41 protein-coding genes and 8 tRNA genes are annotated in these 46,170 nt (G+C 61.7%); 15 read left to right on the top strand and 34 right to left on the bottom strand.

Going from position 1 to position 46,170, the window contains the following annotated elements; translation table 11 throughout:
- The 10 genes from BBG20_RS14430 to BBG20_RS14385 form a co-directional block, all read left to right on the top strand.
- A partial coding sequence (locus tag BBG20_RS14430) for a DNA cytosine methyltransferase (RefSeq protein WP_065904571.1) occupies positions 1–1,950 on the top strand: 1,950 nt, incomplete at its 5' end.
- Between the two features lie 44 nt (positions 1,951–1,994).
- The gene (locus tag BBG20_RS14425; RefSeq protein ID WP_065904569.1) at positions 1,995–2,573 is read left to right on the top strand and encodes a hypothetical protein; all 579 of its coding nucleotides are present in this window, start codon (positions 1,995–1,997) and stop codon (positions 2,571–2,573) included.
- A 10-nt stretch (positions 2,574–2,583) separates the two neighbouring features.
- Positions 2,584–3,276, top strand: coding sequence for a hypothetical protein (locus BBG20_RS14420; RefSeq protein WP_065904567.1), 693 nt, complete (start codon positions 2,584–2,586; stop codon positions 3,274–3,276).
- Positions 3,277–3,321: 45 nt separating this feature from the next.
- Entirely contained in the window at positions 3,322–4,272 is a 951-nt protein-coding gene (locus tag BBG20_RS14415) for a hypothetical protein (protein WP_065904565.1), read from the top strand.
- The gene (locus tag BBG20_RS14410; RefSeq protein ID WP_065904563.1) at positions 4,269–4,499 is read left to right on the top strand and encodes a hypothetical protein; all 231 of its coding nucleotides are present in this window, start codon (positions 4,269–4,271) and stop codon (positions 4,497–4,499) included. Before BBG20_RS14415 ends, BBG20_RS14410 begins: the two co-directional genes overlap by 4 nt.
- Before the next feature lie 49 nt (positions 4,500–4,548).
- Entirely contained in the window at positions 4,549–5,184 is a 636-nt protein-coding gene (locus BBG20_RS14405) for a hypothetical protein (protein ID WP_141697288.1), read from the top strand.
- A complete protein-coding gene (locus BBG20_RS14400; RefSeq protein WP_065904559.1) occupies positions 5,181–5,513 on the top strand; it encodes a hypothetical protein in 333 nt (110 codons plus the stop codon). Before BBG20_RS14405 ends, BBG20_RS14400 begins: the two co-directional genes overlap by 4 nt.
- Positions 5,514–5,562: 49 nt before the next feature.
- On the top strand, positions 5,563–5,901 hold the full coding sequence (locus tag BBG20_RS14395; RefSeq protein WP_065904557.1) for a hypothetical protein: 339 nt from the start codon (positions 5,563–5,565) through the stop codon (positions 5,899–5,901).
- Between the two features lie 38 nt (positions 5,902–5,939).
- A complete protein-coding gene (locus BBG20_RS14390; protein ID WP_049712342.1) occupies positions 5,940–6,173 on the top strand; it encodes a hypothetical protein in 234 nt (77 codons plus the stop codon).
- Positions 6,173–7,309 carry a tyrosine-type recombinase/integrase gene (locus tag BBG20_RS14385; protein ID WP_065904554.1) on the top strand — a complete coding sequence of 379 codons (1,137 nt, stop codon included), beginning with the start codon at positions 6,173–6,175 and terminating at the stop codon, positions 7,307–7,309. Before BBG20_RS14390 ends, BBG20_RS14385 begins: the two co-directional genes overlap by 1 nt.
- 109 nt (positions 7,310–7,418) lie before the next feature.
- Here the strand turns inward: BBG20_RS14385 and BBG20_RS14380 are convergent.
- Positions 7,419–7,495, bottom strand: a tRNA-Val gene (locus BBG20_RS14380).
- A gap of 184 nt (positions 7,496–7,679) precedes the next feature.
- Here BBG20_RS14380 and BBG20_RS14375 point away from each other — a divergent pair.
- Positions 7,680–8,963, top strand: a complete 1,284-nt coding sequence (locus BBG20_RS14375) for an NAD(P)/FAD-dependent oxidoreductase (RefSeq protein WP_065904552.1) — start codon at positions 7,680–7,682, stop codon at positions 8,961–8,963.
- A gap of 194 nt (positions 8,964–9,157) precedes the next feature.
- Here the strand turns inward: BBG20_RS14375 and BBG20_RS14370 are convergent.
- The 19 genes from BBG20_RS14370 to leuC form a co-directional block, all read right to left on the bottom strand.
- Positions 9,158–9,234, bottom strand: a tRNA-Asp gene (locus BBG20_RS14370).
- A gap of 106 nt (positions 9,235–9,340) precedes the next feature.
- A tRNA-Asp gene (locus BBG20_RS14365) sits at positions 9,341–9,417 on the bottom strand.
- Positions 9,418–9,471: 54 nt separating this feature from the next.
- Positions 9,472–9,547 (bottom strand) — tRNA-Val (locus BBG20_RS14360).
- Positions 9,548–9,646: 99 nt separating this feature from the next.
- Positions 9,647–10,411, bottom strand: a complete 765-nt coding sequence (locus BBG20_RS14355; RefSeq protein ID WP_065904573.1) for an SDR family oxidoreductase — start codon at positions 10,409–10,411, stop codon at positions 9,647–9,649.
- Positions 10,412–10,422: 11 nt separating this feature from the next.
- Positions 10,423–11,634 carry an O-succinylhomoserine sulfhydrylase gene (locus BBG20_RS14350; protein ID WP_065904550.1) on the bottom strand — a complete coding sequence of 404 codons (1,212 nt, stop codon included), beginning with the start codon at positions 11,632–11,634 and terminating at the stop codon, positions 10,423–10,425.
- Between the two features lie 65 nt (positions 11,635–11,699).
- Complete coding sequence (gene purF, locus BBG20_RS14345) at positions 11,700–13,205, bottom strand: amidophosphoribosyltransferase (RefSeq protein ID WP_065904549.1); 1,506 nt, start codon at positions 13,203–13,205, stop codon at positions 11,700–11,702.
- Between the two features lie 41 nt (positions 13,206–13,246).
- Complete coding sequence (locus BBG20_RS14340; protein ID WP_003192538.1) at positions 13,247–13,804, bottom strand: CvpA family protein; 558 nt, start codon at positions 13,802–13,804, stop codon at positions 13,247–13,249.
- Positions 13,805–14,060: 256 nt separating this feature from the next.
- On the bottom strand, positions 14,061–14,723 hold the full coding sequence (locus BBG20_RS14335; protein WP_065904548.1) for an SPOR domain-containing protein: 663 nt from the start codon (positions 14,721–14,723) through the stop codon (positions 14,061–14,063).
- Positions 14,707–16,014 carry a bifunctional tetrahydrofolate synthase/dihydrofolate synthase gene (gene folC, locus BBG20_RS14330; protein WP_065904547.1) on the bottom strand — a complete coding sequence of 436 codons (1,308 nt, stop codon included), beginning with the start codon at positions 16,012–16,014 and terminating at the stop codon, positions 14,707–14,709. The genes BBG20_RS14335 and folC overlap by 17 nt, the downstream gene beginning before the upstream one ends.
- Positions 16,011–16,931 carry an acetyl-CoA carboxylase, carboxyltransferase subunit beta gene (gene accD / locus BBG20_RS14325; protein WP_025856447.1) on the bottom strand — a complete coding sequence of 307 codons (921 nt, stop codon included), beginning with the start codon at positions 16,929–16,931 and terminating at the stop codon, positions 16,011–16,013. Before accD ends, folC begins: the two co-directional genes overlap by 4 nt.
- Before the next feature lie 244 nt (positions 16,932–17,175).
- On the bottom strand, positions 17,176–17,808 hold the full coding sequence (locus tag BBG20_RS14320; RefSeq protein ID WP_065904545.1) for a phosphoribosylanthranilate isomerase: 633 nt from the start codon (positions 17,806–17,808) through the stop codon (positions 17,176–17,178).
- A gap of 64 nt (positions 17,809–17,872) precedes the next feature.
- On the bottom strand, positions 17,873–18,697 hold the full coding sequence (gene truA / locus BBG20_RS14315; RefSeq protein ID WP_065904543.1) for a tRNA pseudouridine(38-40) synthase TruA: 825 nt from the start codon (positions 18,695–18,697) through the stop codon (positions 17,873–17,875).
- A 214-nt stretch (positions 18,698–18,911) separates the two neighbouring features.
- The gene (locus BBG20_RS14310; protein WP_065904541.1) at positions 18,912–21,467 is read right to left on the bottom strand and encodes a FimV/HubP family polar landmark protein; all 2,556 of its coding nucleotides are present in this window, start codon (positions 21,465–21,467) and stop codon (positions 18,912–18,914) included.
- 161 nt (positions 21,468–21,628) lie between these two features.
- Positions 21,629–22,639: an aspartate-semialdehyde dehydrogenase gene (locus tag BBG20_RS14305; RefSeq protein WP_065904539.1), complete on the bottom strand. Its 1,011-nt coding sequence runs from the start codon at positions 22,637–22,639 to the stop codon at positions 21,629–21,631.
- 250 nt (positions 22,640–22,889) lie between these two features.
- The gene (gene asd / locus BBG20_RS14300) at positions 22,890–24,002 is read right to left on the bottom strand and encodes an aspartate-semialdehyde dehydrogenase (protein ID WP_005789767.1); all 1,113 of its coding nucleotides are present in this window, start codon (positions 24,000–24,002) and stop codon (positions 22,890–22,892) included.
- Positions 24,003–24,066: 64 nt separating this feature from the next.
- A complete protein-coding gene (gene leuB / locus BBG20_RS14295) occupies positions 24,067–25,149 on the bottom strand; it encodes a 3-isopropylmalate dehydrogenase (RefSeq protein WP_065904535.1) in 1,083 nt (360 codons plus the stop codon).
- Positions 25,150–25,202: 53 nt separating this feature from the next.
- Positions 25,203–25,967, bottom strand: coding sequence for a class I SAM-dependent methyltransferase (locus BBG20_RS14290; RefSeq protein WP_065904533.1), 765 nt, complete (start codon positions 25,965–25,967; stop codon positions 25,203–25,205).
- A gap of 146 nt (positions 25,968–26,113) precedes the next feature.
- A complete protein-coding gene (gene leuD / locus BBG20_RS14285) occupies positions 26,114–26,758 on the bottom strand; it encodes a 3-isopropylmalate dehydratase small subunit (protein WP_065904531.1) in 645 nt (214 codons plus the stop codon).
- 10 nt (positions 26,759–26,768) lie between these two features.
- On the bottom strand, positions 26,769–28,187 hold the full coding sequence (leuC, locus tag BBG20_RS14280; RefSeq protein WP_065904529.1) for a 3-isopropylmalate dehydratase large subunit: 1,419 nt from the start codon (positions 28,185–28,187) through the stop codon (positions 26,769–26,771).
- A gap of 147 nt (positions 28,188–28,334) precedes the next feature.
- Between leuC and BBG20_RS14275 the strand changes: the two genes are divergently transcribed.
- Both BBG20_RS14275 and BBG20_RS14270 read left to right on the top strand, forming a co-directional pair.
- Entirely contained in the window at positions 28,335–29,225 is an 891-nt protein-coding gene (locus BBG20_RS14275) for a LysR family transcriptional regulator (RefSeq protein WP_065904527.1), read from the top strand.
- Positions 29,226–29,290: 65 nt separating this feature from the next.
- Positions 29,291–32,569, top strand: coding sequence for an EAL domain-containing protein (locus BBG20_RS14270; RefSeq protein ID WP_065904525.1), 3,279 nt, complete (start codon positions 29,291–29,293; stop codon positions 32,567–32,569).
- A 3-nt stretch (positions 32,570–32,572) separates the two neighbouring features.
- On the opposite strand, the gene BBG20_RS14265 is transcribed toward BBG20_RS14270, so the two are convergent.
- The 12 genes from BBG20_RS14265 to gltX all read right to left on the bottom strand — a co-directional run bounded on the left by BBG20_RS14265 (position 32,573) and on the right by gltX (position 42,129).
- Positions 32,573–33,724 carry a hypothetical protein gene (locus tag BBG20_RS14265; RefSeq protein ID WP_141697287.1) on the bottom strand — a complete coding sequence of 384 codons (1,152 nt, stop codon included), beginning with the start codon at positions 33,722–33,724 and terminating at the stop codon, positions 32,573–32,575.
- Positions 33,725–33,915: 191 nt separating this feature from the next.
- Positions 33,916–34,503, bottom strand: a complete 588-nt coding sequence (locus BBG20_RS33385) for a hypothetical protein (RefSeq protein ID WP_315420768.1) — start codon at positions 34,501–34,503, stop codon at positions 33,916–33,918.
- Between the two features lie 502 nt (positions 34,504–35,005).
- Positions 35,006–36,445, bottom strand: coding sequence for a hypothetical protein (locus BBG20_RS32935; protein ID WP_158267381.1), 1,440 nt, complete (start codon positions 36,443–36,445; stop codon positions 35,006–35,008).
- Between the two features lie 481 nt (positions 36,446–36,926).
- The gene (locus BBG20_RS14245; protein WP_065904516.1) at positions 36,927–37,886 is read right to left on the bottom strand and encodes a tRNA dihydrouridine synthase; all 960 of its coding nucleotides are present in this window, start codon (positions 37,884–37,886) and stop codon (positions 36,927–36,929) included.
- A 55-nt stretch (positions 37,887–37,941) separates the two neighbouring features.
- Positions 37,942–38,376: an acyl-CoA thioesterase gene (locus BBG20_RS14240; protein ID WP_065904515.1), complete on the bottom strand. Its 435-nt coding sequence runs from the start codon at positions 38,374–38,376 to the stop codon at positions 37,942–37,944.
- A gap of 41 nt (positions 38,377–38,417) precedes the next feature.
- On the bottom strand, positions 38,418–39,251 hold the full coding sequence (locus BBG20_RS14235) for an alpha/beta hydrolase (RefSeq protein WP_065904513.1): 834 nt from the start codon (positions 39,249–39,251) through the stop codon (positions 38,418–38,420).
- Between the two features lie 16 nt (positions 39,252–39,267).
- On the bottom strand, positions 39,268–39,807 hold the full coding sequence (locus BBG20_RS14230) for a TetR/AcrR family transcriptional regulator (protein ID WP_065904511.1): 540 nt from the start codon (positions 39,805–39,807) through the stop codon (positions 39,268–39,270).
- A 182-nt stretch (positions 39,808–39,989) separates the two neighbouring features.
- Positions 39,990–40,065: transfer RNA gene (locus BBG20_RS14225), tRNA-Glu, on the bottom strand.
- A 79-nt stretch (positions 40,066–40,144) separates the two neighbouring features.
- Positions 40,145–40,220: transfer RNA gene (locus BBG20_RS14220), tRNA-Ala, on the bottom strand.
- Between the two features lie 50 nt (positions 40,221–40,270).
- Positions 40,271–40,346, bottom strand: a tRNA-Glu gene (locus tag BBG20_RS14215).
- 78 nt (positions 40,347–40,424) lie between these two features.
- Positions 40,425–40,500, bottom strand: a tRNA-Ala gene (locus BBG20_RS14210).
- A 147-nt stretch (positions 40,501–40,647) separates the two neighbouring features.
- Entirely contained in the window at positions 40,648–42,129 is a 1,482-nt protein-coding gene (gene gltX / locus BBG20_RS14205) for a glutamate--tRNA ligase (protein WP_065904510.1), read from the bottom strand.
- A 183-nt stretch (positions 42,130–42,312) separates the two neighbouring features.
- Between gltX and BBG20_RS14200 the strand changes: the two genes are divergently transcribed.
- The gene (locus BBG20_RS14200) at positions 42,313–43,359 is read left to right on the top strand and encodes an HlyD family secretion protein (protein ID WP_065904509.1); all 1,047 of its coding nucleotides are present in this window, start codon (positions 42,313–42,315) and stop codon (positions 43,357–43,359) included.
- A complete protein-coding gene (locus BBG20_RS14195) occupies positions 43,349–44,899 on the top strand; it encodes an MDR family MFS transporter (protein WP_065904508.1) in 1,551 nt (516 codons plus the stop codon). The genes BBG20_RS14200 and BBG20_RS14195 overlap by 11 nt, the downstream gene beginning before the upstream one ends.
- Positions 44,900–44,963: 64 nt before the next feature.
- Here the strand turns inward: BBG20_RS14195 and BBG20_RS14190 are convergent, their stop codons facing one another.
- Entirely contained in the window at positions 44,964–45,800 is an 837-nt protein-coding gene (locus BBG20_RS14190) for an IS3 family transposase (protein ID WP_065899479.1), read from the bottom strand.
- Entirely contained in the window at positions 45,797–46,099 is a 303-nt protein-coding gene (locus BBG20_RS33180; RefSeq protein WP_065899480.1) for an IS3 family transposase, read from the bottom strand. The genes BBG20_RS14190 and BBG20_RS33180 overlap by 4 nt, the downstream gene beginning before the upstream one ends.
- Positions 46,100–46,170: the final 71 nt, after the last annotated feature.

Raw genomic sequence — 46,170 nt, 5'->3', positions numbered from 1 at the left:
CTGGGCCGCGCGGTGAACGTGGCCAAGAACCACAGCGCCGCGGCGATCAGCATGCACACCGTAAATCACCCAGGCGCCAAGCACTTCACCACCGACGTGTTCGACGGTGACCCGGACACCGAATGCGGCGGCAAGGCCGTGGGCTGGTTCCACATGTCACCGGACTGCACCCACCACAGCCAGGCTGCCGGCGGCCAGCCGCGCAAACGTGAGATACGCAACCTGTCGTGGATCGGCCTCAAGTGGGGAGGCAAGAAGCGCCCCCGGGTGATCAGCCTGGAAAACGTGAAGCAGATCCTGCAGTGGGGCCGATTGATCGCCAAGCGTGACAAGGCCAGCGGGCGGGTGGTGACCCTGGACCAGGTGCCGCACCCAACCAAGAAGGGAAAGACCACCAACCGAATCGCCGCACCGGGCGAGCAAGTGCCGGTATCGAACCAGTTCCTGGTCCCTGATCCGAAGCAGCGTGGCCGCACCTGGCGTCGGTTTGTGGCGCTGCTGGAAGGGATGGGTTATGTCGTGGAGTGGAAGGTGATCAGGGCATGCGACTTCGGCGCACCGACCAGCCGGGAGCGCCTGTTCATGATCGCCCGGTGCGATGGCCGGCCGATCGTCTGGCCGGAGCCTACTCACGCGAAGAACCCGGTCAAGGGCCAGCAAAAGTGGAAGACCGCCGCTGACTGCATCGACTTCACCGACCTGGGCAAAAGCATCTTCGGCCGCAAGAAGGACCTGGCCGACGCAACGTTGCGCCGGGTTGCCAAGGGCATGAAGAAGTTCGTCATCGACAACCCGGCGCCTTTCATTGTGCCGATTGCGAACTGGTCGGGTGAGTCGGTGCAGTCTGCCGATGAGCCGCTGCGCACAATCACCTCCTATCCAAAGGGTGGTGCCTTCTCCGTGGTCAGCCCGGTGATCGCACCGGCAACGCACCAGGGCAGCGATCGAATCAATGACCCTCTCGAACCGCTGCCGACAGTGACCTGTGCGAACCGCGGCGAGCTGACGCTGATAAGCCCGTTGATGGTTGGGGCCGGTGGCCCGGAGTACTCAGGCAAGCCGATGGGCATGGACCAGCCGGTGGGCACGGTGATGACCCAGAACCACCGCTCGTTGGCTTCCGCCTGCATCGTCCAGGCTGGGCACGGCGAGGGCTCTGGCGCAAACAAGCGCCGCTCCCACGGGGTGAACGACATCTGCGGCCCGATCGGCACCGTCACTGCCAGCGGCGGCGGCCAGTCCGTCAGCACCGCGGTGATGATCCAGGCCAACGGCGGATTCAACACCACCCACGCCAAAGGCATGGATGAGCCCATGACCACGGTGACCAACACCGGCAGCCAGCAGCAGCTGGCGACGGCGCACCTGGTGCACATGCGCGGCAACTGTGATGCACGGGACGCAAATGACCCGCTGCACACCATCAGCGCCGGCGGCCAGCACCACGGGTTGGTCAGCGCTTTCATGGAGCGGGCATTCGGCGGCAGCGTTGGCCAGGGCCTGGACGAGCCGGCACCGACCATCACGGCTGGCGGCGGTGGCAAAAGCTCCTTGGTGTCGCTCACCCTGTCGCCGGAACACGAAGCGGGCGCCCTGCGGGTCGCTGCATTCCTGATCAGCTATTACGGGACCGAGAACACCAGCGCCTGCGATGCACCGGCACCCACGGTCACCACCAAGGACCGGCTGGCCCTGGTCACGGTGATGGTGAAGGGCACGCCCTACGTGATCGTCGATATCTGCCTGCGGATGCTCAAGCCACCTGAGCTGTACAAGGCCCAGGGGTTCCCCGCCGGCTACATCATCACCCACGGATCCGACGGCAAGCCCTTCACCATCACCCAGCAAGTGCACATGTGCGGCAATAGCGTGAGCCCGCCGCCAATGGCGGCTATCGCAGGAGCAAACGACCCGTGGCTCGCCGAGCAGCGCCAAGCACACGCTGCATAACTCCCCCACTCCACCGCCCGGGCATGGCCCGGCAAGGACTCCCCGTGATCAATTTGTTCTGGCGCCTGGTCGCCAAGCTGCTCGCGCGCCCAGCGGTTGCCGCCTGGATCATCGCTCGCGCCCAGCGCACCCCGTACCTGCACATCATGTCCGCCGACGGCCAGACCCGCTACATGGGCCGCTGGTGGTTGTTCAACCCCTACTCCCGCGATACGCACAAGCCGGCGCTGTGGTGGTTCCCGTGGTCGTTCCGCGTGCACCACATCATGCGGCACGACGAAGACCGGGACCTACACGACCACCCGTGGAACGCCCGCACGATCATCCTGCGCGGCTGGTACACCGAACAACGGCTAGATCCTGCGACCTACTTCGAAATGCTGACACCAGGCCTTCCTCTGCTGTGGCGGGAAGAGCAGGACGATCTCTGCAAGCTGTCAATGAAGAGTCGGAGGCCGGGCGACACCGCGCGCCTCAATCACGGCGAGTACCACCGTATCGACGAGGTCTCACCCGGCGGCGTCTACACCCTATTCATCACCAGCAAGTGGCGTGGTGACTGGGGCTTTCTGGTCAACGGCGTGAAGGTGCCATGGCGCACCTACACCGGCACCGACAATTGAGGTTCTAAGCATGAGCAAGGTAATTCAAACGGTTGAAGAACTGGACGCCGTGCTGCACTGGCGTGGCAAGCACGCTCAGGCGATCCGCGAGCGTGATGCCTTGCAGCAGCGCCTGACCGCAGCCGATGAGCGGGAGGGAGCACTGGGAAGCCTGGTGCCGGAGGCTGAGTTAGCCTTGAAGGCGCTGAATGTTGCCGTCAGCGTTTACGACGTTGAGCTGGCAGACAGCGCCCGGCGAGGTTTGCGCTTGATCATCGCCGCGCTCAAGCCAGCCGAGCAGCCCGCGCTGGGCCGGCGCGAACCGGTGCACAAATGCCAGAAGTGCAATGGCCGTGGATCTGTGCCGACTCGTCTCCCCGGTGAAGGCGAAACCGCATATCGGGATCGTTGCAATCTCTACGCCGAGCAGCCAGCGCAGCCCCAGGGCGAGCCGGTGGCGTGGGCAAATTGGAAAGTTGGATCAAAGTCATACGTTCCATTCCGCACTGTCGACGAGGCGCGGCGCAGCGTTAACGCATCTGAAATTTCAGCAACACAAAACGGCCCTTACAGAGTTGTGCCGCTCTACGCCGAGCAGCCCGCGCCGGTAGCGGTTGGTCTGCCTGTCGATCCTGAGCGCGAGCGCCTGATGGAAATCGTTCAGCAATACCCAAATGTCGATCCGCTCAAATACGACGCCGCAGTTCGAACACTCCGCAAGTAACCCCTCCCCCTTCAAAGTCAGCCGCTATAGCGGCAAGGACGACCTATGGCCAGAAAAAACCACCTCATCGTCGACTCAGGCTACACCCAGGATAACGAGCGCTGGTCGCTCTCCGCCTGCGGTCTTAACGAAGACTCCGAGGTGTCGTGGGATGGCACCCACAAGCGCGACCTTGTCAGCTGCAAACGGTGCCAGGCGAAAATGGCCAAACCCCGCGAGGCGCCGGATCCATTCCATAAAGAACGGCCCATTCTTTTCAACGGTGCAATGGTTCGCGCGATTCTGTCCGGACAAAAAACGGTCACGCGCCGCCTGGTCAGAGGCAGTCAGATCCCGAGCCGCAGCAAATCCGATTCCCCGGACCATCAGTGGATTGCCGTCGTTCAAGACCATCCACGGTGGGGTTTCGCCGCTTTCGGCGCGACTGAGCAAGAGTGCGCCGCGGAGCTAGCCATGTACGGTGGCTGCCCGTATGGCCAGCGCGGTGATCGGCTGTGGGTGCGCGAAACATGGATAGCTGACGCACAGGTTGACGTGCTCGCGCCGCGACACCTGAGCCAGGGCGAGCCGATCCTGTACCCGGCAGATGGGGCTATTAGGCAGGCCGGATGCGAAATGATCAAGCCAGGCAAGGGCCGCCCATCCATCCATATGCCCCGCTGGGTCAGCCGCATCCTGCTCGAGATCACCGACGTGCGCGTCGAGCGGTTGCAGGACATCAGCGAGGACCAGGCCAAGGCCGAGGGCTGCTTCTTCACCGACTACGGCCGCAAGTGCGGGCATACCGGCAGCGGCTGGACTGAAGTCGGTGACTGCCCTGCGCCCGAAGCGCATCACCCGCAGCGCAATGGATGGATGTGGGACAAGACATCCAGTCCGAACGAGTGCCTTGGCACGGCGACTTGGGCGTTCGCCAACCTTTGGCAAAAAACCGGCGGCGAGTGGGACGCCAACCCGTGGGTCTGGGTGGTCGAGTTCAAGCGGGTGTCGCCATGACCCTACGCCAGCGCATCACCACGTACATGAGCGGCGCCGGCGGCTCCCGCGACAACTGGTTCTGCACCTGGTGGTTCCGGTTCCATATCGAGCCGCTCACCACCAAACAGATCCGCCGCGAGCTTGAACTCATGAAGTGCGAAGGCCTGGTCGAGTCGGACCACAGCCAGAGCAACAACACCAAGTGGCGGCTGACCAAATACAAACCTGATGAGGTGACGCCATGATCGCCACCCTCTGGTTCGCCTACGTCTTCATCTACCGAGGCCCTAAGCCATGAACGAACTGGTTTGCGGATGGGGAGTAAACGACGCTGGCTACGCCATCCAGTCGAGGACGTCCAACATGGTTGGCGGCGTACGGCGGCGAGTTGTCGATTTTGACTGCCCCTATTACAGGCGCTGGTCATTGATGCTCATGCGGTGCCACAACGCGAAGTTCAGGGCTCGCAACCCTGCCTACGCAAAGGCAACGATTTGCGACGAGTGGAAAAGCTTCGCGGCTTTCAAGGCGTGGATGGAACAGCAGCCCTGGCAGGGTAACGAACTGGACAAGGACATCCTCGGCGACGGCACCCGCTACTCGCCGGAAACCTGCTGCTTTGTGCCAAAGAGCGTGAACATGTTCTGGACGAGGTGTACCAGCAAGGATGGCGGGTTGATAGGCGTGAGTTTCGTCAAGTCCCGAGGCAACTACATCGCACAGTGCAGCAATGGCGGAAACCGAAAGGCGCTTGGCGTTTTCTCATCTGCAATCGATGCGCACAAGGCCTGGATTCGAGCCAAGGGCCAAGCGCTGGATGACCTGCTCAACCCGCTTAGCCTGGATGAGCGAATCGTCAAAGGCATGTACGACAAGCTCAGGGCCTTTGAGATTGCCGCCGATGAACTATCCAAGGGGCCCAGGCCATGAACGACTGTGAGCTGCTGGATCTTGCAGCGAAAGCGGCGGGCATTGATCTTGAAGAAAACCGGCACTGCCCTTCCGGCGGGATATGGATCGTCGATAAAAAGTCAGGTCTGGATGTCATCTGGTCCCCGCTGACCAATGACGGCGATGCAATGCGCCTTGCGACAAGCCTCCAGCTCAGCATTCTCTGGTTCACCAACCTGCAATACGTGATGGTCGAGCGGCGCGGATTCGGCGAGAACATCGGCTGGACCGAAGACGCGGATCGAGGTGGCGCGCTCCGCCGTGCAATCACCGTCGTAGCGGCGCAAATCGGCACCACATTTCCCTAACCCCAATCCCCCTACATGCCTGCCGGTGAGCGGCGGGCGAGGTATTCCTGTGCTCAAACAAATCGGAAAACTCATCACCGAACCGTTCCGCAAAGGTGACAAGAGCCGGCCGCTGCGCTGGCGCATGGGGATGCGGCTTAACCACATCCACAACGACCTGCACTCCAAGCATCCCAAGCTCTGGAACGCCATCGTGATGACGGCCAGAACTGTGATCTGCAAGCCATTCGGCCATCGCTGGACCAGGTTCGAGATGGTGAAGTACGGCGACTTTGGTGATTCCCGGATCTGCAAGCTCTGCCGCATCAGTCACGGGAAGCACCGCGGCGTTGACACCTACCACGAAACACATCGCCAGGGTGGCTGGAACAAGATCGCCAAACCCTAACCCACCTTCTGCCGCCCAGCGCGGCGCGGAGCATCATCATGGCAAAAGTTCTGGCCCAGATTACGGTCAAGCTGCCGCGCCTCATGGAGGCCGGTGAATACAGGAAGTTGCGGTACGTCGGCGGAAAGCCGAGCCTGCAGCAGTTGAAAAAATGGATCGAGGAAGGCGAAGTGATTGGAGAGGTAAAAGGCGGGATGTATTTCGTCGATGTGCAGGCAGCGGTCATGGGATCGAATGATCCGCTGCTGGCCAAGATGCTGGAGATCGGGTGATGGCTGCCCGGCCCCGCACGCTGCAAAACAGAAAGCTACCGCCGAACCTTTACCCGAACGGGAAGTATTGGCGGTACCGCAACCCGGTCACCGGCGTGATGACCAGTATCAACCGCCCCCTGGAAGAGGCAATCAAGCTGGCCCGGGCAGCAAACCTCAAGTTCGCCGAGTTGGTCGTAGATGACGGCTCGCTGCTGGCCGTGTTGACCGGTGACCGCCTACCAATCGTGAGCAACCTGCTGACACGCTTCGAAGAGGAATGGCTGCCGGATCGCTCATACGCCGCGCGCACCCTCGAGGAGATCAAGTTCAAGCTCGAACGATACCGGCAGGATCTGGGCGACCGTCTGATTGGGCAGCTGGATGTACTGGCCATGGCCGAGTACCTGGATAACTTCAGCAACAACGCCTACACGAAGCACCGCGGGCTGTGGGTGCAGATCTTCGCCTTTGCGGTTGCCAAGGGCCTGGCTGAGCGCAACAACGCCGAGCTGACTCTGGTGAAGAAAGAGGCCGAGAAGAAGCGCCAGCGCCACACGCTTGACGGATTGAAGATGATCATCGATGCAGCGACAACCCCGCCATGGCTGAAGCGGGCAATCCGCCTGGCCCTGGCCAGCCTTCAGCGCAGGGACGACATAGTCACCTGGCTGAAGTCTGCCGCTGACATGGAAAAGAACACGCTCACCGTGTCGCCGGGGAAAACCCAGGGGTACGAAAACCCTGTGCACCTGAAGATCACCATGGGCGCAGCGCTGCGGGAGGTTGTCGGGGAGTGCCTGCGGTCGCCGCTCGCATCGCCGTACTTGATCCACTACAAACCCAAAGCCCGCCGGCGCGAACAGATCGACGCCAAGGACCACTGGACATCCGTGACGCCGGACTACCTGACCAAGGAGTTCAGCAAGGCCAGGGATGCCGCGCACGCCTACGACCATGTGCCAGCCGGCGAGCGCCCCACTTTTCACGAGATCCGCGCATTGGGCGCGTGGCTGTACGAGCAGCAGAAATTCCCGCAGGAGTACATCCAGGCGCTGATGGGCCACGCTGACGAGAAGATGACGAAACACTATCAGGAGGGGCACGACGAAAAGAAGATCGAGTACCTGGAGGTGGGCGCCGAATTGGCGTTCTGAGGTGGGGGTTTTGCAAAAGTTTTGCAAAAGTTTTGCAAATCGCAGGCAACAAAAAAGGGCCCACCTTTCGGTGAGCCCTTCTAGACCGCCCAGCAGAGCGGATTTTGTTTGGTAGGCGCGATTGGACTCGAACCAACGACCCCCACCATGTCAAGGTGGTGCTCTAACCAACTGAGCTACGTGCCTGCTGTGAGGCGGCATTCTACGGAATTCCGGAGGGGTGTCAACATCTTTTTTGCAGCTAACCCTATGAATATGCGAATTTTTTATTTGCGGCCGTCACATCGGTATTTTTTCGGTGGCTGGCAGGCAATTTTCAACTCAGGTAGGATCGGGACACTCGTAAAAAATATAAAACAGAGGTTCCAGGATGGCGAACACCCCCTACCCCCAGTCATATTACGCCGCTTCCGCGAATGCCGTACCGCCACGCCCAAGCCTGCAAGGCGAGGTCGAAACCGACGTGTGCGTGATCGGTGCTGGCTACACCGGCCTTTCCAGCGCGCTGTTCCTGCTGGAGAACGGTTTTCGCGTGACCGTGCTGGAAGCCGCGAAGGTCGGCTTTGGTGCCTCTGGTCGCAATGGCGGGCAGATCGTCAACAGTTATAGCCGTGACATCGACGTGATCGAGCGCAGCGTCGGCCCCAAGCAGGCACAGTTGCTCGGACAGATGGCGTTCGAAGGCGGCAAGATCATTCGCGAGCGGGTGGCCAAGTACCAGATCCAGTGCGACCTGAAGGACGGCGGCGTGTTCGCTGCACTCAACAGCAAGCACATGGGCCACCTGGAGTCGCAGAAGCGCCTGTGGGAGCGTTACGGCCATACCCAGCTGGAGTTGCTGGACGAACGTCGCATCCGCGAGGTCGTGGCGTGTGACAACTATGTCGGCGGCCTGCTCGACATGAGCGGCGGGCACATCCACCCCCTCAACCTGGCGCTGGGCGAAGCAGCGGCGGTGGAATCCCTGGGCGGCAGCATCTATGAGCAGTCCGCGGCAGTGCGCATCGAGCGCGGCGCCAATCCCGTAGTGCACACCGCCGAGGGCAAGGTCAGGGCCAAGTTCATCATCGTCGCGGGCAATGCCTACCTGGGCAACCTGGTGCCGGAGCTGGCAGCCAAGTCGATGCCCTGCGGCACGCAAGTCATCACCACCGCACCGCTGGGTGACGAACTGGCCAAGTCGCTGCTGCCGCAGGATTACTGCGTCGAAGACTGCAACTACCTGCTCGACTACTACCGCCTCACCAGCGACAAGCGCCTGATTTTCGGCGGCGGCGTGGTGTATGGCGCGCGTGACCCGGCGAACATCGAGGCGATTATCCGTCCGAAGATGCTCAAGGCCTTCCCGCAGCTCAAGGACGTGAAAATCGACTACGCCTGGACCGGCAATTTCCTGCTGACCCTGTCGCGTTTGCCACAGGTCGGCCGCCTGGGCGACAACATCTACTACTCGCAGGGCTGCAGCGGCCATGGCGTGACGTACACACACTTGGCCGGCAAGGTACTGGCAGAAGCCCTTCGAGGCCAGGCAGAGCGTTTTGATGCGTTTGCCGACCTGCCCCACTACCCATTCCCGGGCGGCCAACTGCTGCGCACGCCGTTTGCCGCACTGGGCGCCTGGTACTACGGCTTGCGCGACAAACTAGGCTTTTGAGGCAAAACCTGTAGGAGCCCGCTCGCGGGCGATGGCGTCCGTGAGTTCGCCATTGCCCATGAGCGGGCTCGCACATTTCATAAATCGCAGACACAAAAAACCCCGGTCTTTCGACCAGGGTCTTTGCTATCGGATCAAAGTAGCCAGAGGCTTTCTTTGTGCTTCAAGGCGTTCAGTGGGCCTTGAGGCAGATATGGCGCAGCGGACGGGACTCGAACCCGCGACCCCCGGCGTGACAGGCCGGTATTCTAACCGACTGAACTACCGCTGCGTATCGCTTGACCAGCTACGGGTAAACCCCACAACCGTCTTGAAACATCTGATCGACCAGCCTTGGCTGTTCAATCTCAAGCCCGACGAATCGAACCTGGAAAATATGGCGCAGCGGACGGGACTCGAACCCGCGACCCCCGGCGTGACAGGCCGGTATTCTAACCGACTGAACTACCGCTGCGCGTCGGTGCAACCTTAACGTTGCGTCTTGCCCGAAGGCAAAACTCTCAAGAAGTGGTGGGTGATGACGGGATCGAACCGCCGACCCTCTGCTTGTAAGGCAGATGCTCTCCCAGCTGAGCTAATCACCCTTTGCTTCGTTGAGGCCGCGAAATTTACGCAGGTAGCGGACCTAAGTCAATAGCCTGCTTGAAGTTTTTCTGAAAAAGACAAAATGGCTTCAAGACCGCCTACTCGCTGTAAATCATCTTCTTGCTCATGCCACCGTCGACCACGAACTCCTGCCCGGTGACAAACCCGGCCTGACGCGACAACAACCACGCCACCATCGCCGCCACATCCTCCACCGTCCCCACCCTGCCCGCCGGATGCTGGGCATGGTCGGCGTCCGTCAACGGCTCGGCACGGCGCGCCGCAGGATCACGCGCATCGATCCAGCCGGGACTGACGGCGTTCACCCGCACCTCCGGACCCAGGCTGATCGCCAATGCGTGAGTCAGCGCCAGCAAGCCGCCCTTGCTTGCCGCGTAGGCCTCGGTGTCCGGCTCCGATTGACGGGCCCGGGTCGACGCCAAGTTGACGATCGCCCCGCCATGGGCGCGCAGGTACGGCGCACAGTGCTTGGCCAGCAACATCGGCCCACTGAGGTTCACCGCCAGCACACGATTCCAGTAAGCCAGGTCGAGGCTTTCCAGGGTGATATTGCGCGGGTCGGCCACTGCCGCGTTGCACACCAACGCATCCAGGCGACCAAACTGCCCCAGCACTTCGGCGACACCCTGGGCCACCTGCTTCTCGTCCGCCACGTCCATGGTGATAAACCAGGCGTTGTCGCCCAGCACCTTGGACACCTTGGAACCGCGTTCGCGGTCCAGGTCCGTCAATACCACCTGCCAGCCTTCACTGATCAGCCACGCAGCAATCCCGAGGCCAATGCCCCGGGCCGCCCCAGTGACCAATGCGACGCGGCCGTTACTGGCCGCTGCAGCTTCCATGGACCACTCGATCACAAGGCTGCCAGCCCGCGAGCCAGGTCAGCTTGCAGGTCGGCTACATCTTCCAGGCCTACCGCAATACGGATCAGGCTGTCGCGGATACCGGCGGCTTCACGCTCCTGCGGCGCCAGGCGGCCGTGGGAGGTGGTGCTTGGGTGGGTGATGGTGGTCTTGCTGTCACCCAGGTTGGCGGTGATGGAGATCAGTCGAGTCGCGTCGATAAAGCGCCATGCGCCCTCCTTGCCACCCTTGACCTCGAAACTCACCACGGCACCGAAACCGCGCTGCTGGCGCTGGGCCAACTCATGCTGCGGATGGCTCTTGAGACCGGCGTAATGCACCTTCTCGATACCGTCCTGCTGCTCCAGCCATTCGGCCAGGGCCTGGGCGTTGGCGCAGTGGGCCTTCATCCGCAGGCTGAGGGTTTCCAGGCCCTTGAGGAAAATCCACGCGTTGAACGGGCTCAGGGTCGGGCCAGCCGTGCGCAAAAACCCGACGACTTCCTTCATCTGCTCGCTGCGACCGGCCACCACACCGCCCATGCAACGGCCCTGGCCGTCGATGAACTTGGTCGCCGAGTGCACCACGACGTCCGCGCCCAACTTCAGCGGCTGCTGCAACGCCGGGGTGCAGAAGCAGTTGTCGACCACCAGCATCGCGCCCTTGGCGTGAGCCACTTCGGACAACGCGGCGATGTCCACCAGCTCTGCCAGCGGGTTGGACGGCGATTCGACGAACAGCAACTTGGTGTTGGCCTTGATTGCCGCGTCCCAGCCGGAAAGATCCGCCAGGGGCACGTAGTCCACCTCGATGCCGAAGCGCTTGAAGTACTTCTCGAACAGGCTGATGGTCGAACCGAACACGCTGCGCGAAACCAGCACATGGTCGCCGGCGCTGCACAGGCTCATCACCACCGCCAGGATCGCCGCCATGCCAGTGGCGGTAGCCACGGCCTGCTCCGCGCCTTCCAGGGCCGCGATACGTTCTTCGAACGCACGCACGGTCGGGTTGGTGTAGCGCGAATACACGTTGCCCGGCACTTCACCGGCGAAGCGCGCAGCGGCGTCGGCGGCAGTGCGAAACACGTAGCTGGAAGTGAAGAACATCGGGTCACCGTGTTCGCCTTCCGGCGTGCGGTGCTGGCCAGCGCGCACAGCCAGGGTATCGAAAGCTACGCCATCGAGGTCGCTGTCCAACCGACCGGCATCCCATTCCTGACTCATGCTGTGACTCCTTACTCAATTCTTCATTTAAGATACAAAACCGGCCCCTCAGGGCCGGTGTCTACTCAGTTGTTGTACAGATCGATGATCGCGCTGACCGCCTGGGTCTTGATCTTCGAGGAGTCGTTGCGCGCCTGCTCGATCTTGTTCAGGTAGGCCTCGTCGACATCACCGGTCACGTACTTGCCGTCGAACACGGCGCAGTCGAACTGGTCGATCTTGATCTTGCCACCGCCGACCGCTTCGATCAGGTCCGGCAGATCCTGGTAGATCAGCCAATCGGCGCCGATGAGGTCGGCCACGTCCTGGGTCGTACGGTTGTGAGCGATCAGTTCGTGGGCGCTCGGCATGTCGATACCGTAGACGTTCGGGTAGCGCACGGCAGGCGCTGCGGAACAGAAGTACACGTTCTTGGCGCCGGCTTCACGGGCCATCTGGATGATCTGCTTGCACGTGGTGCCACGCACGATGGAGTCGTCCACCAGCATCACGTTCTTGCCGCGGAATTCCAGCTCGATGGCGTTGAGCTTCTGGCGTACCGACTTCTTGCGCGCCGCCTGGCCCGGCATGATGAAGGTACGGCCGATGTAGCGGTTCTTCACGAAGCCTTCGCGGAATTTGACGCCCAGGTGGTTGGCCAATTCCAGCGCAGCCGTGCGGCTGGTGTCCGGGATCGGGATGACCACGTCGATGTCGTGCTCAGGACGCTCGCGCAGGATCTTCTCGGCCAGCTTCTCGCCCATGCGCAGGCGCGCCTTGTACACCGAAACACCGTCGATGATCGAATCCGGACGCGCCAGGTAGACGTGTTCGAAGATGCACGGGGTGAGTTTCGGCGCCACGGCGCACTGACGGGTGTGCAGCTTGCCATCTTCGGTGATGTACACCGCTTCGCCCGGCGCCAGGTCGCGGATCAGGGTGAAGCCCAGCACGTCCAGGGACACGCTTTCGGAGGCGATCATGTACTCGACGCCCTCGTCGGTGTGACGCTGGCCGAACACGATCGGACGGATGCCGTGCGGGTCACGGAAGCCGACGATGCCGTAGCCGGTAACCATCGCCACCACCGCGTAGCCACCGACGCAACGGTTATGCACGTCGGTCACGGCGGCGAACACGTCTTCTTCGGTCGGCTGCAGCTTGCCGCGCTGGGCCAGCTCGTGGGCGAACACGTTGAGCAGCACTTCTGAGTCGGAGCTGGTGTTGACGTGGCGCAGGTCAGATTCGTAAATCTCCTTGGCCAGCTGTTCAACGTTGGTCAGGTTACCGTTGTGCGCCAGGGTGATGCCGTAAGGCGAGTTGACGTAAAACGGTTGAGCTTCGGCCGATGTGGAGCTACCGGCAGTCGGGTAACGCACATGGCCAATGCCCATGTGCCCGACGAGGCGCTGCATGTGACGCTGATGGAACACGTCACGCACCAGGCCATTGTCCTTGCGCAGGAATAACCGGCCGTCGTGGCTGGTCACAATACCGGCAGCGTCCTGGCCGCGGTGCTGGAGGACGGTTAGCGCGTCATACAGCGCCTGATTGACGTTCGACTTACCGACGATACCGACGATGCCACACATGCGACGCAACCCCTACTTAATGAATCTTGACTGAACACAGCTTACTGAGGCGTTTTGGCCGGCAAGAGGTGTTCCTTGAACGGAAGATCAGCGGGTACGCTGATTCCGCTGGCCAGCCACTGACTGCTCCACCCCAATATGAGGTTCTTGGACCAATCTGCAACCAATAGAAATTTTGGCACGAGTACCGACTCCTGCCACCACGAATCCTGCTGTACCGGCCCCAGGCTCAACAGCCCGACCGCCACGACCACCAGCAACGCGCCACGCGCGGCGCCGAAGGCCATGCCGAGAAATCGATCGGTCCCGGAGAGGCCGGTGACACGTATCAACTCGCCAATAAGATAATTGACCATTGCCCCCACCAGCAGCGTGGCGATGAACATGATGGCGCAGCCCGCGATGACGCGAGCCGAAGGTGTCTCGATGTATCCGGCCAGGTAAACCGACAATGAACCGCCGAACATCCAGGCTACGACTCCTGCGATGATCCAGGTCAGCAACGACAGTGCTTCTTTTACGAAGCCGCGGCTTAGACTGATCAAAGCGGAGATGGCGACGATTGCAACGATCGCCCAGTCAACCCAGGTAAATGGCACGTTTGAGCCTACGGACGGATAAGGCGGCGCATTTTAGCAGAGCGTCGGGCTGTCGGTAAGCTGTGATTGCGGGTGCTTTGCAAATCAATGGTTTGGAGACCCCGTCCAACTTCAACCCAGCCCCAAAACCAATGTGGGAACAGGCTTGCCTGCAATGAGGGCGGCGCATTCAACATCGCTGTCGACTGCAACCACCGCCATCGCGGCAAGCCAGCTCCCACATTTGGCCAGCATTCCAACCAGAGAGTGACAGTGATCAACCGCGCTCAGGCTGGAAACGGGTGACGAACCCCTTCAAGTTCTGCTGGCGATCCAGCAAGTCGCGCAGACGGTCGGCCTCGGCACGCTCGATCAGCGGCCCGATAAACACCCGGTTCTTGCCGTCGGCACTGCGGATATAGGCGTTATACCCCTGGCTACGCAGCTTTTTCTGCAGCGCATCGGCGCCGTCGCGATTGCCCAGGCTGGCGACTTGAATCGACCAACTGATCGGCAGGCCATTCGGGTCGATACGGCTCTGCCCCACGTCCGGCTTACCCGGTGCGGCAGGCTGCGGCGCGACCGGCTTGGGCGCCGGTGCCGGCGCTGCGGGCTTGGCAGCGGCGACAGGCGCGGCCGGAGCCGGCTTGACCACCGGCACGCTTGGCTGCACGGGCATCGACGGCGCCTGTTGCGCGGCCACTTCATCATCGGTCGGCACCGGTTCTTCTTCCGGCAGGACCTGCGGCTCGGGCACCACCACTGGCTCAACCTGCACCTGCGGCACCGCCGGTGCCTGCGGCGCGGCTGGCGCCTCCACCACCACCTGGCGCTGTTCGTCCTGGCGGGAAAACAGCATCGGCAGGAAGATCACCGCCAATGCCACCAGAACCAGGGCTCCGACCATTCGCTGCTTGTATGCGCTATCCAGTAATGCCATGTGCAGCTTCCTCCGTGGAGCGCCGGGCCAACCACTCAAGCGCCTCGGCAACACAATAAAATGATCCGAACAACAGAATTTCGTCCTCGGCCGTCGCCACCGCACACTGCGCCTCAAGGGCTGCGGTCAGGCTTGCATACGACGCCACCGGCGCACCAAGGTTCTGCAACGCCTTTTCCAACTCAACCGCAGGACGGCTTCGCGGCGTATCCAGCGGCGCGACCGCCCAAGCCTGGACGCTCGCCAGCAGCGGCGCAACCACGCCATCCAGGTCCTTGTCCGCCAACAACCCGAAGACCGCCAGGCGACGCCCGACCGGTGGCGTGCGTGACAGGCGCTGCGCCAGGTACTCGGCCGCATGCGGGTTATGCCCCACATCCAGCAGCAGGTTCAGGCGCTTGCCTTGCCATTCGAATTCACGACGATCCAGGCGCCCCACTACGCGGGTCGCCAGCAACGTCGCCGCAATCTGCGCGGCATCCCACGGCAGATCCAGCAGCAGATAGGCTTGCAGCGCGAGCGCGGCATTTTCCATCGGCAGGTTCAACAGCGGCAGGTCATGCAGCTCCACCAACTGGCCACGCGCATCACGCCCGCGCCACTGCCAGTGCAGGTCACCGATCTCGAGATTGAATTCACGACCGCGCAGGAAGAACGGGCAATCCAGCTCACGCACCTTGTCGAGCAAGGTAGACGGCGGATCCACGTCCCCACACAGCGCAGGCTTGCCCTGGCGAAAGATCCCGGCCTTTTCATAAGCCACCGACTCACGGGTATTGCCCAGGTAGTCGGCATGGTCCACACCAATGCTGGTGACCAGGGCCATGTCGGCATCCACCACGTTGACCGTGTCCAGGCGCCCGCCCAGGCCAACTTCCAGCACCACCACATCGAGTTGCGCGCGCTCGAACAACCAGAACGCCGCCAGGGTGCCCATTTCGAAGTAAGTCAGGGAGATCTCGCCCCGGCCGGCATCAAGTGCCGCAAAGGCTTCGCAGAGTTGCTCATCCGTGGCTTCGACGCCATTGAGCTGCACCCGCTCGTTGTAGCGCAGCAGGTGCGGAGAGTTGTAGACGCCGACTTTCAGCCCTTGGGCCTGCAGCAGCGCCGCGACAAAGGCACACGTAGAGCCTTTGCCGTTGGTGCCGGTCACCGTGATCACTCGCGGCGCCGGCCGACCCAACCCAAGGCGGGCCGCTACCTGTTGCGAGCGCTCCAGGCCCATGTCGATGGCGGACGGATGCAACTGCTCAAGGTAGGCGAGCCATTCGCCGAGGGTACGTTGGGTCATAGGTTTGCAGGCACCGGTGGGACGACGATTGGCTCGACTTTAGGCGCGACGTACACAGGGGTCGGCAGGCCCATCATTTGTGCCAGCAGGTTACCCAGGCGTGGACGCAGTTCGCCGCGCGGGATGATCAGGTCGATGGCGCCATGCTCCAACAGGAACTCGCTGCGCTGGAAGCCTTCCGGCAGTTTTTCGCGCACGGTCTGCTCGATTACGCGCGGGCCGGCGAAGCCGATCAGGGCTTTTGGCTCACCGACGATCACGTCACCAAGCATCGCCAGGCTGGCGGAAACGCCGCCGTAGACCGGGTCGGTCAGTACGGAGATGAATGGAATGCCTTCCTCGCGCAGACGCGCCAGTACCGCAGAAGTCTTGGCCATTTGCATCAGGGAGATCAGGGCTTCCTGCATACGCGCACCACCAGAGGCGGCGAAGCAGATCATCGGGCAACGGTTTTCCAGGGCGTAGTTGGCAGCGCGAACAAAGCGCTCGCCGACGATGGCCCCCATGGAACCGCCCATGAAGGAAAACTCGAACGCCGACACCACCACCGGCATGCCCAGCAGCTTGCCGCTGACAGAAATCAGTGCGTCCTTCTCACCGGTCTGCTTTTGCGCAGCGGTCAGGCGGTCCTTGTACTTCTTGCCGTCGCGAAACTTCAGGCGGTCAACCGGCTCCAGGTCCGCACCCAGCTCGTTACGGCCTTCGGCGTCGAGGAAGATATCGATGCGGGCGCGGGCGCCGATACGCATGTGGTGATTGCACTTGGGGCAAACGTCCAGGGTCTTTTCCAGCTCGGGGCGGTACAACACCGCGTCGCAGGATGGGCACTTGTGCCACAGACCTTCAGGAACCGAGCTTTTCTTCACCTCGGAACGCATGATCGAAGGGATCAGTTTGTCTACTAACCAGTTGCTCATGCTTTCTTTCTCCAGTACCGGTGGCTTGAACACAGCCCCGCGTATGCCCTTGAGCTAAATTCATATGTGGCGATGACACAGGTGGGACGGGGTCAGGTGTTCGACCAGCCATTTCCCGCCTGCATCCTCAGCCTTCCAGACAACCTGCCAGCGCAGGCTTGCCACTTCATTGCCGGGCCACCCACAGGCGGCGCCGGGCTGTTTTACACAGTGGTAGTTATGGACGGCGGCAGACTGCCAGCCGTCACATCCCGCCACTGCTGTTGCGCACAGCCTGCATGAATGCGCGAATCTTGCTGTGATCCTTGATGCCCTTGCCCTGCTCTACCCCACCGCTGACGTCCACCGCATACGGGCGCACCTGCGCGATCGCCGCGCCGACGTTGTCGGGGTTGAGCCCCCCGGCGAGGATGATCGGCTTGCTCAGCCCCGGAGGAATCAGCGACCAGTCGAACGCCTCACCGGTGCCACCGGGCACACCTTCGACATACGTATCCAGGAGGATCCCGCGTGCACCGGTATAGGCGGCGCAGGCACGGGCGATATCGTCACCGGCCTTGACCCGCAACGCCTTGATATACGGGCGCTGGTAGCTTTCGCACTCATCAGGGGTTTCGTCGCCGTGAAACTGCAGCATATCCAGCGGCACGGCATCCAGGGTTTCGTTGAGTTCGCAGCGGCTGGCATTGACGAACAGGCCCACGGTGGTCACAAACGGCGGCAAGGCATTGATGATCGCCCGCGCCTGCAACACATTCACCGCCCTCGGACTGCGTGCATAAAACACGAAACCGATGGCATCCGCCCCCGCCTCGACTGCCGCCAGCGCGTCTTCTATGCGGGTAATCCCGCAAATCTTGCTGCGAACGGCAGACATATCGTAGAAACCTCAGGGGTTGAACCGAGAAAGTCCCGGATGGTAACAAAAGCTTTTCCGGGCGTCAGCCGCCAAGTTCACTGAAACCTGTGAGGAAGTGTGGCCCGATGAAACGCTCCGGCAGTTCGAACTCGTCACGGTACTCCACTTGCACCAGGTACAGGCCGAACGGATGCGCCGTCACCCCGCCGGTGCGGCGTATACGGCTTTCCAGCACTTCCTTGGCCCATTCAACCGGACGCTCGCCGGTACCGATGGTCATCAGTACACCGGCAATATTTCGTACCATATGGTGCAGGAACGCCCCGGCACGGATATCCAGCACGATCATCTTGCCGTGACGGGTCACGCGCAGGTGGTGGACTTCCTTGATCGGCGACTTGGCCTGGCACTGCCCCGCGCGAAAGGCGCTGAAATCATGCACGCCGACCAAGTGCTGCGCGGCCTCGGCCATGCGCTCGGCGTCCAGCGGGCGGTGGTTCCAGGTAATTTCCTGGTTGAGGTGCGCCGGGCGGATCTGGTCGTTGTAGATCACGTAGCGATAACGCCGGGCAATCGCCTTGAAACGCGCATGAAAGTGCGCCGGCATGACCTTGGCCCAGCTGACGCTGACGTCATGCGGCAAATTGATATTGGCGCCCATCACCCACGCTTTCATCGAACGCTCGGCCTGGGTGTCAAAGTGCACCACCTGGCCGCACGCATGCACGCCGGCATCGGTGCGTCCGGCGCACATCAGCGATATGGGGGAGTCGGCGACTTTCGCCAGGGCATTCTCGAGGGTTTCCTGCACCGTCAACACACCCGAGGCCTGACGCTGCCAGCCGCGATAGCGCGAACCTTTGTATTCCACGCCCAGGGCGATGCGGTAAAAGCCGTCAGCCGCCATTTCGGCGACCGGATTATCTATATTTGCCAAGAACTGAGAGCCTGATGAGTTGCGCAAAGGCCGCCATTATGCCGATTTGTGCCGGAGCTGGCTTGCCTGCGATGCAAGCGACCCGGTCTTTCGGTAAAACCGAGCGAAGGGTATCGCCGGCAAACCAGCGCCGACAAAAGCAAAACGGCGACCCGAAGGTCGCCGCTGCATCAACTATTGACTGTTACGCCAGTCGGCCGAGCATTTCCTTGGCCTCGCCGCGCTGCACTTCATCACCTTCGGTGAGCACTTCGGAAAGGATATCCCGCGCACCGTCGGCGTCGCCCATGTCGATATAGGCTTGGGCCAGGTCGAGCTTGGTGGCGACTTCGTCAGTGCCGGAGAGGAAGTCGAACTCCGGCTCATCTCCGCCCAGCGCCGCGTCTTCAGCGGTGAAGGACGGCTCGATGGAGGGGTGTTCCAGGCTCTGCGACAGGCGATCCAGCTCGGCGTTGACGTCATCCAGCTCCGAGGCGAAGGCATCCGGCTTGGCGTTGGCCTCCGGCTCGTCGGCCAGGGACAGGTCGAAATCTTCCGGCAGGTCGAAGTCATCCAGCGCCGCAGGCGTCAGGGTCGGCGGCTCGACCGCCGGCACATCCTTCATCTGGTCTTCAAGGCCGGAGAGGAAGTCGTCGTCGGACTGCGCCGAAACCGGGGCATCCAACTGCAGGTCGAGGTCGAAGTCCGAGAGATCATCCGGGCTCGCCTTGGCTTCGGTCTGCTGCTGCAACAGCGATTCAAACGTCTGCTGATCACCCTTGACCTCGGCCGGCGAAGCCGCTTCGAGATCGTCCAGGCTCAGGTCGAAATCGGTGTCGAACGCCTCTGGCTCAGGGGCCGCGGGTTTGTCTTCAAGCAAATCCTTGACGTACTGGGCATCCAGCGCGGCCGCGGCGACGGCGGCACTGACGCCTGCCGCCAGCACCGCCATGGCCGGGAAGCGGCTCTTGAGCTGTTCGACCTGGGCATGGTTTTCACCGTTGGCGACCAGTTGGCGCTCCTGGGTGACAAAACCGTCCTTGTCGTTTTGCAGGCCGTAGACTTCCATCAGCTTCAAGCGCAGGTCGCTGCGCTTGGGCTCGTGCTTGATAGCTTGCTCCAACACGTCAGCGGCCTGGTTCAGATGGCCACGGTCTATATGCGACTGCGCCTGTACCAATGCGTCGTTGGTGTTTTCCGGGGCCACGGCAACGGCCAGCGGGGCGAGCACCGAAGCAACCGTCGGCGCCACCACCGCCGGTTCAACCACGGGGGCCGGCGCGGGAGCGGCCGCCAGCTTGACGTTCGGCGGCGGTACTTCCAGGCCTTCGAAGCTGTCGGGCGGCAGGTCATGGTCGATATTGGAGGTGAAGGCCGGCTCTTCAGCCAGGGCCCGCGCCATGCGCAGGTGCTTTTCCTCTTCCAGGCGCGCATTGCGATGACGCGCCCACAACAGCAGGAGCAGCAGCACCAGCAAGCCCGCCGCACCGCCGATCACCCCCAGGACGATCGGGTTGGTCAGCAGGTCATTGAATTTGCCTTCGGTGGTGGCGGGCGCAGCCTCCGGCTTGATCGGCTCGGGTGCGGGCGCTGCTGGCGTAGCGGCAGCGGCCGGGGCTGCAGGGGCCGTTGAAGCGGCCGCCGGGTCGCTGGCCAACTGCGCGGGCATCGCCGCCGTGGCCTGCGCGCTCGGATCACCCTTCTCCGCCTGCAAGCGCGCGAGTTGATCGTTCTTCAGCTGAATCAGCTTTTGCAGCTTGTCCAACTGGCTCTGCAAGTCGGCCGCACGGCTTTTCAGCTCTTCGTTGTCGCGGCGAGTGGTGTCGAGTTGTTCCTGGGTCATCGCCAGCTTGTCGCTCAGCGCCTGGCCGTCGCCGGCCTTGCCCTTGCCGCCTTTGCGCGCTGCTTCGGCCGAGACCAGGCTCAGGTTGTCCTTGGCGTTGGTGCTTGCCGGTGCATTGCCGGCCTGGGTACGCCGGGTGGCGTCCAGCTGTTGCTTGCCTGCTGCTTGATTCGTGCCCGAACGGCGCCCCTCACGCCAGGCGGCGTTCTGTGCGCTGACTTCGGCAATCGCCTGTGGTTGCGCAAGTGCGGTGCTTTGCACCGTGTCGGGCAGGCGCAGGACCTGGCCGGTTTTCAGGCGGTTGATATTGCCGTCGATAAACGCATCGGGGTTGAGCGCCTGGATAGCCAGCATGGTCTGCTGTACCGAACCGCCGTTGCGGTTCTTCGCGGCAATTTCCCACAAGGTATCGCGGGAGGTGGTTGTGTGTTGCGCAGGCTTGGTCGCGGCAGGCGCGGTGCTGGCTGCAGTCCCCGCACGCGGTGCGGGGGCTGCTGCCGTCGGCGCTGGCTGGTCGAATTTTGCCGGGTCAAGCAACACGCTGTAGTCGCGCATCAGGCGGCCGTTGGGCCATTGCACCTGCAGCAGGAAGCGTACGTAGGAATCGGGCAACGGCTTGCTGGAGGTGACACGCACCACGCTGCGGCCGTTGGGATTGACCACCGGCGTGAAGGTCAGGTCATTGAGAAAGGCCTGGCGGTCAACCCCGGCATCCACAAACGCCTGGTCGGAAGCCAGGCTCGGGGTGATCTCGGACGCCGTGAGGCCACCGACATCGAGCAATTCGATTTCCACCGACAACGGCTGGTTCAACTTCGACTTGAGGGTCATCTCCCCCAGCTGCAGCGCCTGCGCCATACCGGAGGACAGCGCCGAGGCGGCCGCTATTGCTAACACCAGTTTGCGAACTTGAACCATAGCCTCATCCTTTGTTTGAACACTCCCCGGCCTGCGAGAAGGTTGGTAACCGCTGCCATAAGGCATGGCGAGCCGATAGGTCACCGACACGCTTCTGTTCCGCTTCGGGCCAAGCATAGCGCCTGGCTAGAATCAATCTACAAATTGCCGCCAAGTATCTTTTACGCAAGGCCTTTTATCAACAACTGCGCCAGCTGTACGGCGTTAAGCGCTGCGCCTTTGCGTACGTTATCTGACGCCAGCCACAAATTTAGTTCCGCCGGGTCATCCACACCGGCGCGCACTCGGCCCACATAGACCACATCCTGGCCCACCGCGTCGCCCACGGCGGTAGGGTAATCCCCCTCCTCGACCAGCTCGATGCCGGGCGCTGCGTCCAGCGCGCGATTGACGACAGCCAGATCCACCGCCGCCCCCAATTGCAACGACACTGTCAGGCTATCGCCAAAAAACACCGGGGCTTGAACGCAAGTGGCGGAAATCTTCAGGGACGGCAAGCCCAGCACCGCGCGCAGTTCGTGGACGAGGCGTTTTTCCAGCGCGGTGTGGCCCTGGGCATCTGGCGTGCCGACTTGCGCCAGCAGGTTGAACGCCATCTGCCGATCAAAGAACTGCGGCTCCAGCGGACGCACGTTCAGCAGCTCGGCGGTTTGCCGGGCCAGCTCGCTGACGGCCTCACGGCCCTGGGCGGAGACTGCCAGGCAGGCGGTGACATTCACCCGCTGGATATCCAGCAGGCCGCGCAATGGCGCCAGGACCACGGCCAGGTTGGTGGCAGAGGGGCTGGGACTGGCGAGCTGGAATGGCTTTTTCAGCCCCTTCAGCACCTCAGCATTGGCCTCCGGCACCACGTGGGGCGCCTGCTCTGCGGGCAAGGCGCCCGACAGGTCGATCACCGAGCATCCGGCGGCCGTGGCCCGCGGCGCAAAGCTCAGGGTCACTGCCGGCCCCGCCGCGAAGAACGCCAATTGCGCCTTGCTGAAATCGAACTCGTCGACTTCCTTGACCCGCACATTCTTGCCGCGAAACGGCACCGATGCCCCGGCGGAGTTGCTGCCCGCCAGCAGATACAGGGTGCCCACCGGAAAATCCAGTTCTTCGAGGATCTGCACCAGGGTTTCACCAACGGTGCCGGTGGCGCCGATCACGGCGATTTCAAAGGTCTGGGTCATGGGGCTGCCTCGGGCATTGCGGGGGGAGCGGCACTTTACCGGGTGGCTGGGGGTGAGGCAATTAGCCTGGGGCTTGTGGTGTGGCTGATGGCCTCATCGCAGGCAAGCCCGCTCCCACATTCGACCGAGTTTCTTCAGTTGAAATGCGATCAAATGTGGGAGCTGGCTTGCCCGCGATGAGGCCCTCCAGGGCAATAAAAAACCCCGCACCTGTCACCAGGTCACGGGGTTTTTCAATGCAAGGAAGCGATCAACGCTCCAGCAAGATCCGCAGCATGCGACGCAGCGGCTCCGCCGCGCCCCACAGCAGCTGGTCGCCCACGGTGAATGCGCCGAGGAACTGGCTGCCCATGTTCAACTTGCGCAGACGGCCCACCGGTACATTCAGGGTGCCGGTGACCTTGGTCGGGCTCAGCTCCTGCATGCTGATGTCGCGGTTGTTCGGTACCAGCTTGACCCACGGGTTGTGCTGGCTGATCAACCCTTCGATATCGGCGATCGGCACGTCTTTGTTCAGCTTGATGGTCAGCGCCTGGCTGTGGCAGCGCATGGCGCCGATGCGCACGCAGATGCCGTCCACCGGGATCGGGTTCTTGAAGCGCCCGAGGATCTTGTTGGTTTCGGCCTGGGCCTTCCACTCTTCACGGCTCTGGCCGTTCGGCAGTTCCTTGTCGATCCACGGGATCAGGCTGCCGGCCAGCGGTACGCCGAAGTTCTCGGTCGGGTAGGCATCGCTGCGCATGGCTTCGGCCACACGGCGGTCGATGTCGAGGATCGCGCTGGCCGGGTCGGCCAGTTGATCGGCGACGGCCGCGTGGGTCGCGCCCATCTGCTTGATCAGCTCACGCATGTTCTGCGCGCCGGCACCGGAGGCCGCCTGATACGTCATCGCGCTCATCCACTCGACCAGGCCGGCTTCGAACAAGCCGCCCAGGCCCATCAGCATCAGGCTGACGGTGCAGTTGCCGCCGACGTAGTTCTTGGTGCCGGCATCCAGCTGCTGGTCGATGACCTTGCGGTTGACCGGGTCGAGGATGATCACCGCGTCGTCCTGCATACGCAGGCTCGAGGCGGCGTCGATCCAGTAGCCCTGCCAGCCGGCTTCACGCAGCTTGGGGAAGACTTCGCTGGTGTAGTCGCCACCCTGGCAGGTCAGAATCACGTCGAGGGTTTTCAGCTCTTCAATGCTGTAGGCGTCCTTGAGCGGGGCAATATCCTTGCCCACGGACGGCCCTTGGCCACCGACATTCGAAGTGGTGAAAAACACCGGCTCAATAAGATCGAAATCCTGCTCTTCCAGCATCCGCTGCATGAGCACGGAACCGACCATACCGCGCCAACCGATCAGACCTACACGTTTCATCGCAACTACACCTTGTTAAAAAGTGGGCCGCCTTGCAGCAACAACTGCAAGCGGGCCCGAGAGATTACAGATTCCGCAGCGCGGCGACTACTGCGTCGCCCATTTCTTGTGTGCCGACCTTGGTGCAACCCTGCGACCAGATGTCGCCGGTACGCAAACCTTGATCCAGAACCAGGCTCACGGCCTTCTCGATTGCATCCGCCGCTTCGCCCAGGTTGAAGCTGTAGCGCAGCATCATCGACACCGACAGGATGGTCGCCAGCGGGTTGGCAATGCCCTGGCCCGCGATGTCCGGCGCCGAACCATGGCAAGGCTCGTACATGCCCTTGTTGTTGGTGTCCAGGGACGCCGACGGCAGCATGCCGATGGAGCCGGTGAGCATCGACGCCTGGTCGGACAGGATGTCGCCGAACAGGTTGTCGGTGACGATCACGTCGAACTGCTTCGGCGCACGCACCAGTTGCATGGCGGCGTTATCGACGTACATGTGGCTCAGCTCGACGTCCGGGTAGTCCTTGGCGACTTCTTCGACGATTTCACGCCACAGCTGGCTGGACGCCAGCACGTTGGCCTTGTCCACCGAGCAGACTTTCTTGCCACGCACGCGGGCCATGTCGAAGCCGACACGGGCGATCCGGCGGATTTCGCTCTCGCTGTACGGCAGGGTGTCGTAGGCCTGGCGCTCACCATTTTCCAACTCGCGCACGCCGCGTGGCGAGCCGAAATAGATACCGCCGGTCAGTTCGCGCACGATCAGGATATCCAGGCCCGCGACCACTTCCGGCTTGAGGCTCGAGGCATCGGCCAGTTGCGGGTAGAGGATCGCCGGGCGCAGGTTGCCGAACAGGCCCAGTTGCGCACGGATTTTCAGCAGGCCGCGCTCAGGACGGATGTCACGCTCGATCTTGTCCCACTTCGGGCCACCCACGGCGCCGAGCAGCACGGCGTCGGCCGCGCGGGCGCGGTCCAGGGTTTCGTCAGCCAGCGGCACGCCATGCTTGTCGATGGCGGCGCCGCCGATCACGTCGTGGCTCAATTCGAAGCCCAGGCTGTACTTGCTGTTGGCGAGTTCCAGGACTTTGACCGCTTCGGCCATGATTTCCGGACCAATACCGTCGCCAGGGAGAATCAGAATCTGCTTGCTCATGCGTTCCTCATTTCATCAAGCGACCTGCCCGTGGGCAGGTCGGAAAAAGTTAATCAGCGCTCGGCGAAGACCACCAGCACGTCGGTGCTGAAGGTGCCGTCGGCTTGAATCTCGTAATAATCGCGCACTTCCTGGCCCATCGCCTGCTGCAGCTCAAGGATCGCGGCGCGCAGCGCCTGCGGCGTACGCATGCGTTCGACCCACGAGGTGTATTCCAGGCGCAGGCGCTGGCGGCGGCTGGTGCGCACATGCAGGCCGGCTTCGCTGAGCTGGCGCAGCCATTCGGCGGCGGAGTAATCACGCACGTGGCTGGTGTCGCGCAGCACCTCGACGGTTTGCAGGTAAGTGTCCAACAGTGGGCTGCCCGGTGACAACACATCGACGAACGCCGCCACGCCACCCGGCTTGAGCACCCGGCGCACTTCCCGCAGGGCCAGGCCGAGGTCGCTCCAGTGATGGGCCGAGTAGCGGCTGAACACAAAGTCAAACTCGCCGTCGGCAAACGGCAGGCGTTCGGCGGCACCGTGGACAGTGCGGATATTGCCCAGGCCACGGTCCTTGGCGGCGCCGGCCACCACGTCGAGCATCTGCTGGGACAGGTCGTAGGCCACGACTTCCTTGACCAGTGGCGCCACCTGGAAACTCACATGCCCGGCGCCGCAGCCCAGGTCCAGCAGTCGTGCACTGCCCTGCCCGGCCAGCTCGGCCTGGAGCAGTGCGAACTCGGTGCCCTGGGCGTGCACGGCACTGCTCAGGTAGGCCGAGGCTTGCTCGCCGAATTGTTTTTGCACGACTTGGGTGTGGGCGGTGTTGGTCATGGTGATGTTCCTGGCTTTTGTGTTGTTCGTACAGGCCCTTTCGCGAGCAAGCCCGCTCCCACATTTGATCGCATTTCAACTCGAGGAACTCGGTCGAATGTGGGAGCGGGCTTGCTCGCGAAGGGGCCAGTGCAGCCTACATAGAATTACGCATCACGAAACAACCAAGGCTGGCTGGCCCGGTGCTTGGCTTCAAACGCCGCAATCGCATCGCCGTCCTGCAAGGTCAGGCCGATGTCGTCCAGGCCGTTGAGCAGGCAGTGCTTGCGGAACGCGTCCACCTCAAAGTGATACACCTTGCCGTCCGGACGGGTCACGGTCTGCGCGGCCAGGTCGACGGTCAGCTGGTAGCCGACATCGGCTTCAACCTGCTTGAACAGCTCGTCCACTTCTGCGTCGCTCAGGATGATCGGCAAAAGGCCGTTCTTGAAGCTGTTGTTGAAGAAGATGTCGGCGTAGCTCGGCGCGATGATGCTGCGAAAGCCATATTCTTCCAGGGCCCACGGCGCGTGTTCACGGCTGGAGCCGCAACCGAAGTTTTCCCGGGCCAGCAACACGCTGGCGCCCTGGTAGCGCTCGGCGTTGAGCACGAAGTCCTTGTTCAACGGGCGCTTGGAGTTGTCCTGGTAGGCATAGCCCACGTCCAGGTAGCGCCACTCGTCGAACAGGTTGGGGCCGAAACCGGTGCGCTTGATCGACTTCAAGAACTGCTTGGGGATGATCTGGTCGGTGTCGACGTTGGCACGGTCCAACGGCGCGACCAATCCTGTGTGTTGGGTAAAAGCTCTCATCGGGTTTTCCTCAGATCAATTCGCGAACGTCGATGAAACGACCGTTGACGGCAGCAGCGGCGGCCATGGCCGGACTGACCAGGTGGGTACGCCCACCGGCGCCCTGACGCCCTTCGAAGTTACGGTTGGAGGTCGACGCGCAATGCTCGCCCGACTCCAGGCGGTCCGGGTTCATCGCCAGGCACATCGAGCAGCCCGGCTCACGCCATTCAAAACCGGCTTCGAGGAAGATCTTGTCCAGGCCTTCGGCTTCGGCTTGCGCCTTGACCAGGCCCGAACCTGGCACCACGATCGCTTGCTTGATGGTCGAGGCCACCTTGCGACCCTTGGCGATCACCGCCGCGGCGCGCAGGTCTTCGATCCGCGAGTTGGTGCAGGAGCCGATAAACACGCGATCCAACTGGATGTCGGTGATCGCCTGGTTGGCTTTGAGGCCCATGTACTTCAAGGCGCGCTCGATGGAGCCGCGCTTGACCAGGTCGGCTTCCTGCGCCGGGTCCGGCACGTTCTGGTCGACGGCCAAGACCATTTCCGGCGAAGTGCCCCAGCTGACCTGCGGCTTGATCTGGGCAGCGTCCAGCTCGACCACGGTGTCGAACACCGCATCGGCGTCGGACACCAGGTCTTTCCAGGCTTCGACGGCGGCATCCCACTCCGCACCTTGCGGGGCGAACGGACGGCCTTTGACGTATTCCACGGTTTTTTCATCCGCCGCCACCATGCCCACGCGGGCACCGGCCTCGATGGACATGTTGCAGATGGTCATGCGGCCTTCGATGGACAGGTCGCGGATCGCGCTACCGGCGAACTCGATGGCATGCCCGTTACCGCCGGCGGTGCCGATCTTGCCGATCACCGCGAGGACGATGTCCTTGGCGGTCACACCGAAGGGCAGCTTGCCTTCAACGCGCACCAGCATGTTCTTCATTTTCTTGGCGACCAGGCACTGGGTGGCGAACACATGTTCCACCTCGGACGTGCCGATGCCGTGGGCCAGGGCGCCAAAGGCACCGTGGGTGGAGGTGTGGGAGTCGCCGCAGACCACGGTCATGCCCGGCAAGGTGGCGCCCTGCTCCGGGCCGATCACGTGCACGATCCCTTGACGCACGTCATTCATCTTGAATTCGGTGATGCCATATTCGTCGCAGTAATCGTCGAGGGTTTGCACCTGCAAACGCGAGACCTGGTCGGCAATCGCTTCGATGCCGCCCTTGCGCTCGGGAGTCGTCGGTACGTTGTGATCCGGGGTGGCGATGATCGAGTCGACGCGCCAAGGCTTGCGCCCGGCCAGGCGCAGGCCTTCGAACGCTTGGGGCGAGGTCACTTCATGGATGATGTGACGGTCGATATAGATCAGCGACGAGCCATCGTCGCGCCGTTTCACTTCATGGGAATCCCAAAGCTTGTCGTAAAGCGTTTTGCCGGCCATCAGTCGGTCCTCATCAGCGGTCTTTCTATGCCCCGGGTCTTGAGACATTCAATAACCCTTTGGCTTGTGAGGCTGATGGTATGGCGCTACATTAAATAACTCAAATTCATATTTTTTATGCTTTGGATTACCAACTGGAATAGCACAATGGACCTGGCCAACCTCAATGCCTTTATTGCCATCGCCGAGACCGGCAGCTTCTCTGGCGCCGGTGAACGCCTGCACCTGACCCAGCCGGCCATCAGCAAGCGCATTGCTGGCCTGGAGCAACAATTGAAGGTGCGTCTGTTCGACCGCCTGGGCCGTGAAGTGGGCCTGACCGAGGCCGGCCGCGCCCTGCTGCCGCGTGCCTATCAGATCCTGAATGTGTTGGACGACACCCGCCGCGCCCTCACCAACCTGACCGGTGAAGTCAGCGGTCGCCTGACCTTGGCCACCAGCCACCATATCGGCCTGCACCGCCTGCCGCCGATCCTGCGCACGTTTACCCGCGAGTACCCGAATGTGGCGCTGGATATCCAGTTTCTCGATTCGGAAGTGGCCTACGAAGAAATCCTCCACGGCCGCGCCGAAGTGGCCGTGATCACCTTGGCGCCCGATCCTCACCACCTCGTCCGCGCCACCCCGGTGTGGGACGACCCGCTGGATTTCGTGGTGGCGCCGGAACACAGCCTGATCAGCAACGGCTCCGTCAGCCTGGCCGATATTGCCGGCCACCCGGCGGTTTTCCCCGGTGGCAACACCTTTACGCACCATATTGTCAGCCGGCTGTTCGAGGCCCAGGGCCTGACGCCGAATATCGCGATGAGCACTAACTACTTGGAAACTATCAAGATGATGGTGTCGATCGGCCTGGCCTGGAGCGTTTTGCCACGCACCATGCTCGACGATCAGGTGGCAAGTATCGCTTTGCCGGGCATACAGCTCAGTCGCCAGCTAGGCTATATCGTGCACACCGAAAGGACGCTGTCGAACGCTGCGCGGGCTTTCATGAGCCTATTGGATGCACAGGTCGATCTGCCAGGGACACCGGCATGAACTTGTGCGCCCTCAAGGTCTGAACCTACCGCGCCGAACGCCCACAGAGCCAAGGCCCCTTGATAATGCGCAACCCCGTCGATTCCTTGCCTCCCCTGCCGCGCATCTACGCCCTTGACCCTCAAGAGGCGGAGCAAAGCTGGGACAGTGCCCCGCAACTGCTGGCCGCCCTGAATGCGGCGCGGCTGGGCGCATGGTGCTGGGAAATCGACACCGGGCGCATCAGTTGGTCGCGGGGCACCCAGGCGCTGTTCGGCTTCGATCCGCGCCAACCGCTGCCCAAGGACCTCGACTACCTGGACCTGCTCGCACCGCAGGACCGCACCCGCGTGGTGCGCGCCTTTCATGCGGTGCTGGCCGGCGAGCCGTTCGAGCAGGCCATGCATCACCACATCCAGTGGCCGGACGGCAGCCATCACTGGCTGGAAATCAACGGCAGCCTGGCCCCCGACAAGGCGGGCCGACGCCGCATGATCGGGGTGATCCGCGAGACCACCCGCCAGCGCGAGCGCGAGCACGCCCTCAGCCACTCCGAAAAGCGCTTCGCCACGCTGTTTCACCTGTGCCCGAACATGGTCCTGCTGACCCGCCAATCCGACGGGCTGATCAGCGAAGCCAACCAGTATTTCGAAATGCACTTCGGCTGGCCGGTGGCCGACGTCATTGGCCGCACCACCCTGGACCTGGGCCTGTGGCGCCACCCCGAACAACGTGCGCAACTGGTCAAGGCCACTCAGCGCAAGGGCGAACCGATCAGCATGGAAGTACAGTTCTGCGCCAGCAACGGGCAGATTCACGATGGCACGCTCAGCGCGCAGAAAGTCGAACTGGAGGGCGAGGCCTACCTGATCAGCACCTTTGTCGACACCACCGATCGCAAAAATGCCGAGCAGGCGCTCAAGGACAGCCAGGAGCGCCTCGACCTGGCGCTGGACTCGGCGCAATTGGGCACCTGGGACTGGCACATTCCCAGCGGCATGCTCTACGGCTCGGCCCGCGCCGCCCAGTTGCATGGCTTGCCGCCCGAGCCGTTCCATGAATCCTTCGAGGCGTTCTTTGAAGGCATGCCCGATGAAGAACGCGACAATATGCGCGACGCCTACCGCACGTTGCGCGAAGGGCCGGCCGGCAACTATCAGTTGACCTACCGCGTGCAGCTGGAGGATGGCAGCTCGCGTTACCTGGAAAGCCGCGCCCGCCTCTACCGCGACGAACTGGGCGCGCCGCAGCGCATGGCCGGCACTCTGCTGGATATCACCGACCAGGTCGAGCGCGAACAACGCCTGACCGCCTCCGAGGAAAAATTTGCCAGCCTGTTCCAGGCCAGCCCCGATCCGATCTGCGTCACCTACCTGGACAGCGGTGCATTCATCGAGATCAACCCGGCCTTTACCCAGACCTTCGGCTGGACCGCCGCCGAGGTCATCGACAAGAGCGCCGAGCAGATCGGCCTGTGGGACGAATCGAGCAAGCGCCTGCAGCGTATCGAACGGGTGATCCGCGAGCAGGGGCTGAACAACGTGGCCATCGTGGTGCACCACAAGAACGGCCAGGCCCTGACCTGCGTGATTTCCAGCCGCCTGATCAAGGTCGGCAACCAGCCGTGCATCGTCACCACGTTGCGTGACATTACCCAGCAGCAACGCTCGGAGGCCGCGCTGAAGGCCAGCGAAGAGAAGTTCGCCAAGGCGTTTCATTCCAGCCCCGATGCGATTTCCATCACCGAGCGCGACACCGGCCGTTATGTCGAGGTCAACGACGGCTTCTGCCGCCTGACCGGCTACCGCGCCGAGGATGCCATCGGCCTGACGCTGTACCAGATCGGCATCTGGGCCGACGAAAACCAGCGCGCGGCATTGCTCGCCGAGCTGCAGATCAAGGGGCGCATCCATCACCTGGAAATGCTCTGGCACAACAAGCGTGGCGAAGTGCTGGCGGTGGAGGTGTCGGTCGAGCCGATCACCCTCAATGAAACCCCGTGCCTGCTGCTGACCGCGCGCGACGTAAGCCTGTTGAAGAACGCCCAGGCACAGATTCGCCACCTGGCCTATCACGACCCACTGACCAACCTGCCCAACCGCGCGCTGCTGATGGACCGCCTGAGCCAGCAGATCGCCCTGCTCAAGCGCCACAACCTGCGCGGTGCCCTGCTGTTCCTCGACCTCGACCACTTCAAGCACATCAACGATTCACTCGGCCACCCGGTGGGCGACACGGTGCTGAAAATCGTCACCGCACGCCTCGAAGCCAGCGTGCGCATGGAGGACACGGTGGCGCGCCTGGGCGGCGATGAATTTGTGGTGCTGCTCAGCGGGCTGGAGGGTACGCGCAGCGAAGTCAGCGGCCAGGTGCAGGAACTGGCCGACACCCTGCGCGAATTGCTTTCGGAACCGATGTTCCTCGATGGCCACCGCTTGCAGGTCACGCCAAGCATTGGCGTGGCACTGATTCCCGATCATGGCTCGACCCCGGCCGACTTGCTCAAGCGCGCCGACATCGCCCTGTACCGCGCCAAGGATTCGGGGCGCAACACCACGCAGATGTTCCACAACAGCATGCAGAAAACCGCCAGCGAGCGGCTGCGCATGGAGACTGACCTGCGCCTGGCACTGTCGCGCGGGGAGTTCAGCGTGCATTACCAGCCGCAGGTGGATGCGCGCGGCAACAAGATCGTCGGTGCCGAAGCACTGGTGCGCTGGCAGCACCCGCAGCTGGGCGCACAGTCCCCCACCGAATTTATCAAGGTGCTGGAAGACAGCGGCCTGATCCTCGAAGTGGGCACCTGGATCCTCGATGAAGCCTGCGCCGCGTTCGAGCAATTGATTGCCGACGGCCTGGTGGACCCGCTGAATTTCAGCCTGTGCGTGAATATCAGCCCCCGACAGTTTCGCCAGAACGACTTTGTCGAACGGGTGGAGCGCAGCCTCAAGCAACATCGACTGCCTTACAGCCTGCTGAAGCTGGAAATCACCGAAGGCATCGTGATCCAGAACCTGGAAGACACCATCAGCAAGATGCGCCGGCTGAAAAAACTCGGCGTGAGCTTTGCGATGGATGACTTCGGCACCGGCTATTCATCGCTGACCTACCTCAAGCGCCTGCCGGTGGATGCGCTGAAAATCGACCAGTCGTTTGTACGCGACGCGACCCACGACCCGAACGACGCCGAAATCATCCGCGCAATCGTGGCCATGGCCCGCAGCTTGAACCTGGAAGTGATTGCCGAAGGCGTGGAAACCTCGGAGCAACTGGCGTTCCTGCAAAAGCTGGGCTGCCATTTGTTCCAGGGTTTCTTACACAGCCGGCCCTTGCCGATCGAGGGGTTCAGGCAGTTGCTGGGTTAGCCCTCACACCAGCTTCAAGGCGGTCAGCGTCTTGCGCTTCCAGTGCGAGGTGCCCAGATCATACTTTTGCCCATACAGGTCCAGCGCCCCGCCCACTACCGCCACGGAGTGCCAGCCGTCCGCAAGCGTGCCGATGGCGCCGTCGGCCAATTCTTCAGCCGTGCTGTTACGGATATAGCCGAACAGTCCCAGCCTTTGCAGCGCCTCGCCGGGGTACTCGCCATCGTTGAGGGTTTCCAGGGCCACCGCAAACCCTTGTTCGGCGCGGAAGTCGTTGTTTTCCATTTGCGCCCGCTTGGCGCTGCAGGCGTACAGGAAGTTCGCGTAGTCCAGCAACACCGGGTTGCTGCCGGCAAAGTTCGAGGCGGCAGTGGCCTGCCTCAGCTCGGCATGGCTCAAGCGCAGCCGGAAGCCATCGCGCATCGTCACTTCACAGCCGCCCGGCGTCCTGACGATGGACGTGTAGATACCTTCCGGGAAACGAGTGATGGCGGCCTTGATTGCCGACACGGTGACGCAATTGCCCTCGACGCCCTGGTAAAAGCCGCTCCAGATGTCGGCATGCCTGATGCCCTCCGCCACTTGAGACTCCACCCCGTCCCTTTGCGGCGGCGTCTCACGGTCATCGAACAACACATACCCGTAACCATTACCGTGTGGGTGACTGGCGCCCCCCACCACGAGCGCGGCGCCAAAGTCATGGGTCTGGCGGACCCAGGGCGACTCCCTGCCGACCATGTCACGAGCGGCAACCCAACGCGACAGCCCATAGACGCCCATCCCTTCCAGGCAACGCTTGCTTGTCTCGCCCTCAAGGCTTTTTGCCAGGGCCGCCTCAAACGTCGGATAGCCACCCAACTGCTGCTTGCGCTTTACAAACGCAGCCAACATGAAGTTGGCGTGCTTCACCACGTCAGGGTCCTGCCCGCTGAACCGCGAAGCCTGCGCGGCCCGCTCAAGCTCGGCCTGGGACACCTGCACCCGGTATTGATCCTTCATGGTGACGGCATAACCATCACCCGCCGGGGTGACTTCGCTGAAAACATCGGAGGCACGCGGGCCGAGGGTCATCATCATCATATTGATAACGGCCACGTGAGTACTGCAGTCAAAGCGCTCGCCGAATCGACGCTCGGCGCCTTGAAGTGCATTCACGAGGTCACCCCGTTTCGCACCGGCCTGCACATTGAAACCACTCGCAACAGGCTCAGGCAACCGATTTGGCACCACCGAGCCACGACCATCAATTGAAGCGTTCATGGAATTGTTCACTCAAGACAGGGCAGGAAAAAAGTGCAGCCAGAGATCCCGGCTGCATCCTTTAACAGGAAACGAATAGCCGTGGATCAGATCAGTGCGACGGCGTCCCCCCGCGTCGGCGCCGAGCCCTGTCGCCCATATAGTTCTTCGCGTCCATTGATCACGGCCACCGAATGGCGGGCTCGGTTGCACATGCCCAATTGGCCCTTGGCCAGATCGCGCACGCTGACCCGCTTCATATGGTGCCTCAGCCCCAAGCGCAGGAAGCCTTCACCGGGGCCGTTGTCATCTTCGCCATCGTTCAGACTCTTTACAGCCGCTCTAAAGCTGCGCGCTGCCGTGCCGTCGTTGTTCTCCATTTGCGCCCGCTTGGCACTGACCGCGAAAAGAAACTGCGCGTCCTTGAGCATGCCTTTATCCGTGCCCTTAAATAGCGAGCCTGCCGCGCCTATTTGCAACTCCTGGTCGGTCAGCCTGACCACAACATCATCACGCATCGTTACTCGATAACCGTCGTTCGTCTTTAACACCTCCTTATAGATATCCGTAGGGCTTTGGCCAAACCGATACATCGCAGCCTTGATGGCGGATACCGTGACACAGTTGCCATCCGGGCCTTGGCGGAAGCCACTCCAGATATTGTCCGGCTTGGTGCCGTTGCGTTTATCGGACAAGTTCGGGATCTGGGTCGGTACAGTGGGCATCGGTTGCGGTGCGGGTGTCGGCGCTGGCAAGGGGGCCGGTATTGGCGCTGGCATGGGTGCCGGCACTAACGGGGGAGTGACTTCTGGTCTCGGCGTAATAGCGGGAGTGCTCTTGTCCGGTCTAGCCGATATCAAGTCGATCAACCGCGTGATCAATGAATTGAACAATGTAATCAGGCCGGCAATCGGGGCTAAGTTATCTCCTATCGCGACATTGTTCTGCGGCACGCTCACGGGCGTCGATACAGGGCCTGGGCCAAAGCCTGACTGTTTCGGTTCACCAGGCCCCGTGGTTTCATTAGTTGCGTCCGGTAACTCCCTGTTCAACGCCTGGCGTACGTCCACTACGCGAGCAATATTATTAATTGAGCAGCATGACATGACTGTCTCTCCACTTTTTTAGCGACTCTCCGAACGCCTGGTCCGGAGAGCGCTGTTTTTTATCGAAGAAGTCGAAACACGACGCCAGGCATCAAGTCCTTACCCGTCGACGGTTGATAAAGCTCCAGCCCTGCAGATCGGTTTGGTTTTCAGCGGGGCCCGGGCTGGTCACATCAGGCACAGGCGTTGGCACGACAGGGTTGACCGGCGGCTGCGGTGCAACGTCGGGCTTGGGCTGTGGCGTGAGCGGTGGCTGCGGTGCAACGTCTGGCTTGGGCTGTGGATTGAGCGGCGGCTGCGGTGCAGCGTCTGGCTTGGGCTGTGGATTGAGCGGCGGCTGCGGTGCAGCGTCTGGCTTGGGCTGTGGATTGAGCGGCGGCTGCAGTGCAGCGTCTGGCTTGGGTTGGGGCGTCAGCGGTGGCTGCGGCGCAGCGTCTGGCTTGGGTTGGGGCGTCAGCGGTGGCTGTGGCGCAGCGTCTGGCTTGGGTTGGGGCGTGAGCGGTGGCTGTGGCGCAGCGTCTGGCTTGGGTTGGGGCGTCAGCGGTGGCTGTGGCGCAGCGTCTGGCTTGGGTTGGGGCGTGAGCGGCGGCCGCACGCCTTTGTCATGCTCGGAGCGGGTGTCAGGGCAGTGACAATGGTTGACATTGACCTCCACTTTCACCTGCGCATTGGCATTGTTGGTAACTTTGACATCGGGTTGGGGAAACGGAGGTAGAACGCCCGGAATGGCTTTAGGCGTAATCACACTCAGCCCGCCATTATCTATTTTGACCTTTGGCTGCTCTGCAGCATCTGGCGAGACCTTGGGTAACGGGTTCGCCCCAGGCTTCACTTTCAGCGGGTCTGCCGCGTCGGGAGCCACCTTCGGCAACGGGTTCGCCTCTGCCTTCACTTTGGGCTGCTCTGCCGCGTCGGGCGCCACCTTCGGCTGCGGGTTCGCCTCTGCCTTCACTTTTGGCTGCTCTGCCGCGTCGGGCGCCACCTTCGGCAACGGGTTCGCCTCTGGTTTCACTTTGGGCTGGTCAGCCGCGTCGGGCGCCACCTTCGGCTGCGGGGTCGCCTCTGGTTTCACTTTTGGCTGGTCTGCTGCATTCGGCGCAACTTTCGGCAACGGGTTCGCCTCTGGCTTCACTTTTGGCTGGTCTGCTGCATTCGGCGCAACTTTCGGCAACGCGCTTGAATCCGTACTCGTTTTGTCGTGAGGCGCGGCATCCGGCTTGACCTTGGCTTTGGCCGCCGTATCGGAAGCAGCCTTGAGGTCGGGAGTTACATCTTTCCCCGACAGCATTTCGCGCATGGCTTTGAAGACTTGTTCAAGCATGTCAAATAACTTTGAAAGCGCGCGGGCGTTAATCATCATTTCGCCCTGCGGCCCTCGGCTAATATCTTGCTGGGTAGCAGGCGGGATAACTTTTGAATCAGTCGCCGGTGTAGAGAGTGTTGCAGCGCTTTTTGGGAGTGTGGGCGTTTGTGGGTCTTGGGGAGTTGTATCGAACTTTACATAGGGCGAATTATTAATCGAGAAAGACATATCAAATTCCTTAGTCAGCGCAGCCAGGCGGTGAACACCTGGGACAGCGATAGGATTTATAGAAGCTGAATACAACCGCGTTGCATCTCAGTCCCCTAATTCGTGGAAACTGACGCTATCGAGTTCCAGAAATCGCGCCTCACATAAGGAAAGAAAAGCAAACTTTCAGACTTTGCCTCATCGCCACCTGGAGCCAGCCGTGATTTATCGTGCCCGCACCTTCTCGCGACAGACATATGCACTTATAAACCGAGAGACCTGTCACTCAGCGACATAATTAACCGTACTTTCAAACGAATGCCTGTGATAGTTCACGCGCACAGGCATACCCCCACAGCACGGGTTGGTTTATCAACTCGAACAACGACAGTGACTGTCAGAATATTTCAGCGGTAACGTTTAAACGTATTAAAACGCAAAAATGCTCCTTATCTTTCGATAAGGAGCATTCGTTTGAAATGCAGGCAGACAATTTCCGGGGTCAGGCGGCAACCGCAGGACTCATCCCCAATAAACGGCTGACCTGGTCAAGTTCAGTTTCGCGGCGCAGGGCGGTAAACAGTTCCACCGCTTCCGGGTAATTGCGCGTCAACATCGCCAGCCACTGTTTCAGTCGCCCCGGTGCCTGCCGCTCGGTCAGTTGCGCTACCGATTGGGTCCAGAAGTCCTGAAGCAGGGGCTGCAGTTGCGCCCAGGTCATTTCTACCACTTCCTCACCTGCGCGTGCCGCAGCGATCTGGCGTGCCAGGTCAGGACGCGCAACCAGGCCGCGACCGAGCATGATGTCTTCGACGCCGCTGATTTCCCGGCAACGCCGCCAGTCTTCGACACTCCAGATATCACCGTTGGCGAACACCGGCACCTTGACCACGTCCTGCACGCGCGGGATCCACTCCCAGTGCGCAGGCGGCTTGTAACCATCAGTCTTGGTCCGCGCATGCACCACAATGTGCGCCGCGCCGCCCTCGGCCAGGGCGGTTGCGCAGACCAGTGCGCCGTCCGGGCTGTCGAAACCCAGGCGCATCTTGGCAGTGACCGGAATATGCGCGGGAACAGCGCGGCGTACGTGTTCGACGATCTGGTTGAGCAACTCAGGCTCCTTGAGCAGCACCGCCCCGCCACGCGACTTGTTGACGGTCTTGGCCGGGCAGCCGAAGTTCAGGTCGATGACCTGCGAGCCCAACTCGCAGGCGAGCGCGGCGTTTTCCGCCAGGCACACCGGGTCCGAGCCGAGCAACTGCACGCGCAGAGGCACGCCGGCAGCGGTGTGGGCACCGTGCAGCAGTTCCGGAGCGAGCTTGTGAAAATACGCCGGGGTGAGCAAGCGGTCGTTGACGCGGATGAACTCGGTCACGCACCAGTCGATACCGCCGACTCGGGTCAGCACGTCCCGCAGGATGTTGTCGACCAACCCCTCCATGGGCGCCAAAGCAATTTGCATGGAAAACACTCAACAAAAATCGTGGCGCAGTTTACTGGGTTTCCCACGGCAACCGTTAACCCCCTGTCAGGGCGGGGCCATAACCGTCGAGAAACTCGGGCGGCATGCGCTTGGGCTTGCCGGTGGACAGTTCGATGCACACAAAGGTGGTCTGCGCCCGCAACAGCGTGGCGCCATCGCGTGGGCGCAGCAGCTGGAAGCGGCGGGTCATTTTCAGGCGCTGGTCCCAGTCGACGATCCAGGTCGCCAGTTGCAGCTCGTCGCCCTCGTAGCCGGCGGCCAGGTAATCGATTTCATGCCGCACCACGGCCATGGCGCGATCCAGGCGGCGGTATTCGGTGAGATCCAGCCCCAGGCGCTGTGAGTGGCGCCAGGCGCAGCGCTCCAGCCAGGACACGTACACCGCGTTATTGGCGTGCCCGAGGCCGTCGATGTCTTCAGGGGCGACCTGCAGATCGATGATAAACGGCGTTGCCAAATCCCAGCCCATGCCTTGCTCCCAGTCGATTAATGTCGGCGGGGAGCAGTGTATCAGGCGGTTTGCCGCTCCTGTAGACGACGGCCGGCCAACAGCGCCAGCACCCCGTCGATCACGCGGGGATCGGCCAGTACTTTCTGGTGACCGCCCTGCTCCAGGCGCAGCAGGCGGCTGTCGAACCAGGCTTCATGGATGGCTTGCGATGCCTTGACCGGCACGAAGGTATCGTCTTCGGCGTGCACGATCAGGCCGGGGATATTCATCTGGTAGTGGGCCACATCCAGATGCTTGAGCGGCATGCCGAAGGTCAGCTCCACTTCCTGGATAAACGCCGAACGCGCCCGCGCCGGCAACCCGACCATCTGGGTGAAGCCGCGCAGCACATCCAGAAAGCGCGACGGCGCGGCAATGCTCACCAACGCCTCGGTACGCAGCCCCAACTGCACCGCCAGCATCGCACTGGCGCCGCCCATTGAATGGCCGATCACCGCGTGCAACGGTGGCAGTTCCGCCGCTGCCTCCAGCATGGCACGCGCAAAGAGCAGCACATGCGCTTCTCGCCCCGGGGAACGCCCGTGGGCGGGACCGTCCAGGGCAATCACGGAGTAGCCGTTGTCTACCAACGCGGTGATCAAGCTGGCGAACTGTGTGGGGCGCCCTTCCCAACCGTGCATCAACAGCACCGCCGGGCCCTGGCCCCAACGCAAGGCCGACAAGCCGAAACGCAAAGTGATGCGCTCCGATTGCGCCAGCAGCGGCAGCTCCCAGTCACGCGGCGGCAGGTCGCGCGGAGTCATGAAGGCGCGACGCATCTTGTTGGCCACCGTGTGCGGTGCCAGGTGCCCCAGCGTGCCATTGATGCGACGAATCCAGGTCAATGTGCCCATCCTGCAAGCCCTCTCCTTAACGCACCGCCGACTTGGCCGCGCGTAACACTCGATCCGACAACTCACCCGGCCCCAGCGCGCGCGCCAAGGCCAGGCCACCGATCATCAGCGCCATGTCCGCCAGGGCTTTATCGGTGTCTTCGGGGCTGGCAGCGAGTTGAGCGGCCATCAGCTCCACGTGTTCATTCAGCGCATCGCGAAAAGCGTCGGGCAAACGAGCCATCTCGCCCACGGTGGCCGGGATCGGACACGCCTGGGCAGTTGAGTCACGGTGCTTGCGTGACAGGTAAAACGCCGCCACCAGCCCCCTGCGCTCTTCGCCGGTCAGCTGTGCATCCATATCGTCGATCGACGCACGACGCCGGGCCAGCAACTGAGTGAAGGCCTCCAGCATCAGCGCGTCCTTGCTTTCAAAGTGCGCGTAGAAACCACCGACGGTCAGCCCCGCCGCGCCCATGACTTCACCCACGCTCGGCTCGGCCGGGCCACGCTGGATCAACGCGGCGCTGGCGGCTTGCAGAATACGTTCGCGGGTTTGCGCTTTTTTATCGTTCATCGTTGCCTCCGTCTTTCATGGGTTGGATATTATTACCATAATAATATTTCGCAAGCGACAGGCATGACCGCTGGTCAGAACACAGGAAGGGGAATGAGAAGAGGATTGGCCAAACGCCAGACAAACAAAAGGGCCATTCAATAATTGAATGACCCTTAAAAATCCCGCAGAGCGGGTAATCGTGGCGTCCCCTAGGGGACTCGAACCCCTGTTACCGCCGTGAAAGGGCGGTGTCCTAGGCCACTAGACGAAGGGGACACAAACCTTCGATACAACTGATCAGTGCTGAGTACTGATCGATTCAAGGACGGTGTGGCCAGACCTTGAACCTGTAAATTGGTGGAGCTAAACGGGATCGAACCGTTGACCTCTTGCATGCCATGCAAGCGCTCTCCCAGCTGAGCTATAGCCCCGGATTTTTCGTCTCGCGACGCAGCAGGCCTTGCGAACTGCTTGTTGAAACTGGCGTCCCCTAGGGGACTCGAACCCCTGTTACCGCCGTGAAAGGGCGGTGTCCTAGGCCACTAGACGAAGGGGACAAAACCTTCTGTACAACAGATCAGGGCTGAGACCTGATCGATTCAAGGACGGTGTGGCCAGACCTTGAACCTGTAAATTGGTGGAGCTAAACGGGATCGAACCGTTGACCTCTTGCATGCCATGCAAGCGCTCTCCCAGCTGAGCTATAGCCCCTCATCGGTGAGGACGGGGCGAATCTTAATGGCGGTTTGAAAGGCTGTCAAATTTATTTTCAACAATTTTCAAAATTTTTTGCCGGGATAACAATCACTTACCGTTAAAACCCCGGAAAACCGGGATTTTAACGTTACTGCTCGTTGCTTAAGCGATAGCGCCCAGCAGCTTTTCCCATTCCTTGTTTTCTTTCTTCGACACACCACCAAGCAAATCAAGGGCTTGGCGCAGACGGAAACGCGTCAGGTCCGGGCCGAGAATTTCCATCGCATCGAGCACCGACACCGAGCTGGCCTGCCCGGTGATCGCGGCAAACATCAGCGGCATCGCATCGCGCAATTTCAGCTCGAGGGACTCGACCACCGCCTGGATTGTCGCGGTAATTGCATCCTTCTCCCACTGGCGCAGGCTTTCCAGCTTCCACAGGATCAACTGCATCAGCTGGCGAACCTGGTCGCCCGAAAGCTTCTTGGATTCAAACAGCTTGGGATCCGGGTTCACGCCGCCGGCAAAGAAGAAACTGGCCAGGGGCGCGACCTGGCTGAACGTCTCCACCCTGCCCTGCACCAGCGGCGCGATCTTCATCATGTACTCAGGGTTCAACGCCCACTGCTGCACACGGCTGGCGAACTCTTCCACCGGCAAGTCACGCAGCCATTGGCCATTGAGCCAGGACAGCTTCTCGATATCGAAGATCGGCCCGCCCAGCGACACGCGGGACAGGTCAAAGTTGTCGACCATTTCCTGCAGCGAGAACTTCTCGCGCTCGTCCGGCATCGACCAGCCCATGCGGCCCAGGTAGTTGAGCATCGCTTCCGGCATGAAGCCCATGCGCTCGTAGAAGGTCACCGAGGTCGGGTTCTTGCGCTTGGACAGCTTGCTCTTGTCCGGGTTACGCAGCAGCGGCATGTAGCACAACTGCGGCTGCTCCCAGCCGAAGTACTCGTAGAGCAGGATCAATTTGGGCGCCGACGGCAACCACTCTTCGCCACGCAGCACGTGGGTGATGCCCATCAGGTGGTCGTCGACCACGTTGGCGAGGAAGTACGTCGGCAGGCCGTCGGTCTTCATCAGCACCTGCATGTCCATGCGGTCCCACGGGATCTCGACGTCACCGCGCAGCATGTCCGGCACCACGCACACGCCTTCGCTCGGCACTTTCATGCGGATCACATGCGGCTCGCCAGCGGCCAGGCGGCGGGCCACTTCTTCCTTCGAGAGCAGCAGTGCGCGGCCGTCGTAGCGCGGGGTTTCGCCACGGGCCTGTTGCTCGGCACGCATCTGGTCGAGTTCTTCGGCGGTGCAGAAGCACGGGAACGCGTGGCCCATGTCGACCAGTTGCTGGGTGTATTGCTTGTAGATGTCGCTGCGCTCGCTCTGGCGATACGGGCCGTGCGGGCCGCCAACGTCCGGGCCTTCTGCCCAGGTGATGCCCAACCAGCGCAAGGCATCGAAAATCTGCTGTTCCGACTCGAGGGTCGAACGCAGTTGGTCGGTGTCTTCGATCCGCAGGATGAATTCACCGCCGTGCTGCTTGGCAAAGCAGTAGTTGAACAAGGCGATGTAGGCAGTGCCGACGTGGGGATCCCCAGTAGGCGATGGCGCGATGCGCGTGCGGACGGTGGTCATGGCAGGTCTCGAATGGGCGATATAACTGAAATTGAAACAAGGGGCGAATGGTAACAGCCCCAGGCACCCCGGCTCCAGCACAAGGGCATAGTGGCCAAGCTTCGGTCTGAAGGTGTGCCATGGCTATTTGCCAGATGCGCGGCTGGCTATATTCCATTACCTCTTGTTACAGACATCCTGCCCATGCCTGCCCCACTCAAACGCCGCCTGTTTATCTTTGTGTTTATCGTGACCCTGATTGCCCTGGGTTTCTTCGCCCAGTGGTTCTTCAGGGGCCGCTTCTATGAAAGCACCGACAACGCCTACGTGCAGGGCGAAATCACCCGTGTGTCGAGCCAACTGGGCGCGCGGATTGTCGAGGTGCTGGTCGGCGACAACGAGCACGTGCAAAAAGGCCAGTTGCTGGTGAAGCTCGAAGGCGATGACTTCCACCTGGCCGTTGACCGCGCCAACGCCGCCCTGGCCATGCGTGAAGCCGAGCGCGTCCAGGCGCAGAGCAAGCTCACCCAGCAAGCCAGCCTGATTGCCGCCGGCGCGGCCAAGGTCGCGTCCAGCCAGGCCAGCCTGGGGCGCTCGCAGATTGACTTGTCGCGCGCGCAAACCCTGCGCGGGCCCGGCTACGTCTCGGAAGAACGCGTGACCACCCTCTCCGCCGACAACCACATCGCCCGCTCCCAGGTGAGCATGGCCGAGGCCGATCTGCAGGGCCAGCGCCAGCAGGTGAATGCCCTGAACGCCGAGATCAAGCGCCTCGACGCCATGATCGTCAACGCGAAGACCGACCTTGCCCAGGCCGAACTCAACCTGACCCGCAGCGAAATCCACGCGCCGATCAGCGGCCTGGTCGGCCAGCGCGCCGCACGCAATGGCCAATACGTGCAGGCCGGCGCCTACCTGCTATCAATCGTCCCCGACCAGGACATCTGGATCCAGGCCAACTTCAAGGAAACCCAGATCGGTCATATGCAACCGGGGCAACACGCCGAGCTGACCTTCGATGCCTATGGCGACACCCCCATCGCGGCGCGGGTCGACAGCCTGTTCGCCGCCTCCGGGGCCCAGTTCAGCCTGTTGCCGCCGGACAATGCCACCGGCAACTTCACCAAAGTCGTCCAACGCATTCCGGTAAAGCTGACGTTTGCGCCGGATAACCCGCTGCAGGGCAAGATTCGCCCTGGCATGTCTGTCACCGTCAAAGTGAACATCAAAGACCAGCCCGATGGCCGGTGATCAACTGCTGCGCCCGGTCGGCGAACCGACCCGGCGCGACTGGATCGCGGTCATGAGCGTGATGCTCGGCGCCTTCATGGCCGTGCTCGACATCCAGATCACCAACTCGTCGCTCAAGGATATCCAGGGTGCGCTGTCAGCCACGCTGGAGGAAGGCTCGTGGATTTCCACCTCCTACCTCGTCGCCGAAATCATCATGATCCCCCTCACCGCCTGGCTGGTGCAGCTGCTCTCGGCACGGCGCCTGGCCGTGTGGGTGTCGGTGGGTTTCCTGATCGCCTCATTGATGTGCTCCATGGCCTGGAGCCTGGAAAGCATGATCGTGTTCCGCGCCTTGCAGGGCTTCACGGGCGGTGCGCTGATCCCGCTGGCGTTCACCCTCACCTTGATCAAGCTGCCCGAGCACCACCGCGCCAAAGGCATGGCGATGTTCGCGATGACGGCCACTTTCGCCCCGTCCATCGGTCCGACCATCGGCGGCTGGCTCACCGAAAACTGGGGCTGGGAGTACATTTTCTACATCAACGTGCCACCGGGCCTGGTGATGATCGCCGGGCTGCTCTATGGCCTGGAGAAAAAGCCGTCGAATTGGGATTTGCTGAAAAGCACCGACTACCTCGGCATCGTCACCCTGGCCATTGGCCTGGGCTGTTTGCAGGTATTTCTGGAAGAGGGTCATCGCAAGGACTGGCTTGAATCGAGCCTGATCGTCAGCCTTGGCAGCGTCGCGCTGCTCAGCCTGATCACCTTTGTCATCGTGCAACTGTCCAAGCCCAACCCACTGATCAACCTGGGCATCCTGGCCAACCGTAATTTCGGCCTGTCGAGCATTTCCAGCCTGGGCATGGGTGTGGGGCTGTATGGCTCGATCTACCTGCTGCCGCTGTACCTGGCGCAGATCCAGAACTACAACGCGCTGCAGATCGGCGAAGTGATCATGTGGATGGGCGTGCCCCAGTTGTTCCTGATTCCGCTGGTGCCCAAGCTGATGAAGTACGTCTCGCCCAAGTGGCTGTGCACGCTAGGCTTTGGCCTGTTCGGCCTGGCGAGTTTTTCCTCGGGGGTGCTCAACCCGGACTTCGCCGGCAGCCAGTTCAACCAGATCCAGATCATCCGCGCCCTCGGGCAGCCGCTGATCATGGTGACCATCTCGCTGATCGCCACCGCCTACATCCTGCCCCAGGACGCGGGTTCGGCGTCGAGCCTGTTCAACATCCTGCGCAACCTCGGCGGCGCTATCGGCATTGCGCTGCTGGCAACCTTGCTGGATGCGCGCACCAAGACCTACTTCGATTATCTACGCGAGGCGATCGTGCCGACCAATCCGCAGGTGGAGGAGCGGATGGCGACGCTGACCGAGAAGTTCGGCAACGAGACGGCGGCATTGGGCAAGTTGAGTGAGATTGCGCACCAGCAGGCGCAGATCATGGCCTATAACGATGCGTTTCATTTTGTCGGGCTGGCGCTGGGGATCAGCATGCTGGCGATATTGTTGACCAAGGCGTTGCCGGCGGGGCTCAAGGCGGGGGAAGCGCATTAGACCGAGTCGCCGCCATCGCAGGCAAGCTGAACTGGTCAAGTAATCTTGGACACCGATTAAGGTTTCACGCCACCAGCTTCTCCCTGGCGACTGGTGACCGATAGTCGTTGTAGCTATGCGGCCTGGTGATGTTGTAGCGCGATACATAGCGCTGCACATCCGCTCGGGCCTCATGTTCCGACCCGTAGCCTGCTTCTGGCACCCACTCTGATTTCAAACTTCCAAAGAAACGCTCCATCGGAGCGTTATCCCAGCATTCGCCTTTACGGCTCATGCTTTGTCGGAGTCCATGTTCCAGCAGTTCATTTCTGAATTTATGGCTGGTGTACTGGCAACCTTGGTCGGAGTGAAACAGTACGTCTTTTGGGCGACCGCGCAGTTCAATCGCCATGCGCAGGGCTTCGCAGGTCAGCGTGGCATCAGAGATCATCGAAAACGACCAGCCCACAATCCGGCGAGCGAACAAGTCCAGAACCGCCGCAAAATACAGCCAACGCTTGCCGACTTTGATGTACGTCACGTCCCCACACCACACCTGATTGACCGTCGCAACATCAAACTTGCGTTTGAGCACATGCGGTGCCACCAAAGCCTCCACGCCAGGTGACTTGTACTTATGGCGCCGGCGTTGACGGCTGACAATGCCTGCTTCTCGCATCAAGCTGCGAGCCATGAACCGCCCGACATCATGCCCGCCGGCTTGCAGCTGTTTAGCCAAGGTACGAGCGCCCGCAGACTCTCTCGACGCCCTGTGGTGCTTGACCAGCATAGCCTTGAGTTTCTCTCGCTTAGGGCTCACCTTGCCTTGGCGCTGACGCCATGCGTAAAAGCTACTGCGGTTTATTCCGAACACACGACAGCAATCGTTAACGCCGTACTGCTCGCCCAGCTCACAGATCAACGAGAGTGATCTTTGGCGTCCAAAAGCAGGAGAGCACTGGCCTTTTTTAGGATTTCGATATCCCGGTCTCTTTGCCTGAGCAAGGCTTTAAGTTCCTGGATCTCTCGCTGATCCGCGGTAATCGCCTTGGCTCCCACCGGAGTCGAGCCCAAGCGTTCCTTGCGAACTTGATCGACCCAGCGGCGCAAGGCCGTAGGGCCAATATCCAAGCTGGCACAGACCTCGGGAACCGACTGCCCCTCGTCCAGCACCATGCTGGCAGCCTTGAGTTTGAACTCACATGAATAAGATTTACGCATATCCAAACACCTCAGATTTGGACGCCATCATAGCGCCCGATTGAGGTGTCCAAAATCATTAGGCCAGTTCA

This window comes from Pseudomonas aylmerensis, from assembly GCF_001702265.1.
Lineage (GTDB): Bacteria > Pseudomonadota > Gammaproteobacteria > Pseudomonadales > Pseudomonadaceae > Aquipseudomonas > Aquipseudomonas aylmerensis.
The sequence above is the reverse complement of the archived record's forward strand: the minus strand, read 5'-3'. Positions and strand labels throughout refer to the sequence as shown.

Bases quoted from the DNA above. Each gene is read 5' to 3' on its own strand.
- BBG20_RS14420 (WP_065904567.1), top strand. From the start codon at position 2,584: ATGAGCAAGGTAATTCAAACGGTTGAAGAACTGGACGCCGTGCTGCAC.
- BBG20_RS14415 (WP_065904565.1), top strand. From the start codon at position 3,322: ATGGCCAGAAAAAACCACCTCATCGTCGACTCAGGCTACACCCAGGAT.
- BBG20_RS14410 (WP_065904563.1), top strand. From the start codon at position 4,269: ATGACCCTACGCCAGCGCATCACCACGTACATGAGCGGCGCCGGCGGC.
- BBG20_RS14405 (WP_141697288.1), top strand. From the start codon at position 4,549: ATGAACGAACTGGTTTGCGGATGGGGAGTAAACGACGCTGGCTACGCC.
- BBG20_RS14400 (WP_065904559.1), top strand. From the start codon at position 5,181: ATGAACGACTGTGAGCTGCTGGATCTTGCAGCGAAAGCGGCGGGCATT.
- BBG20_RS14390 (WP_049712342.1), top strand. From the start codon at position 5,940: ATGGCAAAAGTTCTGGCCCAGATTACGGTCAAGCTGCCGCGCCTCATG.
- BBG20_RS14385 (WP_065904554.1), top strand. From the start codon at position 6,173: ATGGCTGCCCGGCCCCGCACGCTGCAAAACAGAAAGCTACCGCCGAAC.
- BBG20_RS14375 (WP_065904552.1), top strand. From the start codon at position 7,680: ATGGCGAACACCCCCTACCCCCAGTCATATTACGCCGCTTCCGCGAAT.
- BBG20_RS14355 (WP_065904573.1), bottom strand. From the start codon at position 10,411: ATGGAAGCTGCAGCGGCCAGTAACGGCCGCGTCGCATTGGTCACTGGG.
- BBG20_RS14350 (WP_065904550.1), bottom strand. From the start codon at position 11,634: ATGAGTCAGGAATGGGATGCCGGTCGGTTGGACAGCGACCTCGATGGC.
- purF (WP_065904549.1), bottom strand. From the start codon at position 13,205: ATGTGTGGCATCGTCGGTATCGTCGGTAAGTCGAACGTCAATCAGGCG.
- BBG20_RS14335 (WP_065904548.1), bottom strand. From the start codon at position 14,723: ATGGCATTACTGGATAGCGCATACAAGCAGCGAATGGTCGGAGCCCTG.
- folC (WP_065904547.1), bottom strand. From the start codon at position 16,014: ATGACCCAACGTACCCTCGGCGAATGGCTCGCCTACCTTGAGCAGTTG.
- accD (WP_025856447.1), bottom strand. From the start codon at position 16,931: ATGAGCAACTGGTTAGTAGACAAACTGATCCCTTCGATCATGCGTTCC.
- BBG20_RS14320 (WP_065904545.1), bottom strand. From the start codon at position 17,808: ATGTCTGCCGTTCGCAGCAAGATTTGCGGGATTACCCGCATAGAAGAC.
- truA (WP_065904543.1), bottom strand. From the start codon at position 18,697: ATGGCGGCTGACGGCTTTTACCGCATCGCCCTGGGCGTGGAATACAAA.
- BBG20_RS14310 (WP_065904541.1), bottom strand. From the start codon at position 21,467: ATGGTTCAAGTTCGCAAACTGGTGTTAGCAATAGCGGCCGCCTCGGCG.
- BBG20_RS14305 (WP_065904539.1), bottom strand. From the start codon at position 22,639: ATGACCCAGACCTTTGAAATCGCCGTGATCGGCGCCACCGGCACCGTT.
- asd (WP_005789767.1), bottom strand. From the start codon at position 24,002: ATGAAACGTGTAGGTCTGATCGGTTGGCGCGGTATGGTCGGTTCCGTG.
- leuB (WP_065904535.1), bottom strand. From the start codon at position 25,149: ATGAGCAAGCAGATTCTGATTCTCCCTGGCGACGGTATTGGTCCGGAA.
- BBG20_RS14290 (WP_065904533.1), bottom strand. From the start codon at position 25,967: ATGACCAACACCGCCCACACCCAAGTCGTGCAAAAACAATTCGGCGAG.
- leuD (WP_065904531.1), bottom strand. From the start codon at position 26,758: ATGAGAGCTTTTACCCAACACACAGGATTGGTCGCGCCGTTGGACCGT.
- leuC (WP_065904529.1), bottom strand. From the start codon at position 28,187: ATGGCCGGCAAAACGCTTTACGACAAGCTTTGGGATTCCCATGAAGTG.
- BBG20_RS14275 (WP_065904527.1), top strand. From the start codon at position 28,335: ATGGACCTGGCCAACCTCAATGCCTTTATTGCCATCGCCGAGACCGGC.
- BBG20_RS14270 (WP_065904525.1), top strand. From the start codon at position 29,291: ATGCGCAACCCCGTCGATTCCTTGCCTCCCCTGCCGCGCATCTACGCC.
- BBG20_RS32935 (WP_158267381.1), bottom strand. From the start codon at position 36,445: ATGTCTTTCTCGATTAATAATTCGCCCTATGTAAAGTTCGATACAACT.
- BBG20_RS14245 (WP_065904516.1), bottom strand. From the start codon at position 37,886: ATGCAAATTGCTTTGGCGCCCATGGAGGGGTTGGTCGACAACATCCTG.
- BBG20_RS14240 (WP_065904515.1), bottom strand. From the start codon at position 38,376: ATGGGCTGGGATTTGGCAACGCCGTTTATCATCGATCTGCAGGTCGCC.
- BBG20_RS14235 (WP_065904513.1), bottom strand. From the start codon at position 39,251: ATGGGCACATTGACCTGGATTCGTCGCATCAATGGCACGCTGGGGCAC.
- BBG20_RS14230 (WP_065904511.1), bottom strand. From the start codon at position 39,807: ATGAACGATAAAAAAGCGCAAACCCGCGAACGTATTCTGCAAGCCGCC.
- gltX (WP_065904510.1), bottom strand. From the start codon at position 42,129: ATGACCACCGTCCGCACGCGCATCGCGCCATCGCCTACTGGGGATCCC.
- BBG20_RS14200 (WP_065904509.1), top strand. From the start codon at position 42,313: ATGCCTGCCCCACTCAAACGCCGCCTGTTTATCTTTGTGTTTATCGTG.
- BBG20_RS14195 (WP_065904508.1), top strand. From the start codon at position 43,349: ATGGCCGGTGATCAACTGCTGCGCCCGGTCGGCGAACCGACCCGGCGC.
- BBG20_RS33180 (WP_065899480.1), bottom strand. From the start codon at position 46,099: ATGCGTAAATCTTATTCATGTGAGTTCAAACTCAAGGCTGCCAGCATG.